The 57671-nt window shown below is 49.8% G+C and carries 56 protein-coding genes and 1 tRNA gene (2 of these 57 only partly in view); 42 read left to right on the forward strand and 15 right to left on the reverse strand.

The genetic code is table 11. From position 1 onward, the window contains the following. Positions 1-252: the beginning of a UDP-2,3-diacylglucosamine diphosphatase gene (lpxH, locus tag ACS18Q_RS05050; protein WP_038151324.1), read on the reverse strand. It extends 480 nt beyond the left edge of the window; the window shows 252 of its 732 coding nt (coding positions 1-252); the start codon lies at positions 250-252; its stop codon lies beyond the left edge, outside the window. Between the two features lie 43 nt (positions 253-295). Further along, positions 296-790: a peptidylprolyl isomerase gene (locus tag ACS18Q_RS05055; protein ID WP_004726422.1), complete on the reverse strand. Its 495-nt coding sequence runs from the start codon at positions 788-790 to the stop codon at positions 296-298. Positions 791-936: 146 nt separating this feature from the next. Here ACS18Q_RS05055 and cysS point away from each other — a divergent pair, with 146 nt between their 5' ends. The 16 genes from cysS (at position 937) to nadA (ending at position 15187) form a co-directional block, all read left to right on the forward strand. Beyond that, a complete protein-coding gene (cysS, locus tag ACS18Q_RS05060) occupies positions 937-2319 on the forward strand; it encodes a cysteine--tRNA ligase (protein WP_004726421.1) in 1383 nt (460 codons plus the stop codon). A gap of 113 nt (positions 2320-2432) precedes the next feature. Then, on the forward strand, positions 2433-2954 hold the full coding sequence (ruvC, locus tag ACS18Q_RS05065; protein WP_004726420.1) for a crossover junction endodeoxyribonuclease RuvC: 522 nt from the start codon (positions 2433-2435) through the stop codon (positions 2952-2954). A gap of 114 nt (positions 2955-3068) precedes the next feature. Then, positions 3069-3686 carry a Holliday junction branch migration protein RuvA gene (gene ruvA / locus ACS18Q_RS05070; protein WP_208549626.1) on the forward strand — a complete coding sequence of 206 codons (618 nt, stop codon included), beginning with the start codon at positions 3069-3071 and terminating at the stop codon, positions 3684-3686. Positions 3687-3825: 139 nt separating this feature from the next. After that, the gene (gene ruvB, locus ACS18Q_RS05075; RefSeq protein ID WP_004726418.1) at positions 3826-4830 is read left to right on the forward strand and encodes a Holliday junction branch migration DNA helicase RuvB; all 1005 of its coding nucleotides are present in this window, start codon (positions 3826-3828) and stop codon (positions 4828-4830) included. 460 nt (positions 4831-5290) lie between these two features. Then, on the forward strand, positions 5291-6877 hold the full coding sequence (gene cydA / locus ACS18Q_RS05080; protein WP_004726417.1) for a cytochrome ubiquinol oxidase subunit I: 1587 nt from the start codon (positions 5291-5293) through the stop codon (positions 6875-6877). Between the two features lie 17 nt (positions 6878-6894). Further along, positions 6895-8031 (forward strand): cytochrome d ubiquinol oxidase subunit II, encoded by a 1137-nt coding sequence (gene cydB / locus ACS18Q_RS05085; protein WP_004726416.1) that lies wholly within the window; start codon positions 6895-6897, stop codon positions 8029-8031. 12 nt (positions 8032-8043) lie between these two features. After that, the gene (gene cydX, locus ACS18Q_RS05090; protein WP_000270284.1) at positions 8044-8151 is read left to right on the forward strand and encodes a cytochrome bd-I oxidase subunit CydX; all 108 of its coding nucleotides are present in this window, start codon (positions 8044-8046) and stop codon (positions 8149-8151) included. Further along, positions 8144-8449 (forward strand): cyd operon protein YbgE, encoded by a 306-nt coding sequence (ybgE, locus tag ACS18Q_RS05095; protein ID WP_041942581.1) that lies wholly within the window; start codon positions 8144-8146, stop codon positions 8447-8449. Before cydX ends, ybgE begins: the two co-directional genes overlap by 8 nt. 173 nt (positions 8450-8622) lie before the next feature. Continuing rightward, positions 8623-9030 carry a tol-pal system-associated acyl-CoA thioesterase gene (gene ybgC / locus ACS18Q_RS05100; RefSeq protein WP_004726414.1) on the forward strand — a complete coding sequence of 136 codons (408 nt, stop codon included), beginning with the start codon at positions 8623-8625 and terminating at the stop codon, positions 9028-9030. Next, positions 9020-9703, forward strand: coding sequence for a protein TolQ (gene tolQ, locus ACS18Q_RS05105; protein WP_004726413.1), 684 nt, complete (start codon positions 9020-9022; stop codon positions 9701-9703). Before ybgC ends, tolQ begins: the two co-directional genes overlap by 11 nt. A 3-nt stretch (positions 9704-9706) precedes the next feature. After that, on the forward strand, positions 9707-10150 hold the full coding sequence (gene tolR, locus ACS18Q_RS05110) for a protein TolR (protein WP_014205366.1): 444 nt from the start codon (positions 9707-9709) through the stop codon (positions 10148-10150). Positions 10151-10164: 14 nt separating this feature from the next. After that, positions 10165-11238, forward strand: a complete 1074-nt coding sequence (gene tolA / locus ACS18Q_RS05115; protein WP_004726411.1) for a cell envelope integrity protein TolA — start codon at positions 10165-10167, stop codon at positions 11236-11238. A 28-nt stretch (positions 11239-11266) separates the two neighbouring features. Continuing rightward, the gene (gene tolB / locus ACS18Q_RS05120; RefSeq protein WP_086027828.1) at positions 11267-12604 is read left to right on the forward strand and encodes a Tol-Pal system beta propeller repeat protein TolB; all 1338 of its coding nucleotides are present in this window, start codon (positions 11267-11269) and stop codon (positions 12602-12604) included. Between the two features lie 31 nt (positions 12605-12635). Beyond that, positions 12636-13175, forward strand: a complete 540-nt coding sequence (pal, locus tag ACS18Q_RS05125) for a peptidoglycan-associated lipoprotein Pal (protein ID WP_004726409.1) — start codon at positions 12636-12638, stop codon at positions 13173-13175. A 15-nt stretch (positions 13176-13190) separates the two neighbouring features. Continuing rightward, positions 13191-13973: a tol-pal system protein YbgF gene (gene ybgF, locus ACS18Q_RS05130; RefSeq protein ID WP_004726408.1), complete on the forward strand. Its 783-nt coding sequence runs from the start codon at positions 13191-13193 to the stop codon at positions 13971-13973. Between the two features lie 152 nt (positions 13974-14125). Continuing rightward, the gene (gene nadA / locus ACS18Q_RS05135; RefSeq protein ID WP_014205364.1) at positions 14126-15187 is read left to right on the forward strand and encodes a quinolinate synthase NadA; all 1062 of its coding nucleotides are present in this window, start codon (positions 14126-14128) and stop codon (positions 15185-15187) included. Between the two features lie 78 nt (positions 15188-15265). On the opposite strand, the gene ACS18Q_RS05140 is transcribed toward nadA, so the two are convergent. Further along, positions 15266-15835: a UPF0149 family protein gene (locus tag ACS18Q_RS05140; protein ID WP_004726406.1), complete on the reverse strand. Its 570-nt coding sequence runs from the start codon at positions 15833-15835 to the stop codon at positions 15266-15268. A gap of 200 nt (positions 15836-16035) precedes the next feature. Between ACS18Q_RS05140 and ACS18Q_RS05145 the strand changes: the two genes are divergently transcribed. The 18 genes from ACS18Q_RS05145 (at position 16036) to ACS18Q_RS05230 (ending at position 34766) form a co-directional block, all read left to right on the forward strand. Then, the gene (locus ACS18Q_RS05145; RefSeq protein WP_441257483.1) at positions 16036-18459 is read left to right on the forward strand and encodes an ATP-binding protein; all 2424 of its coding nucleotides are present in this window, start codon (positions 16036-16038) and stop codon (positions 18457-18459) included. A gap of 241 nt (positions 18460-18700) precedes the next feature. Continuing rightward, positions 18701-19150, forward strand: a complete 450-nt coding sequence (locus tag ACS18Q_RS05150; protein WP_014205362.1) for an L-alanine exporter AlaE — start codon at positions 18701-18703, stop codon at positions 19148-19150. A 136-nt stretch (positions 19151-19286) separates the two neighbouring features. Continuing rightward, positions 19287-19374, forward strand: a tRNA-Ser gene (locus tag ACS18Q_RS05155). Positions 19375-19553: 179 nt separating this feature from the next. Then, positions 19554-20333 (forward strand): transcriptional repressor AgaR, encoded by a 780-nt coding sequence (gene agaR, locus ACS18Q_RS05160; RefSeq protein ID WP_014205361.1) that lies wholly within the window; start codon positions 19554-19556, stop codon positions 20331-20333. 367 nt (positions 20334-20700) lie between these two features. After that, the gene (agaR, locus tag ACS18Q_RS05165; protein ID WP_041942699.1) at positions 20701-21489 is read left to right on the forward strand and encodes a transcriptional repressor AgaR; all 789 of its coding nucleotides are present in this window, start codon (positions 20701-20703) and stop codon (positions 21487-21489) included. Between the two features lie 8 nt (positions 21490-21497). Next, complete coding sequence (locus ACS18Q_RS05170; RefSeq protein WP_441257484.1) at positions 21498-22805, forward strand: D-tagatose-bisphosphate aldolase, class II, non-catalytic subunit; 1308 nt, start codon at positions 21498-21500, stop codon at positions 22803-22805. Beyond that, complete coding sequence (locus ACS18Q_RS05175; protein ID WP_441257485.1) at positions 22805-23968, forward strand: SIS domain-containing protein; 1164 nt, start codon at positions 22805-22807, stop codon at positions 23966-23968. The genes ACS18Q_RS05170 and ACS18Q_RS05175 overlap by 1 nt, the downstream gene beginning before the upstream one ends. A 10-nt stretch (positions 23969-23978) precedes the next feature. After that, complete coding sequence (gene agaV / locus ACS18Q_RS05180) at positions 23979-24452, forward strand: PTS N-acetylgalactosamine transporter subunit IIB (RefSeq protein WP_441257486.1); 474 nt, start codon at positions 23979-23981, stop codon at positions 24450-24452. Positions 24453-24467: 15 nt separating this feature from the next. Next, positions 24468-25244, forward strand: coding sequence for a PTS N-acetylgalactosamine transporter subunit IIC (agaW, locus tag ACS18Q_RS05185; protein ID WP_441257487.1), 777 nt, complete (start codon positions 24468-24470; stop codon positions 25242-25244). Continuing rightward, positions 25234-26115 carry a PTS N-acetylgalactosamine transporter subunit IID gene (gene agaE / locus ACS18Q_RS05190; protein ID WP_441257488.1) on the forward strand — a complete coding sequence of 294 codons (882 nt, stop codon included), beginning with the start codon at positions 25234-25236 and terminating at the stop codon, positions 26113-26115. Before agaW ends, agaE begins: the two co-directional genes overlap by 11 nt. A gap of 57 nt (positions 26116-26172) precedes the next feature. Beyond that, on the forward strand, positions 26173-26613 hold the full coding sequence (gene agaF, locus ACS18Q_RS05195; protein ID WP_014205354.1) for a PTS galactosamine/N-acetylgalactosamine transporter subunit IIA: 441 nt from the start codon (positions 26173-26175) through the stop codon (positions 26611-26613). Continuing rightward, positions 26603-27802, forward strand: coding sequence for an N-acetylglucosamine-6-phosphate deacetylase (nagA, locus tag ACS18Q_RS05200; RefSeq protein ID WP_441257489.1), 1200 nt, complete (start codon positions 26603-26605; stop codon positions 27800-27802). The genes agaF and nagA overlap by 11 nt, the downstream gene beginning before the upstream one ends. Beyond that, on the forward strand, positions 27793-28656 hold the full coding sequence (locus tag ACS18Q_RS05205) for a tagatose bisphosphate family class II aldolase (protein ID WP_014205352.1): 864 nt from the start codon (positions 27793-27795) through the stop codon (positions 28654-28656). Before nagA ends, ACS18Q_RS05205 begins: the two co-directional genes overlap by 10 nt. A 295-nt stretch (positions 28657-28951) precedes the next feature. Beyond that, on the forward strand, positions 28952-29932 hold the full coding sequence (locus ACS18Q_RS05210; RefSeq protein ID WP_004726382.1) for a DHH family phosphoesterase: 981 nt from the start codon (positions 28952-28954) through the stop codon (positions 29930-29932). A 719-nt stretch (positions 29933-30651) separates the two neighbouring features. After that, the gene (locus tag ACS18Q_RS05215; protein WP_004726380.1) at positions 30652-31395 is read left to right on the forward strand and encodes a nucleoside recognition domain-containing protein; all 744 of its coding nucleotides are present in this window, start codon (positions 30652-30654) and stop codon (positions 31393-31395) included. Further along, positions 31392-31859: a YjiG family protein gene (locus ACS18Q_RS05220; RefSeq protein WP_004726379.1), complete on the forward strand. Its 468-nt coding sequence runs from the start codon at positions 31392-31394 to the stop codon at positions 31857-31859. Before ACS18Q_RS05215 ends, ACS18Q_RS05220 begins: the two co-directional genes overlap by 4 nt. A 9-nt stretch (positions 31860-31868) precedes the next feature. Beyond that, positions 31869-32990: a M20 family metallopeptidase gene (locus tag ACS18Q_RS05225; RefSeq protein WP_014205349.1), complete on the forward strand. Its 1122-nt coding sequence runs from the start codon at positions 31869-31871 to the stop codon at positions 32988-32990. 324 nt (positions 32991-33314) lie between these two features. After that, positions 33315-34766 carry an NAD-dependent succinate-semialdehyde dehydrogenase gene (locus ACS18Q_RS05230; protein ID WP_441257490.1) on the forward strand — a complete coding sequence of 484 codons (1452 nt, stop codon included), beginning with the start codon at positions 33315-33317 and terminating at the stop codon, positions 34764-34766. A gap of 20 nt (positions 34767-34786) precedes the next feature. Here the strand turns inward: ACS18Q_RS05230 and ACS18Q_RS05235 are convergent, their stop codons facing one another. Together ACS18Q_RS05235 and ACS18Q_RS05240 are read right to left on the reverse strand one after the other, a co-directional pair. Beyond that, the gene (locus tag ACS18Q_RS05235; protein WP_055466367.1) at positions 34787-35071 is read right to left on the reverse strand and encodes a YnjH family protein; all 285 of its coding nucleotides are present in this window, start codon (positions 35069-35071) and stop codon (positions 34787-34789) included. Positions 35072-35095: 24 nt separating this feature from the next. Further along, positions 35096-36007, reverse strand: coding sequence for a 1-aminocyclopropane-1-carboxylate deaminase/D-cysteine desulfhydrase (locus ACS18Q_RS05240; RefSeq protein ID WP_441257491.1), 912 nt, complete (start codon positions 36005-36007; stop codon positions 35096-35098). 390 nt (positions 36008-36397) lie between these two features. Here ACS18Q_RS05240 and ACS18Q_RS05245 point away from each other — a divergent pair, with 390 nt between their 5' ends. The 3 genes from ACS18Q_RS05245 (at position 36398) to fabV (ending at position 40889) form a co-directional block, all read left to right on the forward strand. Continuing rightward, positions 36398-37024, forward strand: a complete 627-nt coding sequence (locus ACS18Q_RS05245; RefSeq protein WP_041942577.1) for a TetR/AcrR family transcriptional regulator — start codon at positions 36398-36400, stop codon at positions 37022-37024. Between the two features lie 46 nt (positions 37025-37070). After that, positions 37071-39353: an acyl-CoA dehydrogenase gene (locus ACS18Q_RS05250; RefSeq protein ID WP_158107216.1), complete on the forward strand. Its 2283-nt coding sequence runs from the start codon at positions 37071-37073 to the stop codon at positions 39351-39353. A 333-nt stretch (positions 39354-39686) separates the two neighbouring features. Then, positions 39687-40889 (forward strand): enoyl-ACP reductase FabV, encoded by a 1203-nt coding sequence (fabV, locus tag ACS18Q_RS05255; protein WP_004726372.1) that lies wholly within the window; start codon positions 39687-39689, stop codon positions 40887-40889. 134 nt (positions 40890-41023) lie between these two features. On the opposite strand, the gene ACS18Q_RS05260 is transcribed toward fabV, so the two are convergent. Together ACS18Q_RS05260 and ACS18Q_RS05265 are read right to left on the reverse strand one after the other, a co-directional pair. Next, on the reverse strand, positions 41024-42706 hold the full coding sequence (locus tag ACS18Q_RS05260; RefSeq protein ID WP_004726371.1) for an aspartate:alanine antiporter: 1683 nt from the start codon (positions 42704-42706) through the stop codon (positions 41024-41026). Between the two features lie 168 nt (positions 42707-42874). Continuing rightward, entirely contained in the window at positions 42875-43141 is a 267-nt protein-coding gene (locus ACS18Q_RS05265) for a GrxA family glutaredoxin (protein WP_004726370.1), read from the reverse strand. A gap of 310 nt (positions 43142-43451) precedes the next feature. On the opposite strand from ACS18Q_RS05265, the gene ACS18Q_RS05270 reads away from it, so the two are divergent. Beyond that, complete coding sequence (locus ACS18Q_RS05270; RefSeq protein ID WP_143679188.1) at positions 43452-44708, forward strand: iron-containing alcohol dehydrogenase; 1257 nt, start codon at positions 43452-43454, stop codon at positions 44706-44708. Between the two features lie 51 nt (positions 44709-44759). Here ACS18Q_RS05270 and ACS18Q_RS05275 read toward each other — a convergent pair whose 3' ends face one another. From ACS18Q_RS05275 to ACS18Q_RS05295, 5 genes are all read right to left on the reverse strand, one after another. Beyond that, the gene (locus ACS18Q_RS05275; protein WP_014205342.1) at positions 44760-45614 is read right to left on the reverse strand and encodes a MurR/RpiR family transcriptional regulator; all 855 of its coding nucleotides are present in this window, start codon (positions 45612-45614) and stop codon (positions 44760-44762) included. A gap of 312 nt (positions 45615-45926) precedes the next feature. Further along, entirely contained in the window at positions 45927-47570 is a 1644-nt protein-coding gene (panP, locus tag ACS18Q_RS05280; protein ID WP_441257492.1) for a pyridoxal-dependent aspartate 1-decarboxylase PanP, read from the reverse strand. 137 nt (positions 47571-47707) lie between these two features. Further along, the gene (locus tag ACS18Q_RS05285) at positions 47708-48220 is read right to left on the reverse strand and encodes a hypothetical protein (protein WP_055466373.1); all 513 of its coding nucleotides are present in this window, start codon (positions 48218-48220) and stop codon (positions 47708-47710) included. Positions 48221-48363: 143 nt separating this feature from the next. After that, positions 48364-49269 carry a lysine exporter LysO family protein gene (locus ACS18Q_RS05290; RefSeq protein ID WP_143679187.1) on the reverse strand — a complete coding sequence of 302 codons (906 nt, stop codon included), beginning with the start codon at positions 49267-49269 and terminating at the stop codon, positions 48364-48366. 19 nt (positions 49270-49288) lie between these two features. Beyond that, positions 49289-50209 carry an HDOD domain-containing protein gene (locus ACS18Q_RS05295; protein ID WP_004726364.1) on the reverse strand — a complete coding sequence of 307 codons (921 nt, stop codon included), beginning with the start codon at positions 50207-50209 and terminating at the stop codon, positions 49289-49291. A 372-nt stretch (positions 50210-50581) separates the two neighbouring features. Between ACS18Q_RS05295 and ACS18Q_RS05300 the strand changes: the two genes are divergently transcribed. Then, positions 50582-51175: a TfoX/Sxy family DNA transformation protein gene (locus ACS18Q_RS05300; protein WP_038151289.1), complete on the forward strand. Its 594-nt coding sequence runs from the start codon at positions 50582-50584 to the stop codon at positions 51173-51175. A 131-nt stretch (positions 51176-51306) separates the two neighbouring features. Here ACS18Q_RS05300 and ACS18Q_RS05305 read toward each other — a convergent pair whose 3' ends face one another. The 3 genes from ACS18Q_RS05305 to ACS18Q_RS05315 form a co-directional block, all read right to left on the reverse strand. Then, on the reverse strand, positions 51307-51855 hold the full coding sequence (locus ACS18Q_RS05305) for a hypothetical protein (protein ID WP_004726362.1): 549 nt from the start codon (positions 51853-51855) through the stop codon (positions 51307-51309). Between the two features lie 224 nt (positions 51856-52079). Beyond that, complete coding sequence (locus ACS18Q_RS05310) at positions 52080-52577, reverse strand: response regulator (protein ID WP_004726361.1); 498 nt, start codon at positions 52575-52577, stop codon at positions 52080-52082. Positions 52578-52586: 9 nt separating this feature from the next. Further along, positions 52587-54530, reverse strand: a complete 1944-nt coding sequence (locus ACS18Q_RS05315; protein WP_441257493.1) for an ATP-binding protein — start codon at positions 54528-54530, stop codon at positions 52587-52589. Between the two features lie 232 nt (positions 54531-54762). On the opposite strand from ACS18Q_RS05315, the gene ACS18Q_RS05320 reads away from it, so the two are divergent. The 3 genes from ACS18Q_RS05320 to ACS18Q_RS05330 all read left to right on the forward strand — a co-directional run. Continuing rightward, positions 54763-56034, forward strand: coding sequence for a DUF945 family protein (locus ACS18Q_RS05320; protein WP_154181001.1), 1272 nt, complete (start codon positions 54763-54765; stop codon positions 56032-56034). 119 nt (positions 56035-56153) lie between these two features. Further along, positions 56154-57248 (forward strand): 3-phosphoserine/phosphohydroxythreonine transaminase, encoded by a 1095-nt coding sequence (serC, locus tag ACS18Q_RS05325; protein ID WP_014205334.1) that lies wholly within the window; start codon positions 56154-56156, stop codon positions 57246-57248. A 330-nt stretch (positions 57249-57578) separates the two neighbouring features. Beyond that, a protein-coding gene (locus tag ACS18Q_RS05330) for an FAD-dependent oxidoreductase (protein ID WP_441257494.1) crosses the window boundary here: on the forward strand, positions 57579-57671 show its 5' portion. It continues 1623 nt past the right edge of the window; only the first 93 of its 1716 coding nucleotides appear in the window; it begins with the start codon at positions 57579-57581; the stop codon falls past the right edge of the window.

Below are 57671 nucleotides of genomic sequence, written 5' to 3' on the forward strand. Positions count from 1 at the left end.
CACCAGAAAATCACGGTTCCCTTGAGTAAAGTAACAAGGCACCCCTTGCGCGGTTAGGTGTTTAAATTCTTGCTGAATTTGTTTGGCGAACGGGGTCGGGTCGTCATCGCCAATCCAAAAATCAAACAAATCGCCCAACACATACAAGGCATCGGCGTGGATCGCTTCGTTGCGCATGAATTGAGTGAAACAATGAGTGATATCGGGGCGACTTGGGGTCAGGTGGAGATCAGAGATAAATAGTGTATGCATAGGTTCAGAAATAAGGAGCGCGATAACGCGCTCCTTTGATCGATTACTCTTCGATGGTGGTGCCAGTGATGACCACTTCGTCTAGTGGTACGTCCTGGTGCATGCCGTAAGAACCGGTACTTACGCCTTTGATCTTATTCACGATGTCCATGCCTTCGACCACTTCGCCGAATACACAGTAACCCCAACCGTCACGGTTTTCTGAACGGAAGTCCAGGAAGGTGTTGTTGTTGACGTTGATGAAGAACTGAGAGCTTGCTGAATGCGGTTCCATGGTACGCGCCATCGCGATTGAACCGACTTTGTTGCTCAGACCGTTGTTCGCTTCGTTACGAATTGGAGAGCGAGTTGCTTTTTCACGCAGGCCAGACGTCATGCCGCCGCCTTGAATCATGAAACCATCGATAACACGGTGGAACAGTGTGTTGTCGTAGAAACCGTCACGGCAGTACTGTAGGAAGTTTGCGCTTGTTTCTGGCGCTTTCTCTTCGTTCAGCTGAATTTTAATGTCACCAAAATTTGTGTGAAGGGTGATCATGTGCATTACCTTTGCTTTGTTTTGTATGAATACCGAATTTTAGCCTAACTTTTTGTTCATTCAAAACATCAAATGGATGACCTAGCGATAACAGAGTTGTTATACTGTGCCACTATTTTGGTTTTAACGGTAATTAGATAGAGATCATGTTGAAGATTTATAACTCACTTACAAGACAAAAAGAGGAATTCAAACCCATCACTGCCGGCAAAGTTGGCATGTATGTCTGTGGAGTCACAATTTACGATCTCTGTCACATCGGCCACGGTCGCACCTTTGTGTCGTTTGATGTCGTGGCCCGTTACCTGCGCTACCTTGGTTACGATTTAACCTTCGTACGCAATATCACTGACATTGATGACAAAATCATCAAACGCGCCGCCGAAAATCAGGAATCTTGTGAATCCTTGACGGAGCGTTTGATTCAAGAAATGTATGCTGATTTTGATGCACTGAACATCAAGCGCCCGGATGTTGAACCTCGCGCAACGGCGTATATTCAAGAGATCATTGAATTGGTTCAGCGTCTGATTGACCGTGGTTTTGCTTATGTAGCAGACAACGGCGATGTGATGTTTGAAGTCAATAAGTTTGATGATTACGGCAAGCTGTCGAAGCAAGACTTGGATCAGTTGCAAGCGGGTGCGCGCGTTGACATCGACATGGCGAAACGCAGTCCATTGGATTTCGTGCTGTGGAAAATGTCTAAACCTGGTGAACCGACGTGGGAATCACCATGGGGACCGGGTCGTCCTGGCTGGCACATTGAATGTTCTGCGATGAACTCATCGATTTTGGGCAACCATTTTGATATTCACGGTGGGGGTTCTGATCTGCAGTTCCCGCACCATGAAAATGAAATTGCTCAATCTTGCTGCGCGCATGATACGCAGTATGTGAACACGTGGATGCACAGCGGTATGGTGATGGTCGACAAAGAAAAAATGTCGAAGTCACTGGGCAACTTCTTCACCATTCGTGATGTGTTGAATCACTACGATGCAGAAACCGTGCGTTACTTCCTGATGTCTGGCCACTACCGTAGCCAACTAAACTACAGTGAAGAAAACTTGAATCAAGCTCGCGCGTCTTTGGAACGTCTGTACACATCACTGCGTGGTCTAGACATGACCGTCCCAGCCGCGGGTGGCGAAGAATACCTAACTCGTTTTACAACCGCGATGAATGACGATTTCAACACGCCAGAAGCGTATTCGGTTCTGTTTGATATGGCGCGTGAAGTGAACCGCCTGAAAACGGAAGACACCGATAAAGCGAGTGCTTTGGGCGCGCTGATGCGTGAATTGGCGGATGTGATTGGTATTTTGTATCAGGATCCGGAAGCGTTTTTGAAAGGCGATGCGGGCAACGATGACGAAGTTGCTGAAATCGAAGCGCTGATCAAACTGCGCAACGACTCTCGCGCTTCTAAAGATTGGGCGAATGCGGACATGGCGCGCGACAAGCTGAACGAGATGGGGATCGTGCTGGAAGATGGTCCAAGTGGTACGACATGGCGTCGTAAATAACGATTGTGTAAAGTGGGCGACATCGCCCACTTTCTTTTTGTGTCTGCGTGAGGCCTTGTGGTGAGCGCGACACGTGATTGCTATTTATTCCTTATCAACAATGAGGAACTCTCATGTCTATTATTCTGGGCATTGACCCGGGCTCTCGTATCACCGGATATGGCGTGATTCGCCAGCAAGGTCGCCATTTGCAGTATTTGGGCAGTGGATGTATTCGTACATCGGAAAAAGATCTGCCGCTGCGTCTGAAACAGATTTATGCCGGTGTGAGCGAAATCATCACGCAGTTTCAACCGGAAGTGTTTGCGATTGAGCAGGTGTTTATGGCGAAAAATGCCGACTCCGCGCTGAAACTTGGCCAAGCTCGCGGAAGTGCCATTGTGGCCGCCGTGAATGCCGATCTGCCGGTATTTGAATACGCGGCGCGTCTGATTAAACAAGCGGTAGTGGGAAATGGCGGCGCGGAAAAAGCACAGGTGCAGCACATGGTGCAGCAGATGTTAAAGCTGCCTGCCAAACCGCAAGCGGATGCGGCGGATGCGCTTGGCGTGGCCATTTGTCATGCCAACACCAACAAAACCCTGATTGCCCTGGCTGGGCAAGCGACCAGTGCCCGACGCGGCCGCTATCGCTAACGCAACGTTCGGGAGGTTTTCTGCCTCCTGTTTGACCTATCTTTTACTGGCTATCCATCCAGTTATTGATTATCATCTTGAGCATTCTAAACTCATCAAAACCAAGGATTCCCAGTGATTGGACGTCTTCGCGGCACACTGATTGAAAAGCAACCTCCACAAGTTCTGATTGAAGTCGGCGGCATCGGTTATGAAGTACAAATGCCGATGAGCTGTTTTTATGAACTCGCGAATATCGGCGATGAAGCTATTATTTACACTCACTTTGTGGTGCGTGAAGATGCACAATTGTTGTACGGGTTTAATACCGTAAACGAACGTGCGTTGTTCCGTGAAGTCATTAAAGCCAATGGTGTTGGGCCGAAAATGGGCTTGGCCATTCTGTCTGGTATGACGGCGAGTCAATTTGTTGCTTGTGTGGAACGAGAAGACATTTCAACGTTGGTGAAGTTACCCGGTGTGGGTAAAAAGACCGCAGAGCGTTTGGTGGTGGAAATGAAAGACCGCCTCAAAGGGTGGGGTGCTGGTGATTTGTTTACACCGGCAACCGACGCTGCACCGCTCGATGCGATGGGTGCGATTCATGACCAAAACGCCGAAGAGGAAGCGGTGAGCGCGCTGCTGGCGCTTGGTTATAAACCGGCGCAGGCGTCCAAAGCGGTGTCTCAAGTGTCACAACCGGATATGACCAGCGAACAATTGATTCGCGAAGCGTTGAAGTCGATGGTTTAAACTCAACAGACGGCTCACTTTAGCCGTCTGTTTTTTTCTCAAGCCAATGGATGCGGTGCTGTATCGTGTTGATTGGTTTCGCTGCCCATACAGCGTTGTTATCCCTATAGTCTCCCTGCTAACGAACAGGAATTGTTGAATGATTGAAGCCGATCGCCTTATTGCTCCGACCAACCCTTCATTTAAAGATGAAGAGGTGATCGATCGTGCGATTCGTCCGAAGAAGCTGGCCGATTACCGAGGTCAGGATCACGTCCGTGATCAGATGGAAATTTTTATTCAAGCGGCGCAAAAACGCAGCGAAGCACTCGACCATTTGCTGATCTTTGGGCCGCCGGGGTTGGGGAAAACCACCCTCGCTAATATTGTTGCCAATGAGATGGAAGTGAGCATTCGCACCACGTCAGGCCCAGTGTTGGAAAAAGCAGGCGATCTCGCTGCGCTGCTGACCAACTTGGAAGAGAACGATGTGCTGTTTATCGATGAAATTCACCGACTCAGCCCTATGGTGGAAGAGGTCCTCTATCCGGCGATGGAAGATTATCAGCTGGACATTATGATTGGTGAAGGACCAGCTGCGCGTTCCATCAAAATTGATTTGCCACCCTTTACTTTGATTGGGGCCACAACCCGCGCTGGGTCGTTAACCTCACCGTTGCGCGATCGTTTCGGCATTGTGCAGCGTCTTGAATACTATAAAGTGGCTGACCTGCAACACATTGTGCAGCGCAGTGCGGACTGCCTTGGCCTCTCTATGGACGCTGAAGGGGCGCTGGAAGTGGCGCGTCGTGCTCGCGGTACACCCCGTATTGCCAACCGTCTGCTGCGCCGAGTGCGTGATTTTGCAGAAGTGAAGGGCAATGGTCATATTTGTGCTGACATCGCTGATAAAGCGCTTAATATGCTGGATGTGGACCATCAAGGGTTTGATTACATGGACCGTAAGTTGCTACTGGCCATTATGGAGAAATTTGGTGGGGGACCGGTTGGCCTCGATAACTTGGCAGCTGCGATTGGTGAAGAGAAAGATACGATTGAAGATGTGATCGAACCGTTTCTCATTCAGCAGGGTTATTTGCAACGAACGCCCCGCGGCCGGATTGCGACCGATCGCGCCTACTTGCATTTTGGTTTAGAAAAATAACGTTACAATTAATTCTCCCTTCAAATAAAAAAGTGTTTTTGTGGATCTAAATCACACTTTTTGAAATTCCCTTACGCTGAAAGGGTTAGCTAATTTCGATGAATTGTTAACCCTTTGTACGCCTTTTCTCGTATCTAATTGTGTTTTTTACCTAATGCTAACAAGAAAGTTTATCTTTCGTTGATCTGTATCATTTTGTGGTTTTTTTATACATTTTTGGACAGCATAATTTGATGTAAATCAAGGCGGTTTTCTCCTATAAACCTTTTGAAACATCTGGTTTTTGGCAGTAGTATTAGTTCCAGCTATATTAGCTGATGCTTAACAATTAACTAACCACAATGGTACATAATTGCAACAAGTTATAGCGGTAAACTAACAAATTAACGTTATTGTTAACCTGTCTTTTTTCTGTTGATTTATGTCGAAAGTGTCATTCAGCCGACACAAAGGAGTTACCATGATTGACGTAGTTGATCTATCGCGATTGCAGTTCGCAATGACAGCGATGTATCACTTCTTGTTCGTTCCATTGACTCTAGGCATGGCGTTCTTGCTTGCCATCATGGAGTCTTTATACGTAATGACTGATAAGCAAATCTATAAGGACATGACCAAGTTCTGGGGTAAGCTTTTCGGTATTAACTTTGCTCTGGGCGTGGCGACCGGCCTGACCATGGAGTTCCAGTTTGGTACCAACTGGTCATACTATTCTCATTATGTAGGCGATATTTTTGGCGCCCCTCTCGCTATCGAAGCACTCGTGGCCTTCTTTTTGGAATCCACCTTTGTCGGTTTGTTCTTCTTTGGCTGGGATCGATTGTCAAAACGTCAACACTTAGCCGTGACTTGGCTGGTGGCTTTGGGTTCTAACTTCTCGGCGTTGTGGATCTTGATCGCAAACGGCTGGATGCAAAACCCAGTGGGCGCTGATTTCAACTTCGAAACCATGCGTATGGAAATGGTGAGCTTTGCGGAAGTGGTGTTCAACCCAGTGGCTCAGGTTAAATTCGTACACACGGTCGCTGCCGGTTACACAACAGGTGCAATGTTCATTCTAGGCATCAGCTCATACTACCTGTTGAAAGGTCGCGATATTGCGTTTGCACGTCGCTCTTTTGCTATCGCAGCATCTTTCGGTATGGCAGCAGTTCTGTCTGTGATCGTGCTGGGTGACGAATCTGGTTACGAAGTGGGCGAAGTGCAAAAAGTGAAACTGGCTGCGATTGAAGCCGAGTGGCACACCGAGCCTGCTCCTGCGGCCTTTACGCTGTTTGGTTTACCGAATCAGGAAACCATGAATACTGATTTCGCAATCAAGATTCCGTATGTGATGGGCATCATCGCCACTCGTTCTCTTGATACGCCAGTGACCGGTCTGCGCGACCTGCGTGAAGAACACGTCGACCGTATCCGTAACGGTATGTACGCTTACGAATTGCTGGAAAAACTACGTGCGGGTGATAAATCTGCAGAGAACGTTGCAGCATTTGACGAAGTGAAAAATGACCTTGGTTACGGCCTGTTGCTAAAACGCTACACAGACAAAGTGACTGACGCGACTGAAGATCAAATTCAAGCGGCGGCGGATGATTCTATTCCGACGGTATGGCCGCTGTTCTGGTCTTTCCGCATCATGGTTGCGTGTGGTTTCATCATGCTATTCGTATTTGGTGCAGCATTCGTGCAAACATGTCGTCAGAAGATCGAACAGAAACGTTGGATCCTCAAAGCCGCACTGTTTAGCATTCCACTACCATGGATTGCCGTTGAAACGGGTTGGTTCGTTGCCGAGTTTGGTCGTCAGCCATGGGCGGTTGGTGAAATCCTGCCAGTGCATACTGCAGCATCGGCGCTGAGCGCTGGTGAAATCTGGACATCACTGTTTGCGATTCTTGCGCTGTACACTGCATTCTTGATTGCTGAAGTGTATCTGATGGTGAAATTTGCTCGCAAAGGTCCAAGCAGCCTGAAAACAGGTCGCTACCACTTTGAGCAAAACGGCAACACTGTGGAAGACAGAGTTAGTCGTCAGGTCGAAGCGTAAGGCAGGGAGAGAAGATTATGTTTGATTACGAAATCCTACGACTCATTTGGTGGGTACTGATTGGCGTACTGCTGGTGGGCTTTGCCATCACTGATGGTTTCGATATGGGCGTTGGTGCGTTGGTGCCGATTATCGGTAAAAACGACAACGAACGCCGTGTGATGATTAACTCGATTGCGCCTCACTGGGATGGCAACCAAGTTTGGTTGATCACCGCAGGTGGTGCGCTGTTTGCGGCATGGCCTCTGGTGTACGCGACATCATTCTCAGGGTTCTACCTGGCGATGATCGTGACTCTGGCTGCCTTGTGGTTGCGTCCGATTGGCTTGGATTACCGCTCGAAATTGGAAAACCCAAAATGGCGTAATGCTTGGGACATCTGTATTTCGATCAGTGGTTTTGTGCCGCCAATCATTTTTGGTGTGGCATTTGGTAACTTGCTGCAAGGCGTACCGTTCCAGCTGAGCGAGTTCGCAATGCCGACTTATCACGGTTCATTCTTTGGTCTGCTCAACCCATTTGGTTTGGTCTGTGGCCTAGTTAGCCTGTTTATGATCCTGATGCAGGGTGCAACATGGCTGCAAATGAAAACCACCGGTGATGTACATGTTCGCGCTCGCAACATTGCTCAACTGACTGGTTTGCTGACTGTGATTTTGTTTGTTGCAGCAGGCTTCTGGGTCCAAAACATCGATGGTTACGTGATTACCAGTGCGATTGATACCATGGGCCCATCGAACCCACTGAACAAAGAAGTGGCACGCGAAGCGGGCGCTTGGATGCATAACTTTGAGCAGTACCCTCTGCTTTGGGCTGCGCCAGCCCTGGGTGTTGTCATGCCTCTGCTGGCGGTGCTTGCTTCTCGCGTTGAGAAAGGTGGCATTGCGTTCCTTGCTTCAAGCTTGGGTAACGCGGGCGTTATCTTCACTGCAGGTTTTGCCATGTTCCCATTCGTGATGCCATCAAGCCTGATGCCTAGCCACAGCTTGACCATGTGGGATGCAACCTCAAGTGAGCTGACCCTGAACCTGATGACGGGTGTGGCGTTTGTCATGGTGCCAATCATTCTGGGTTACACCACTTGGTGTTACTACAAAATGTTCGGCCGCTTGGATGACAAGTTCATCGAAGACAACAAAAACTCACTGTACTAAGGAGCTCAGACTATGTGGTATTTTGCGTGGATTCTTGGCGTATTGCTCGCCTGTGCATTCGGCATCATCAATGCTCTTTGGTTAGAGCACTCAGAAATGATGGACAAAGATAGTGAGTAATTGGTCTGATCAGATTGCCAATTTACATGCGCCAATGGATAGAACCCGATTGAAGGTTCTATCCCTGATTCTCGGTTTCTACCACGTTGCAATGGTGATGTGGGATCCAGAAGCGTACAGCGCGAGCATTGGTGGTTTTAATGCAGTGGTGGCACCGTTACTGATTTGGGCGATTTGCTCAAGCATGGTATACGGTGTCGGCTTCAAACCACGTAAATGGATTTGGCAACTGGTATTCAGCCCTTACATCTCACTGCCGATTCTGCTTTGTTTGTTGGCGATCCGCGTGATCGGATAACAAAGCAGCATCATTGATGATGATTTATTCGAATTAGCGCTGTCTCTTTGAGGCAGCGCTAATTTTTTGTCAGTCGCAGGCGAAATCTTTGCGACACCTTGTACTAACATCAATGAGATGCGTTATAGTAACCCACTCATTCAGCCATCTAGTGAGACGGTTACGTCACTATCATGCAAGTTTTTAACTGGCCAATTACCATTTACTATGAAGACACAGACGCCGGTGGCGTGGTCTACCATTCCAATTACCTCAAATTTTTCGAACGTGCGCGGACAGAAATGCTGCGTTCTATCGGTGTGTCGCAGCAAGTGTTGCTGGAACAAAGCATCGGCTTTGTTGTCCGACATGCTGACATCGATTTTTTGCAAGGGGCTCGTCTTGACGATCAACTGACGGTCGTGACCTCAATCGCAGAGCTTAAAAAGGCGTCGTTAACCTTCTGTCAGGAGCTGGTAAATCCTGATGGGCGACTATTGTGTAAAGCAATGGTTAAGGTAGCATGTATCGACAATGAGAAAATGAAACCCAAGGCGATGCCTCAATCAATTTTTTTGGAGTTTACCCATAGTGACTGCTGATATTTCTATTCTCGATTTATTTTTGCAAGCCAGCTTCCTCGTTAAGGTGGTGATGCTGATTCTTTTGGGGATGTCGATTGTCTCGTGGGCGATGATCATCAAGCGCAGTAAAGTGCTGTCTCAAGCTGCACGTAGTGCGGAAGCATTTGAAGATAAGTTCTGGTCAGGAACAGATCTGTCGGTGCTGTATCAAGATGTCAAAAAGCGCAAGGACGAAATCGCCGGCACAGAAGAGATTTTCTATTCTGGCTTTACAGAGTTTGCCCGCCTACGCAAAACCAATGCAGCTTCTCCAGACTACGTCATGGAAGGCACTGGCCGTGCGATGCGCGTGTCTGTGGCGCGTGAAGTTGATGATTTAGAAACCAACTTGCCATTTCTGGCAACGGTTGGCTCAATCAGCCCTTACATCGGCCTGTTTGGTACCGTTTGGGGGATCATGCACGCCTTTATCGCGTTGGGTCAGGTGAAACAAGCGACACTGGCAATGGTTGCCCCAGGTATCGCAGAAGCGCTGGTCGCGACCGCGATGGGGCTGTTTGCCGCGATTCCTGCGGTGATGGCATATAACCGTCTGAGCAACAAAGTCAGTAAGCTGGAACACGGTTACGCCACCTTCTCTGAAGAGTTTCACAGTATTCTCCATCGTCAGGCGATGGCAGGTAGGGAATAACGTATGGCAGGTTATCAACCGAAAAAGCGGAAGATGACGGCTGAGATTAACGTCGTACCTTACATCGATGTCATGTTGGTACTGTTAATCATCTTTATGGTGACGTCGCCTTTTGTGACACAAGGTGTGGATGTGGAGCTTCCTCAAACGACCACGGCCAAATCGATGTCTGATATGGCGGGAGACAGCGACGCCAGCTTTATCATCGTTGAAATCGATAAAGAGGGGAACCTCGGTTTGAGCGTGAACGATGAAGAAGTACAGCGCGGCCTGTCGCTACAGGACGTGATTGTTCGCATCAAAGCGGAATTATCGCTAAAGCCCGATTCCCCTGTGGCGGTGGGCGGCGACCGAGCCACGCCGTATGCGGATGTGGTGCTGGTACTGGACGAACTGAGCCGAGCAGGTATTCCTAAAGTTGGCTTATTAACGGATATCAAGGAATAGGCTTAATACTGTTCATGAAAGATCAGAAGTCGAAGAAAAACGATTACAAAAAGCCGCTTGTCATCTCGGTTGCTTTACACGTGGTGCTGGTGGTGGCCTTGCTATGGGGCACGGACTTTACGATGTCCAAACCCGAAGTCAGTGGTCGGATGGTGGAAGCTGTGGTGATTGACCCGAATTTGGTCAAGCAGCAGGCACAGCAGATTCGCAGCCAACGGGAAGCAGCCGCAAAGCAAGAGCAGGAGCGGCTGGATAAGTTGCGCCGCGAAAGCGAGCAGTTGGAAAAGAACCGAAAAGAGGCTGAAGAGCGTATTCGCCAGTTGAAAGAACAACAAGCGAAAGACGCGAAAGCGGCTCGAGAAGCTGAAAAGGCTCGCCAACAGAAAGAACAAGAGCAAAAAGTTGCCGCAGAAAAAGCGAAACAGGAACAAGCACGCGCTGCTAAAGCTGAAGCCGAACGTAAGCTGAAAGAAGAAGCAGCGAAGAAAGCTGAAGCAGAACGAGCAGCTAAAGCCGCGGCGGCAGCGAAAGCAGAACAAGAGCGAGTCGCGCGTGAGAAAGCGGCTCAAGAAGCGCAAGAAAAGGCGCGTAAAGAGCGCGAAGCGGCTGCCAAAGCGGAACAAGAACGTATCGCGAAAGAAAAGGCAGCCAAAGCTGCGGCTGAAAAAGCTCGTATCGAAAAAGAGCGCGCGCAGCAAGCTGAGCGAGAACGCAAAGAACAAGAAGCCGCGTTGAACAATATCTTCGCCGGCTTGGAAACGGAATCGCAAAACAACTCAGCGGCACGCTCGCAGCACGTTACCAGTGAAGCGCAACGTTGGGGCGCGATCTACACGCAGCTGATTCAACAAAACTTGTTATTGGAAGATAGTTTCAAGGGAAAGCAGTGTAGGGTGAATCTGCGCCTCATCCCTACTGGAACAGGCGCGATTGTAGGCGATCTTCGTATTCTTGATGGTGACAGCCGACTGTGTGCGGCCACCAAACGTGCGGTGGCCCAAGTGGGGACCTTCCCACTGCCAAAGAAAGATGAATCTGACGTCATCGAAAAGCTAAAGAACATCAATTTAACCGTAGTACCAGAGTAAAAAGGAAAAGCTTGTGTTAAAGCGATTAATGTTAGGATGCCTGCTTGTGGTATCAAGCAGCGTGCAATTTGCCAATGCGGCGTTGGAGCTGGTGATCACCGACGGTATCAATTCCGCGCGTCCAATTGCGATTGTTCCTTTCAAATGGGAAGGAAAAACCAAACTGCCACAAGATGTCTCTGGCGTGATTGCCTCGGATCTTCAGCGCAGTGGTAAATTTAGCCCCATTCCAACCAACAAAATGCCTCAAACGCCATACAACGAAGCCGACGTCAAATTCGACGCATGGACTAGTATTGGTGTCGATGCGCTACTGACCGGTAGTATTACCCAAAATGCCGATGGCAACTACGTCATCAACTATCAATTGGTCGATGTGGTGCGAGGTCAGTTAACCCAAGGCCAAAGCCGTGCGTTAAGTTCTGATGGTCAACTGGTCTTGTCGAAAGATCATGTGCTGTTTAATAAAGTGGCGACGGTTCCGGCCAAGCGCATGCGTGAATACGCGCACCGTATTGCTGATCTGGTGTACGAAGAACTCACTGGTGAACGTGGCGCTTTCTTAACGCGCATTGCTTACGTGGTGGTGAACGATAAAGATGCTTATCCTTATCAGCTGCGTGTGGCCGACTACGACGGTTACAACGAACGTTTGGTGTTGCGCTCGAAACAACCGTTGATGTCGCCTGCTTGGTCTCCAGACGGTAAGAAACTTGCCTATGTGAGCTTTCAAAACGGCCAGGCAGAAATTTACATCATGAACATTTATACTGGTGAGCGTGAAAAAGTGACGTCATACCCACGTCACAATGGGGCGCCAAGATTCTCTCCGGATGGAAAAACGCTGGCCTTGGTTTTATCAAAAACCGGTAGTTTGCAGGTCTACACATTGGATCTGACCAGCCGCAAGCTGACGCAAATTACGAGTGGTCGGTCAAATAACACAGAACCTTTCTGGAATCCTGATGGTAAATCCCTGATATTTACATCGGATCGGGGTGGTAAACCACAGATATATCAAGTAAATTTGACAGACGGTGCGACCAAACGTCTGACCTGGCAAGGTAGCCAAAATTTAGGTGGCCAAATTACGCCGGATGGCCGATTCCTCGTGATGGTGAATCGCAGTAACTCTGGTTTTAACTTGGCAAAACAAGACTTGGAAACCGGTTCTGTGCAAATTCTGACGAAGACTTTGCTTGATGAGTCTCCAAGTATTGCACCGAATGGTGGTATGGTCATTTACAGTTCTATCTATAACAAGGCAAACGTATTGTCTATGGTGTCGATAGATGGACGATTTAAAGCTAGATTACCGGCAACTAATGGGCGCGTTAGAGCACCTGCTTGGTCTCCGTTTTTATAGCAACTAACTATTACATAGTAAGGAAAATAAGATGCAACTTAACAAGGTTCTTAAAGGGCTACTGATTGCGCTACCAGTACTAGCAGTGACTGCATGTAGTTCAAGCGACGAAGCGGCAAACGCTTCTGGTTCTGAAACTAACCAAACTACGTCAGGTACAGCAGGCAACGTGGATACAACCGTTGTTTCGCCAATGGACGAGAATGCACAACTTTCTGAACAAGAGTTGAAAGAACAAGCGCTTCGTGAAACTCAAACCATCTACTTCGCATTCGACAACGCAACAATCGCAAGCGATTACGAAGAAATGCTAGCAGCGCACGCTGTATATCTGACTAAAAACCCAAGCCTGAAAGTGACTATCGAAGGTCACGCAGACGAGCGTGGTACTCCAGAGTACAACATCGCACTGGGTGAGCGTCGTGCGCAAGCTGTTGCTAAATACCTAGAAGCACTGGGTGTTCAAGCTGACCAAATCGCTATCGTAAGCTACGGTGAAGAGAAGCCGCTACTTCTAGGTCAAACTGAAGAAGTATACGCGAAGAACCGCCGTGCTGTTCTAGTATACTAATTGAGGATGAACCTCATGTTCAGTAACCTAAAGCGCGTGTTTACGCTTACGTTACTGGCAAGTGCAGCGAGCGTTTCGTTCGCTGCACCAGCTCCAGTATCTGACCTGAGTAACAGCAACAATTCCGCGTCTGCGACACGTTCTGGTGCGCCAGAAGGTGAGGTGGCACGTCTCGAACGCTTGCTAGAAAACCGTAATCGCATGCAGTTGCAAATGCAAAAGCAACTGGACGATATGTCCTTGGAAATTAATGAATTACGTGGGCAGATAGAACGAAACAACTACGACATGCAGCAAATGCTGGAGCGTCAGCGCGAATTGTTTGTCGAGCTGGATAACGTTCGTAGTGACATGAAAAAACGTCCGGCTGCGGCTGCCGTGGCAGATACCAGTCAAAGTGAAGAGATTCCGGCTGGTACATTCAGCAGTGATGCTGACGAACAAGCTGCCTATGAAAATGCCGTCGATCTGATCTTGAAAAAACGTGATTACGCTGGCGCAATCGCTGCGTTTCAACAGTTTCAGAAAGACTACCCTAATTCAAATTTCGCCTCGAATTCGCATTACTGGCTAGGCCAGCTCTATTTTGCGAAGAAGCAAGATCCAGAAGCGGTGAAGAGCTTCGCGGCTGTGTTGGCATACAAAGATTCCAACAAGCGTGCGGATGCGATGGTCAAACTTGGCGATATCGCCAAGCGTAATAACAACGCAGCACAGGCAAAGAAATACTATCAGCAAGTTGTGGATGAATATCCAGACAGTGCATCTGCCAAAGTGGCAAAAGAAAATCTCAAGTAGTCAAAAGGTCGCATTCTGCGGCCTTTTTTGTCTCTGGTGTGTTGCGATAATGGACAGCTTGGATACCATGTTATGGCACCAATCACTTTTGCCTATCGCTGAGGTTACAGTGTACAATGCCCGGATTAAGGAAGTTGCGTAGAGCAAGAGCAATGAGTCATATACTGGATAAGATAGACACGGTTTACCCGTTCCCTCCCAAACCGATTCCGTTAACAGAACAAGAAAAACAAACGTATATCGCAAGTATCAAACAACTGCTGAAAGACAAAGATGCAGTGTTGATTGCCCACTATTACACCGATCCTGAAATTCAGGCACTGGCTGAAGAAACGGGCGGCTTTGTCGGTGATTCCCTTGAAATGGCTAAGTTTGGTAACCGCCATCCTGCCAGCACGCTGATTATTGCCGGTGTGCGCTTCATGGGGGAATCCGCCAAAATCCTTACGCCCGAAAAACGCATTTTGATGCCAACACTGGAAGCGGAATGTTCGCTTGATTTGGGCTGCCCAGCAGACAAATTCACAGAATTTTGCGATGCGCACCCAGACCACACGGTGGTGGTGTATGCCAATACGTCCGCGGCGGTCAAAGCACGGGCAGACTGGGTTGTCACCTCTAGCATTGCGTTAGAAATTGTGGAACATCTGGATGCCGATGATAAAAAAATCATCTGGGGGCCGGATCGCCATTTAGGTTCATACATCGCCAATAAAACGGGTGCAGACATGCTGTTGTGGCAAGGCGAATGCGTCGTGCACGATGAGTTCTCTGCCGATGCGCTGAAAAAAATGAAGTCGCTGTATCCTGATGCTGCCATTTTGGTGCATCCGGAATCACCTTCCAGCGTGGTGGAATTGGCAGATGCTGTCGGTTCAACCAGCCAACTGATCAAAGCGGCCAAATCGCTGCCACAGAAAAAAATGATTGTGGCGACGGACAAAGGCATCTTCTTCAAGATGCAGCAAATGGTGCCAGAAAAAGAGTTGATCGAAGCACCAACCGCTGGTGCTGGTGCGACCTGTCGTAGCTGCGCTCATTGCCCGTGGATGGCGATGAATGGTTTGAAGGCGATTGAACAGGCCTTGCGTGATGGCGGTGAAGCGCATGAAATCTTTGTGGATGAAGCGCTCCGTGTGAAATCACTGATCCCACTTAATCGCATGCTGGATTTTGCTGAACAACTGAACATGCAAGTCAAAGGCAACGCGTAAGCCGTCAGCGAGTTTTCATTGACCGCAAATCCATCGAAAAAGCCCGTCCATTGGACGGGCTTTTTTACATCATATCGATCACTGCTGCTCAGCCAGTGCCACCCCACGTTGGGTCAGGCCACATAGCATCACTGGAATCGCATTGTAAATCTCTTCAAACTGATCAAGGCCTTCTAAACCTTGTTCAGCCAAAGTTGCGAGCGAGGTTTCCGGATCATAGAGCATGCTCAGCGAGAGCAACACACCACCGAGCAGTGCGTTGTCCTGGCTCTCTTGCGGCATCAGCACTTCCCAGTCATCGCGCGCGAGCTGCCAGCCTTGCAGTGTGCCTTCACAAAAATCGCGTGCGGCTTGATTGATGATCTCTTCTTCATCCAGTTCACAGCCTTCTGGCCATGCCCAACTGCCATTTAACAGCGCTGGGCGATAGACGTTCCACATGTCGATGATGTGTTGAAAATAGCTTTCCATCACTTCGGCGTCGGTAAATGGCGCAACTTCTTCTCCGCCCCATAAGAATGGCAGCCACTCTTCGGGTGGCAGAATGTTGGGAGCGGAAGCCATCGCTGTCACAAAACCACGGGTCTTCGCTTCGTTTAGCAGTCGGTCTTCTAACTCAGGTAAGGCAAGAATATCGTGTAACGTCAAAATAGAGTTCCATACTTATCTGGGGAAAATAAGCGCCCATCTTACCCTCAAACGCACCTCAAAGGCGAATTAGTTGCATCAAAACCGAATGCTTTGCGAACAAAAGAGAGCGGTGTCTGAATCACGAAATCAATGAATAAAACATTTTACTCAATAACTTATTCACTATACTTGTACAAACGGAAAAATTTCAAAGGCTTATGGAAATACGTTCCTCACTGAAACGCAAAAGTATGCTCGCTCTGGGCGTATACCTGTTTTTCTTCCTCGCGACGATAGGAACGGTGACCTATTGGGTGGTGGAAGCCCCTTTTCGCCAAGAGGTACAGCAGAATCTGGATTTGCGCGCGACGCTGTTAGCGACACAAGTGCGGGAACCGCTGAACAGCTCCATCGGCGTGTTACAGAGCATTGTGAGCATCGGCCAAAGTGGGCAAGGGCAGACGGAGCAAAGCCGAATGCTGCGGTCGCTTTTCTCCATTCTTGACGGTGTGGTGATTAGCGGCGGATTGTGGCCAACGCCCAACAGCATTGTGCCTGATCGTCAGTACACCAGCCTGTTCTTCAACCGCGCCAGTGATGGCAAGGTTGATCAATTGATCTCTTGGAACAATCCGGCGGCCGGTGGTTATGACCGTGAAGCGTGGTATCTGTCGGCGGTGGATGAACCCAAAGGCAGCGTGACGTGGTCGCCGGTCTATGTGGACTCTTACACCCAAGTGCAGATGATCACCGCCTCCGCGCCGTATTACGTGGATGGACATTTTGCGGGTGTGGCTACGGTGGATTTGTCGCTCGAAGGCTTTGTGGATTTTATTGCTGATCACGCAGAGGAATATGGACTTGGGATCAAACTGTATGATGCCTATGGGTCGATCATCAGTGAGCACAATTTTCATTTACGCCGCGGCGCGTATGTCAGCCGCTACCCGTTTGGCGATTTTCATTGGCAGTTGGAAGTGGTCAATGCGCGTCGATTGGTCAACGAGCAAGTGTATGAGTTGATCTCGGGCGTGGAGCGTGGGCTGATTCCGTTGCTATTGCTGTGCGTCATGTTCGGTTATTACCTGCTTAATCGCTACTTGATTAAGCCGATTGTGGTGATTGCTCAAAAAGTGGATGAGTCGATGGAAGGCGGCATCATCGATGTGCCGTACCACAGCCAAGATGAAATCCGTTACCTTATCGATACCTTCAATCAAAAAACCGTGTATCTCGAAGCGGAGAAAGTCAAAGCCCAGGCTTCAACCAAAGCCAAGAGTGCGTTCTTAGCGACCTTGTCTCATGAGATTCGTACACCGATGAATGGTGTGTTGGGAACCGCGCAAATTCTGTTAAAAAGCGACCTCAAACCGCGACAACGTCAGCAGATGAAGAGCCTCTACGAGTCCGGTGAACACATGATGACGCTGCTGAATGAAATCCTCGACTTCTCCAAAATAGAGCAGGGCCATTTGGAGCTCGATCGCAGCAGTTTTCCGCTGGATTCCATCATTGGTAGCGTCACCAGCGTTTACTCCACGTTGTGTAACGAAAAAGGGCTGCAATTTAAAGTCTATTCGCAAATTGAAGAGAACCGTTGGTATTACTCAGATAAAGCACGCCTGCGCCAAATCCTATTCAACCTACTCAACAATGCTGTTAAGTTCACCTATCGCGGGTTGGTCGAGGTCATTCTTGAAGAAGAAATTGTTGGCGAGCAGTTGTATCTCATCATTCAAGTGCGTGACACCGGCATCGGCATTCCCAAAGACGCGCAAAACAAAATCTTCAAACCGTTTGAGCAGGCGGAATCGTCTACCACACGTCGTTTTGGTGGCACTGGGTTGGGGCTGGCCATCGTCAAGCAGATCACCGAATTGATGCGCGGTTCTGTCAACGTGGTGAGTGAAGTGGGCATTGGAACCAGTTTTACCATTCGCGTGGCCATTGATGCGACGGAGTCACAAACCACCACCACGAAACCACTGCGTCACGTCAGTTACACAGGATTGCGAGTACTGATCGTCGAAGACAATCGCACCAACAGCGTCATTCTGGAAACTTTCATGAAAAACAAAGGTTTTGAGTGCTCGTGTGTCGAAAATGGCGCTTTAGCGATCAAAGCCGTCAAAGATGGTCATTACGACCTCATCTTGATGGATAACCACATGCCAGTTAAAGATGGCGTTGAAGCGATTGATGGCATTCGACGCTTGGATAGCGACAAAGCCAAAGTGCTCATCTTTGGCTGCACCGCAGATGTTTTTAAAGAAACGCGCGAGCAGATGCTCCATGCGGGCGCCGATTTTATTATTGCCAAACCGATTGACGAAAATGAACTAGACGATGCGTTATATCGTCATGCCAATGCCCTGTATCAATTTCAGACGCATCAGCGAAAGCCCGTGTTCTCCGGTTCAACCGAAGAGCTATTGGTCAAACTCTATATTGCTTTGGATAATCAAGCCGTTGATGACGCGCTGGAAATCACCGAATCATTGCAACAAACCCTTCCACTTCCTGCCGATCACCAGATTGTCCACGTTCTGGAACAGACCCTTGAATCGTTAAGAAGAGGGCGCGTTCCCTCACACGATCAGATCGATCTTTTAACGGTCTTACTGACTGAATTCTGTAATTAAATTACAAATAGAGCGCAAAGTTAAACGATTGTCTTGTTAATTAGTTGTAAATATTAGCGGGAGTGGCTACTTTTCTCTCACTTTTTGGTAGTTTATTTACCATTTGAAACGAAAAACGGAACCTAAAACTAATATTTGTGTGATTTAATAGCGCCATAATCTGGATGAAATGTAATATCCAGTCATCTATTTTATTAAATCATTTAAATTGCAGTTAAATATTTCATTGATGAGGGTGTAAATGAAACCACGTGGTCCGTTTTGTATCAGACACGCAGCCGCGGATACATTTGCCATGGTCGTGTTCTGTTTTGTCGCTGGAATGATCATCGAGATCTTTATTTCAGGTATGACGTTTGAGCAGTCGCTGGCTTCGCGTACGCTCTCGATTCCGGTCAACATCGCCATTGCATGGCCGTATGGCGTCTTTCGAGATTTCGTGTTGCGTCAAGGTCGAAAACTGTCGACCGGGAGCGTGATGAAGAACATCTCGGATTTGGTGGCGTATGTCTTGTTCCAGTCACCGGTTTACGCGGCGATTTTGTACACCGTTGGCGCGTCAAGCGAACAGATCATCACCGCGGTGGCCAGTAACGCATTGGTGTCTTGTGGCATGGGCGTGCTGTATGGTTACTTCCTCGACATGTGTCGCCGTTGGTTTAAAGTGCCAGGTTACTATCAAAACATCTGAACGCGGTGATTTTGTGCGAATTAGCCAATTAGTAAGCAAACAAACCACATTGTCCGCTTTTTTTAGGTTTTGCTCTTGACCATCTTCAGCAGAATCATTAAATTAGCGCCTCGTTAGCCGATAAGGTTAACACAACGGTGAGTTGTCCGAGTGGCTTAAGGAGCACGCCTGGAAAGTGTGTATACGGCAACGTATCGAGAGTTCGAATCTCTTGCTCACCGCCAAATTCTAAGCCCCAGCAGAAATGCTGGGGCTTTTTCGTTTCTGTAATCTTAATCAGATGCGCTTCGGCGTGACGCCACGTTTAACGCGACAAGCTAAAAATTATGAGTGGCTTCATAGGACGCCTCGATGCATATGGGTTAGACTGAAAGCTACCTCATTGTTTTATAAGAATGTATTGATGACGTCGAAAGAGCGCAGAGCTGAAATTCTCAGTTATATCCAACTTCATCAGCGTGGCACGGTTCGCTATTTCTCAAAGCGCTATCAAGTGTCCGAAGTCACCATCCGCCACGATCTGAACATCCTTGAACGACAAGGTTGTGTGACGCGTTGCTATGGCGGCGCGCTGATCAACGCGCAATTTGCATTTGACCAACCATTGCACGATAAAAAACAGTTAAATCAGGACATCAAAAGCCAGCTCGGTGCGTATGCTGCCTCGCTGGTGGAAGACGGTGACACCTTAATTCTCGACTCCGGCTCGACCACAGAGCACATTGCATTTCATTTGACGCATAAAAAGCAGCTGAAGGTGATGACGAATGCCATCAACATTGCGTACCACCTGGCCAATCACGAAGACATTGAAGTGATTGTGACGGGAGGGGTGATGCGCAAAAATTCGTATTCATTGCATGGCGAGTCCGGCGAAGCGCTGCTCGGCCAGTTTCGCTTCAATAAACTGTTTTTGGGTGTGGATGGTTTTGATAAGTCTGCGGGGATCACCACGCCCCATTCGGGCGAGGCCAACATCAATCGCAGCATGGTGGCGGCGGCTCAGATGGTGATCGCCGTGGCGGACTCTTCGAAATTTAACCGGCAAAGTTTCTGTTTAATCGCGCGTCCAGAACAGTTGGACATGCTGATTACCGATAGTGGCATTCCTGACGATTATCACCGTGAATTGGTGGCGATGGGGGTGGATGTGCGTTTGGTGGACCGGCTGCCAACGGCCTGATGATTGCCTCCTTTTCACCATGTGCCCCAAAGGGTGACCGCTGAATTTTAAGCTGACTTTCGCAAAGTGTGATCTCACGCAGGTCATGATGTGAAATTGCGCCGCTTTTTTAACCACTGCTTTCCCTTTCACTTTCACTTCCCTTATTTCCTTGAATTTCTGCGGTTAACCCTCGTTTGACTGTCGAATTATCGAAAGATTAACCTTTCACTTTTTGCGAAGTGAAAGGTTTTTTGTCGTTAAATCGAAAGGTTTTCCGCTGTGATCTGGCTTTCATTTTTCTCAAACAGCCCCTGATTAAATAAAAACACAACGAAGCGAAAGCTGTGGAAAGCCAACTGAAAGGCAACGAAAGGGGAGAACAGTGATGACCAGCGCAGAACGTCGACAACGAATCATGTCTCACATTCAGCAACACGGCTCGGGCAAAGTGGATGATTTCGCGCTGACCTTTAATGTCTCTGCCGTCACGATTCGCCATGACCTCAATGTGCTTGAAAAAGAAGGCTGTGTTTTTCGCTGTTATGGCGGCGCAAACCTCAATCCCAATTTCGCGTTTGACCAACCGCTACATCGAAAAGATCAACTAAATCGCACGACCAAACAGATGATTGCTTTGGCAGCCGCGCAGTTAATTAGCGATGGCGAAGCCGTCATTCTCGACTCCGGCTCAACCATCGCGTTGATGCCTCAGCATCTGACCCAGAAAAAATTAGTCGTGATGACGAATGCACTCAACACCGCGTACCAACTGAGCCACAACGACAATGTGGAGCTGCATGTTATTGGCGGCAGTTTGCGCCGCGCATCTTGTTCTCTGACGGGTCACCATGGCGAACAACACATTCGTTCCTACTTGTTCGACAAGTTGTTTTTAGGGGTGGATGGATTTGATTTACACGCCGGTATTACCACGCCCGATAGCCATGAAGCACAAGTGAATCGCGCCATGTGCGATGTGGCGAGGCAAGTAATTGCGGTGACGGATTCAAGCAAGTTTGGCCGTAAAAGCTTTTGCCTGATCCGCGCAGCCAACCAGATCGATGTGCTGGTGACCGACAGCCTCATTCCGCACGCCACGCATCAAGCGCTGCTGGAGATGGGGGTGGACGTCATCATCGCAGACCACATTTCCTCACACCGTAAGTTGAACTAGGACAAACCATGAAAACGCTACTCTCGTTAATTCAGCAACATAAACAAGGACAAGCCAAGGGGATCTACTCCGTGTGTTCTGCGCATCCTCTGGTGTTGGAAGCCGCGATCAAACAAGCGGCGCGCGATGATCAACTGGTGTTGATCGAAGCGACATCCAACCAAGTGAACCAGTTTGGCGGCTACACCGGCCTAACCCCGCGCGCGTTTGCCGATGATGTGGTTGCTTTGGCGGCGCGCTTGAATTTTCCGAAAGAGCGCTTGGTTTTGGGCGGCGATCATCTTGGTCCAAACTGCTGGCAGCATTTGCCTGCACGACAAGCGATGGAGTATTCCGCGCAGCTGATTCACGACTACGTCACCGCCGGTTTCAATAAAATTCATCTCGATTGTTCGATGGCTTGCGATGGAGACGACACGCCGCTCTGTGAAGCGGTGATGGCCGAGCGTGCGGCGCAGTTGTGTATGGTCGCTGAGCAAGCGTGGAAAAGCCGGGGTGGCGAAGCGCCGTTGTATGTGATTGGCACGGAAGTACCAATTCCGGGGGGCGCGCTTGAATCGTTGCACGAGCATGACATGCAAGTGACGCAGCCAGCGCAAGCCATTGCGACGTTGAATGCGCATCATCAAGCATTCAGTGATTTAGGGTTGGCGTATGTCTGGCCACGTGTGATTGGCTTGGTGGTGCAGCCTGGCGTGGAGTTTGATCACCATGATGTGCATCACTATCAAAGCCAAAAAGCACAACCACTGAGTCAAATGATTGAGCACCAGCCACACTTGGTGTTTGAAGCCCACTCGACCGATTACCAAAACCCTTCGGCTTATCATGCGCTCGTGCGTGACCATTTTGCGATTTTGAAAGTGGGGCCTGCGCTGACGTTTGCATTGCGTGAAGCACTCTTTGCGTTAGATGCGGCAGAGAAAGAGTGGTTGGGCGCGCATCACGCCTCCCACCTGCGCAACACCATCGAACAAGTGATGCATGAACAGCCCAATCACTGGCGTTCTCATTATCAAAGCAAAGGGCATCAGCAATTCTTAGATTGCACCTACAGCCTGAGTGACCGCATTCGTTATTACTGGGCGCATTCGGATGTGCAAGCAGCGCAGCAGACCCAGTTGACCAACCTTATTGATAACCCCTTACCGACGACGTTATTAAGCCAATACTTGCCCAATCAGGCTCGAGCGATTGCGCAGCAACAGATTGCCAATCATCCCGCGGAGATCATCATTCACAAAATCATGGAAGTGACTCAGCGGTATGCCGATGCTTGTTATCGCAATGAGGCTGAGTGTCAGGAGACGATTTAATGACAACTTATTTAGGTTATTCATCCGCTTGGCTTGCCGAACATCGCGCGATTCATACGGCTCAAGAGATCTCGCATCAGCCCGTGTTGTGGCGTGCGTTGGCGCAAAGTTTGGCGCTGCAAGCGGAACGCATCGACGGCTTTCTTGCGCCACTGTTACAGCGTGACGACCTACGAATTATTTTGACGGGCGCGGGCACTTCTGCGTTTGTTGGGGATGCCGCGGCGCCGTTTTTGCAGCCGGAATTGAATTTTCAAGTGGCGTCGATTCCAACCACGGACCTGGTGTCTAACCCAGAGCAGTATCTGGATGCCGCCAGTCCGACGTTGCTGGTTTCTTATGCGCGTTCTGGCAACAGCCCGGAAAGTGTAGCCGCGGTTGAGCTGGCGGATCAGCGAGTCAACGAGTGCTATCACCTGTTCCTCACGTGCAATGGCGATGGTGAACTTTCTCGTTACGCCGAACACGCTCCGAATGCGTTGTGCGTATTGATGCCAGAAGGTTCAAACGACAAAAGCTTTGCCATGACTTCCAGCTTTAGTTGCATGTTAATGGCCACGCTGGCGCTGCTGGGCGCTTCATCAATGGCGGCAGTGCGTGCCACTGCCGAGTTGTGTGAACGCAAATTGGCGGAGTGGCCAAGCGCCGTCAAACAACTGGCTGCACTGCCTTACGAACGCTTGATTGTGTTGGGTAGTGGCGGATTTTCTGGCCTTGCCCGTGAAGCGTCGCTCAAGTCATTAGAGCTGAGTGCAGGCCACGTGATGACGGCGTTTGACTCTTCATTGGGTTTTCGCCACGGGCCTAAATTTACCATCAACCACCAAGCTTTGGTGATTCAACTACTGTCGAGCGATGACTACACGCGTCAATACGATGTGGATCTGCTGCGTGAAATTCGCCGTGATAATCAGGCGCTGCGTCATGTGGCGCTGACCGAAGCGCCCCTCGATGAAGAAGACGTTTTTGAGTTGGGGCGTTTGAACCTTGGCGACCGCTGGCTCTGCTTCCCATACATCCTGTTTTGCCAAATGTTGGCGTTTGAAAAATCGCTTCAACTGGGGCTGGGGCCAGACAATCCGTGCCCGACCGGCGAAGTGAATCGCGTTGTGCAAGGCGTCACCATTTATCCCTATTCACCACAACCTGATGTGAATCAGTAAGGACCGGATCATGCCAAATATTGTACTCAGCCGAATTGATGAACGTTTGGTGCATGGCCAAGTGGGCGTGCAATGGGTGGGATTTGCCGACGCCAACATTGTGGTGGTGGCCAATGATGAGGTGGCCGCAGACACCATTCAGCAGAACCTGATGGAGATGGTGCTGGCAGATGGAATCGCCATTCGTTTTTGGACGGTGCAAAAGACCATCGACACCATCCATAAAGCGTCGGACCGTCAGCGCATCTTGTTGGTGTGTAAGACTCCGCACGACTTTCGCCGCTTGGTGGAAGGTGGGGTTCCGATCGCCGCGATCAACGTGGGCAACATGCATTACATCGATGGCAAAACACAAATTTCTAAAACGGTTTCGGTGGATGCCGAAGACGTGGCGGATTTTCAACAACTCAAAGCACTCGGCGTCCGCTGCACCATTCAGGGCGTCCCGACAGAAAGTGCAACAGACCTCTTCACTCTACTCTGATTAAGGATATTCACTATGGAAATAGGACTCTTTCAGGCGTTGATGTTGGGCCTACTGGCCTTCTTGGCCGGTCTTGACCTCTTCAATGGCCTGACTCACTTTCACCGGCCGGTGGTCTTAGGACCGTTGGTTGGCCTGATTCTCGGTGATTTACACACCGGGATTTTGGTCGGCGGAACGTTAGAACTGATCTGGATGGGGCTTGCGCCACTGGCTGGCGCGCAGCCGCCCAATGTCATCATTGGCACCATCGTGGGCACCACTTTCGCTATCACGACCAACGTGGAACCAAACGTTGCAGTTGGGGTTGCCGTTCCCTTTGCGGTCGCGGTTCAGATGGGCATCACCTTACTGTTCTCCGCCATGTCAGCGGTGATGTCGAAGTGCGATGAATACGCCAAGAATGCCGATACTCGTGGCATTGAACGAGTGAACTATTTCGCGCTGGCGGTGTTGGGGAGTTTTTACTTCTTGTGTGCTTTTTTGCCCATCTATCTGGGGGCTGACCATGCAGGTGCGATGGTTGCGGCGCTCCCGAAAGCATTGATTGATGGCCTAGGGGTTGCGGGGGGCATTATGCCGGCGATTGGGTTTGCCGTGCTGATGAAAATCATGATGAAGAATGCCTATATTCCGTACTTCATCTTAGGGTTTGTCGCCGCCGCTTGGCTTCAATTACCCATTTTGGCAATTGCTTGCGCCGCCACTGCGATGGCCATTATCGATTTTATGCGCAAGTCAGAACCAACGCCTGTTAACGCTTCAGCCGAGGATCTTGAAGATGGAATCTAATGTAATCAACCAAGCGGTGCCGCAGAGTCAGACCACCGTTCAGCCTGCGTCAGGCGTTTCTGCCGACGAATATGAGAACAAAGCGATTGGGGCCGAGCTCACCAAAGCCGACATCAACAAAATGGCTTGGCGTTCGCTGCTTTTGCAAGCGTCCTTCAACTACGAACGTATGCAAGCCTCAGGTTGGCTTTACGGATTGCTTCCGGCACTGAAAAAGATTCATACCAATCAAGCGGATCTATCCAAAGCAATGCAAGGACACATGGGGTTCTTTAATACTCACCCATTTTTGGTCACGTTCGTGATGGGTATTGTGCTGGCGATGGAACGCTCTAAACAGAACATCAACAGTATTCAGAGCACCAAAATTGCTGTCGGTGCGCCGATGGGCGGCATTGGGGATGCCATGTTCTGGCTGACACTGCTACCCATCTGCGGCGGTATCGGTGCGGACCTTGCGCTGCAAGGTTCCATCATGGGGGCGGTGTTCTTCTTTGTGTTATTTAACGCGGTGCATTTTGGCTTGCGCTTTGGTTTGGCGCACTACGCCTATCGCATGGGGGTTGCCGCTATTCCAATGATCAAAGCTAACACCAAAAAAGTTGGTCATGCCGCGTCGATGGTGGGGATGACCGTCATTGGTGCACTGGTCGCGACATACGTTCGCCTTGCGACCACCGCTGAAATTACAGCCGGGGATGCGGTGGTCAAACTGCAAGCCGATGTGATTGATAAGTTGATGCCTGCCTTCTTGCCCTTGGTGTACACCTTGTTGATGTATGCCTTGGTGAAACGTGGCTGGAGTCCGTTAAAGCTCATCATCATCACCATGGTTTTGGGTGTGGCCGGGCGATTTATGGGCGTTCTGTAACATCGAATCGCACACAGCAACGGGGCTGAGGTGTCAGCCCCAATCAAGGAGACCTCTATGTTAGCGGTAATACTATCAGGTCATGGCGCGTTTGCTTCGGGCATGGCGCAGGCGGTGCATCAGGTGATTGGTGAGCAAGATCAGTTTCGATTCATTGATTTTCCTGAGCAGATGACCACGCCACAGTTGGAGGCAGCAATGCGCCAAGCTATGGAAGAGATCGACAGTGGCGAAGGCATTGTCTTTCTGACCGATTTACTTGGCGGGACGCCTTTTCGCACCGCATCGCTGCTGAGCCAAGCACGCCAAGATATTGAAGTGATCACGGGAACCAACATGCAGATGACGGCGGAAATGTTGCTCGAAAGGGATGCGCTGTCGCTGCTTGAGTTTCGTAATCTCGCATTGGAATGCGGCCATCGTGGCATCACCTGTTTGGCCGTAGAAATGGCGGCGAAAGCCCCGCTTAGCACAATGGTAGCAGACGATGGAATCTAAATCGCACGCACACTGTTTTCGCGCTCAGCGAGTGCTGCATGGCAAGCAATGGCAGCAAGACGCTGTGGTGACGGTCGATGAAAATGGAACGATCAGCGCCATCGAATCGTATGACGGTCAGCGTCATGCCGATGCGATTCCTCTTGGCCCTGTGGATTTGATGCCGGGGCTGATCGATAGCCATGTGCACGGCAGTCAAGGGTGCGATGTTATGGATGCAACGCATGACAGCCTCAACACCATGTCACGCTATTTCGCCACTTTAGGAGTGACCGCGTTTGTCGCAACAACCGTGACGGCGCCTGTGGCCAAAATTCGGGCGGCACTGGCACAAGTGGCCAAAAGTAAGCACGACGGCGTCGATGGGGCGGAGATTCTTGGCGCGTATTTGGAAGGGCCCTATTTCACCGAAAAAAACAAAGGCGCACACCCGACCCAATGGTTTCGTGAGTTGGCCGTAGAAGAGCTGGAAGATTGGATCTCTTACAGCGACAACCAACTGCTCAAAGTGGCCTTAGCGCCGGAAAAAACTGGCGCGCTGGACGCCATTCGTTATCTCGATGCGCATGGCATTCACGTCATGTTGGGCCACAGCGACGCCAGCTACGAGCAAGTGAAGGCGGCGTTGGCGGCGGGCGCAAAAGGGATTGTGCATTGCTACAACGGAATGCGCGGTCTGCATCATCGCGATCCGGGCGTGGTGGGCGCGGGGCTGCTACATCCGCACTGTTTTGTGGAAATGATTGCCGATGGTCACCATGTGCATCCTGCCGCGATTGATGTTGCTCATCGCTGCTGTGGCTCGCGCATGACATTGATCACCGATGCCATGCGCGCGACTGGCATGCCAGATGGGCAATACACCTTGGGCGAATACCAAGTTGACATGAAGCAAGGGGTGGTCATGACCTCCTCGGGAGGATTGGCTGGCAGCACATTAACATTGCTTCGTGGCGTCAAGAACATTCACCGTTGGCTCAATGTGCCGATTGAGCAAGCGTGGCTGATGGCGTCGTACACGCCCGCCGAATCGTTAGGCATTCAACATCAGCTGGGGAGCTTGGAAGTGGGGAAATACGCTTCTATGGTCGCTGTCAGTTCTGATTTCTCAATTGAAAAAACGTGGGTGAAAGGGCGTCTGGTCTTTGATGCCGCGACCTCACCCCGTCAGGAGGCTCTATGTATCTAATTTCTTCTCGTGAAATGTTAAAGCGCGCTCAACAGGGCGGTTACGCGGTGCCCGCATTCAATATCCATAACCTCGAGACGGTGCAAGTGGTCGTCGAAACCGCGTCTGAAATGGGGTCGCCCGTGATCCTCGCGGGGACGCCGGGCACTTACGAATATGCAGGGACCGATTACCTCATCAGTATTTGTAAGGAAGCAGCGCACAAGCATGCCATTCCGTTGGTGCTGCATTTGGATCACCACGAAGCACTGCCAGACATTCGCAGCAAAGTGGAACACGGCATTCGTTCGGTGATGATCGATGGTTCACATTACGCGTTTGAACAAAATATTGAGGTGGTGAAATCGGTGGTGGCGTTTTGTAACCGCTTTGATGCCAGCGTGGAAGCTGAGTTGGGGCGTTTGGGCGGGCAGGAAGATGATTTGATCGTCGACAGCGCCGATTCATTGATGACGGATCCCGCTTCTGCGGCTGAATTTGTGCGTCGAACTGGCATTGATTCATTGGCGGTGGCCATCGGTACGGCGCATGGTTTGTATAAAGCCGAACCTCACCTCGATTTTGACCGCTTGGAAAAAATCCAGTCGGTGGTGGACATTCCACTGGTTCTGCATGGCGCATCGGGCGTGCCGGACGACATGGTGAGACGTGCGATTGCGCTTGGCGTGTGCAAAGTGAACGTGGCGACTGAACTCAAAATCGCGTTTTCTAACGCGGTCAAAACGCATTTCTCCGAACATCCTGATGCCAACGACCCAAGGAAATACATCACACCAGGGAAAGCGGCCATGAAGCGAGTGGTGATGGATAAAATCCGTCTGTGCGGCAGTGAAGGTCAGTTGTCGTCTCGCTGAGTGTTTCACTCATACTTCCCCCTAACGCTCTAAGTATGAGTCGGGCACTGGTGACAGTGCCCTTTTTTTGTGGCCACCGACGCTGCGTGCAGCGGTCTCCCTGCAGCGCGAGAAAATGTAGACATGAGACTTTTGTCAATTAAATGTGTCTGAATTTGGACTGAGTGTTGTACTTTTGATGGCTTGAGCGTTTAATCGAAGGCTCATCAATAACAACAATGAATGAACTGCATTGGCCAGCCCCGTTTTCTTTGTCGCTTGCGCCCGCTTTTCATCTCGGTACAACGTCTATTCCATGAAATACCACGATTTTGAAACGTTTCTTGCTAGCTTGAAACAGTGTGAACGCATCATCGTTCAAGCCCATGATTTTCCAGACCACGACGCTTTAGGCTCGGCCTTTGCGTTGGCTTATCTTCTACGCAAGCTCGGCTTCAAGCCATTCATCACTTACCACGGTTTTATCGACCGCATTTCTCTGCGCAACCTGATTGAATGGTTGCACATTCCCATCGTCAAACCGCATCAACTGGGGTTGACGCCCGATGACAAAATCATTGTGGTCGATGGCTGTATTGGTGAAAAGAACGTGACGGATTTCCCGGGTTTGGAAGTGGGCGTGATCGATCACCATCAAGTCAGCGCTCCTGACTTTGTGTGGTATGCCGATATTCGTCCTGATTACGGCTCAACCGCGACCATGATGGTTGAGTATTACAATCAGTGTGACGTCGACATCCCGGCTAAAATCGCCACCGCGTTGCTGGTGGGACTTACATTTGATACCGCGAATTTCACGCGCGCTGTTGGGCCTGCAGATATTCATGCCTTGCTGCAACTGCAATCCAAGGCCGACATGGCGATGGTCAATCGCATTTGCCGTAATCAAATTGAGTTTCACGAACTTAAACTGTTCGACACCTTGCTTGCGTCCATGAAGCGAGAAAAGAACTGCGCGTTCGCGGTGTTGCCGGAAGGGTGCAGCAAAAACATGCTGGGTGTACTGGGGGACTTCCTGCTGGGTGTCGATGAGATCGACATGGTGGTCTTGAGTGCCAGAAGCAAAGAGAAAACCTTTCTTTCACTCCGCTCAGAATGCCAACACAACAACGTGGCGCGCATTGTGCGCAAAGCCTTGAACGACAGCGGTATCGGCTTTGGTGGTGGTCACCCTCACATGGCGGGTGGGATCATTAACCACATGTATCAACTCGCGGATGAATTTGATTACGTATACGATTTGATTAAGCCACAGTTGCAATTAAAAGAGTCGTAGCCGCGACGCTTCGTCGTCTCCGTTTAGCCGATGCTGTGTTGTCATGGCATCGGTGCTTACCAGAGTTAACGATCGTTTCTGATCACGCGCGCGTGCCTTCATTCCTTGAATCATTACGGTGACTTGTCATTGTTTTTATCAATATTATTGCGCCATTATGCGCGCGTCCTAAATATTTTAGTGGCAGTCGATAACAAGGCTATAAATAAGCTGAACGCGTGGCCGTTCATTTAAACAATGACCGGATGAGTGGTTTTAATGTTCTTCAGTTTTTATTTTGACCAATCCCAGAAAAACACATGGGTGTGCAGGAGATGAATCACCCCATGATTTGGAGTCGCATCATTTGGGAGGACTTCAAATAAAATCCCATCAATACAACCTGCTTTGAATACGCTGGGTTGTATCTATTCATGTTGCTGATTTATCAGTAGGTTTACGCTGCACAAAATAAGAAATGAATCACAAATTCGATGTCAGTGTCATTTCATTAAGTCATCTTTAATATGAATTATTTATGCGGGAATGATTCATTTAGTGCGATGTGTCGATATTATTAACGCAATTCTTATTATATTTCGAGTGTGATTGAAATCATAAAATAAAAATTCATAATTGTAGGGAATAACCTGTTTAACGAGCGATTTGATTTTGATCATTTTTCCCGTTTTATATTAGGAGGAGCATGTGTGCCCTGTTCCTCATGTGTAGGTTATTTTATGACAACTCCTGTTCCAACTGAACGCAAGGTGACGTTTGGGTGCTATATCGCACTGGCGTTTGCCGTGGTGTTCTTCTCTGGTTTAATGCAATCCAATGCGTGGTATGGCGTATTCGACTTCACCACATTAAATGGCTCTTTCGGTAAGGTGGCGCACGGCGTTACGACCACGGCCGATGGCGTCGTCCAAGCCGCCACCACGTCTTTCCGTGGTACGGGCGGTAGCGGCGCACGCGATGGCTTTATCTTTGCGCTCACCCTGATCCCAACGGTGATGTTCGCACTTGGCATGATCAATGTGCTAGAGCATTACGGCGCACTTGAAGCGGCTCGTAAGCTACTGACGCCTTTACTACGCCCAATCATGGGGATTCCTGGGAATACCGGTTTGGCGCTGATCGCATCGCTGCAAAGTACGGATGCTGGCGCAGCCATGACTCGCCAACTGAAAGATGAAGGGCATCTCACCAAACGCGAAACCGACGTGTTTACGATGTTCCAATTCACCGCCGGTGCGGCCATTGTGAACTTTTTCTCTTCTGGCGCAGTGCTGTTTACGCTCACCATGGCAGATGGCTCTTTGGCGGTGTCGTCGTCGATTGGTCTGGCAGTGGTGGTGATGTTTGCCTTTAAGATCGTGGGTGCGAACCTGTTCCGTGTGTACCTCAACATCACGGAAGGCAAAGAAGACAAACAAGGTAAGAAAGACGCGAAGCATTTGACAGAGGAAGCGGCACAATGAGTAACCCAAAAGCAAGTAAGCCGATGGTGACGGATATTTTCGTCGAAGGCGCTAAGAAAGGTTGGGTGATCGCAACCACGTCAACAGTGCCAAACGTGTTGATGGCGTTCGTGATTATCGCTGCACTACAAATCACTGGTGCGCTGGATCTGATGGGCACGGTGTTTTCGCCAATCATGGCGGTCTTTGGTTTGCCGGGTGAAGCTGCTGCGGTATTGATTGGCGCGTGGATGTCGATGGGCGGCGCTGTGGGCGTGGTGATCACGCTGTTCGACCAAGGCATTTTGAACGGTACTCACATCGCGATTTTGGCACCTGCTATCTATCTGATGGGGTCTCAGGTTCAGTACATGGGTCGCATCATGGGCCCTATCGGGACTGAAGGTCGCTACATTCCAGTGATGATCATCATTTCAATCATCAACGCATTTGGCGCCATGCTGGTCATGAATTTGTTTGTCTAGGAGTTCATCATGCAATTTTCTCTTAACGAATACCTCGAAGAATTGCGTCCGCTGATCAATGTCGATTGTGGGACGTACACCACCGACGGCATCGAAGTGGTTGCGGCGCAGTTTGAAGCCAAGTTCCAAGCCCTGCCGGGTTGGACAGTTAAACGTATCGATTGCGGTAAAGCGGGTGTCGGTCTAGAAATCCGTAATCAGCCCGAGGCAGCCCATATCGATGTGATGCTGATTGGCCATATGGACACCGTATTCCCTGTTGGGACGGCCGCGCAGCGCCCGATGTCGACGGATGGCGAGAAAGCGTATGGTCCGGGTGTATCGGACATGAAATCTGGCCTGCTGAACATCGTGTATGCGATGCGTCATCTAGATCCAGCCGTGCTGGACAACCTGTCGGTTTGCATCTGTATGAACCCGGATGAAGAAACGGGCTCGCTGGATTCGGTCGATTGGATTCAATCGGTGGCCAAACACGCCAAGCATGTGTTGGTGGCAGAAGCGGCGCGTGCAGACGGCGGTTTGGTGAAAGCGCGAAAAGGCATGGCACGCTACAAAATCACCTTTAATGGCGTCGCTGCCCACGCGGGGAACGATCCGGAGAATGGTCGTAGTGCGATTACCGAAATGGCGCACTGGATTCTGGCCATCAATGCGATGACTAATTTTGAATCCGGCACCACATTGAACGTGGGCATTGTGTCGGGTGGTGATGGCGCGAACATCGTTCCTGATCATGCAGAAGCCATTGTCGACGTTCGTTTCTGGAGCAACGACGAGTACGATGACGTCGACACCAAACTGAATGGTTTGGCAAGCGCGCCATTTACCGCGGATGTTCACGTGACGCTTGAACGCGAAGCGTACAAACCATCGATGATGCCAAGCGCGCAAACTGAAGGTTTGATGCAGCTGGTGGAAGCTGCGGCAAGCGAGCTGGCGATTGACATCAATTGGAAAGCGGTTGGTGGGGGCTCTGATGCCAACAATACCGCCATTCTTGGTGTACCGACTCTCGATGGCCTTGGCCCGATTGGCGCCGGTTTCCACAGCGATCAAGAGTACTTGCTGCTGGCATCGATTGAGCCACGCATTCGCCTGCTGATGCGTGTGATTGAAAAATTGGCGTAATTGGCCCAATCCTGTCTGCAAATCCCCGGGGCTTCCTCGGGGATTTTTTTATCCGTCCTTGCTGCGCGACTAAACACGCGGGCATGTCTCTTGCCTTGCCTTCAGTATGAGCCTTCTGTATTAGCCTGCTGCTTGACCTTTTGCATTTCACTTCTGCATTGAGAGGCGAATTGGGGGACGATCACGCCCAAACTGGCGCACCTTTGCGCTCTTACACGTCAATCGCCCACTTCATTCAGACGACGTTCCGGTTTAGTGATATAACTGATGTCATACACTGAAAAATACTTTCAGCCCGCTCGACTCACGATTCAGGAGATAGGTATGCAATTATCCGATTCCGCACTATTCCAACAGCAATGTTTTATTGATGGCCAATGGGTGCCCAGTGACGATGGTCAAACCGCGACCGTGACCAATCCATTTGATGATTCGGTGATTGGTACAGTGCCTGAATTGACTGCGGAACAGGTGAAACGTGCGATTGCATCTGCGCAGATCGCGCAGCGTGCGTGGGCAAAAGAGACGGCTGCCACGCGCTCTGGTGTGTTGCGTCGTTGGTTCAATCTGATTGAGCAACATCAAGATGATTTGGCTTACTTGATGACTTGTGAACAGGGCAAAGCGCTGTCCGAAGCTAAAGGTGAAATTGGCTACGCCGCGAGCTTTGTGGAATGGTATGCCGAAGAAGCCAAACGTGCGTACGGGGAAATGATTCCCACACACAAAGCCGATGCGCGCATTTTGGTGTCTCGCGAACCGGTGGGGGTTGTGGCCGCCATTACACCGTGGAACTTTCCTGCTGCGATGATCACGCGCAAAGCGGCGCCTGCGTTTGCTGCTGGTTGCGCGGTGGTGCTCAAACCGGCGCCCGATACGCCATTCACTGCGCTTGCGTTAGCCGAACTCGCCAAACGTGCCGGTTTGCCGGATGGTTTGCTGCAAGTGGTAACGGGCGATGCGATTTCGATTGGTGAGGTGCTGACCAAAAGCAAAACGGTGCGCAAGCTGTCGTTCACGGGTTCAACGCGCGTGGGTAAAATCTTGATGGAACAATCGGCTTCCAACGTGAAAAAGTTGTCGCTGGAGCTGGGGGGCAATGCGCCATTCATCGTGTTTGATGATGCTGACATCAATGCGGCGGTCGACGGGGCGATGATCGCCAAATTCCGCAACGCGGGTCAAACGTGTGTGTGTGCCAACCGCATCTACGTGCACGACAGCGTGTATGAGCAATTTACCGCCAAATTGGTGGATCGCGTGCGTAAACTGAAGGTGGGCAACGGATTAGACGCCGGAACACACATCGGCCCGCTGATTAACGATGCGGCGGCATCGAAAGTGCTGAGTCACATCAATGATGCGGTGGAGAAGGGCGCCAAAGTGGCGTTTGGGACATTGCCTCAACATGGCAGCCGCTTGCTGGTTCCCCATGTCTTGACCGACATGAGCGATGACATGCTGGTGGCTCACGAAGAAACCTTTGGCCCGCTGGCGGCACTGTTTCGGTTTAGTTTGGAAGAGGAAGTGGTGGCGCGTGCCAATGCCACCGATTTCGGCTTGGCCGCGTATTGCTACACCCAATCGTTGGCGCGTGCATGGCGAATGAGTGAAGCATTAGAAAGTGGCATTGTTGGAATCAATGAAGGGCTGATCTCCACCACGTTGGCCCCGTTTGGTGGTGTGAAAGAGTCCGGCTTAGGACGCGAAGGTGCCAAGCACGGACTGGAAGAATACCTAGAAGTGAAATACACCTTAATGGGCGGCTTGAACTAACCCATCACGCACGCCTAGGTTTAAGGCGTTTTAGGTTGCTCTTGTTGTAACAGCACCCATTTCAGCGGGCCATTGGTTTCAAAATCATTGGCTCGCTGACAAATCATATACACGGCCCCGATCTGCAAGACCGACCCTTCGGAATACGCTTTATCGTCGTAATAACACACGCGCTTGCCAAGGTTTCCATCCATCAACAGGGTATTGTGTTGGTTGGATGTAGACACGGTGTTGGTCTGCATACTGGCGGCGTGCACACTGGCGGTCAGCGCCATTGCGGCCCATACGCTGAGGGGTTTAATCATACATGGACTCCTTTTGCGCCCAGATTAAGGTTGCAGCTTCGGCTCACCCAAGAGGCGCCGATAGCGTGGGAGCATACTCTCATTGCCGAGCAGTCCCCCTTGATGAATGTAAATCATCGATTTAGCAGGTTGAGTGGGTAACCATTCTAACAGACAACGCCACATCAACGGATCGTAAAGTAACTCAAATTCCACCCCCGTCTGTGCATGGAGCGCTTGCCAAATCGCATAGTCTTGTGGATCAAGGCGACCAAAATGATGCTTGGATGAAGGCGAAATGATGGTGGGATGGGCCGTTTCGCCCAATGCCAGAAATTGCTGCGTCAGATAAGTCTCGCCCCCCACGCAAGGACAAGTGACCACCTCGATATGATGTGAAGAGAGCGCTTTATGCAAATACAACGCGGTTGTACCCGTGCCGGCCGGGAGCGCCACACGCCAGGGTTGTTCCGGTTGCGTTGCTATCCATGCCAATAACTCTTCGGCGAGCTGAGTGACCCCCTGCTCAGCGAGAACACTGCGGCCGCCTTCTTCCACCGACAAACAGGCGTCATCGGGTTGGCGAACCTGTGCAATGTAATCACGCGGATGAGCGAAACCCAGTGGCCGAGTTTCAATGAGGCGAGCCCCCAATGCCAATGCTGCCCGATAGTTGCCAATGGGCGTGGCTTGCAGCCACGCAGGCAGGTGATCAACGTAGAACTCAAGTTGCCAACCGCGTAAGTGTGCAAGCGCAGCCAACGAGTAGAGCGAATTGGCCTGCGCTGAACCGTAGCTGATCAAGGTGGTTATGTTGGGATAATGCCCCGTCAGCAAGCTCATCAATTTGCGCGCTTTGTTGCCGCTAAATTGCGGATGTAACCAGTCATCCCGTTTGAGATAAAACGCGTGGCCGGAAAAATGATGTGGAGTGATCGGGCTATGGGCAAGCTTCATGTTAAGCGATATGTAAAGGCGATGACGCATAGTGTGCCTTGAACGGCAGACGAAAAAAAGCCCAGAACAAAGACGATCTGGGCTGATACAAACATAGGAGTTAATAAGAAAAAGCAGCGTAAATGTCAGTTGGCAGAAAGAAGAACGTTCGACGGCCTGTAAAACTCTTAAAGCTCTGGCAACTACGATAATTCAGACCGGGCCGCACAGAAAGAGTTCCCAGAAAAGATAAAAAAAATTCACATTTTTCAGAATTAGAGCTGGATCAAGCTGTTAGTTGTACAAAATACATTCTGGTCAGACCAAGAGTGAAAAGTGTGATGTTAATTGCTTGTTAATGATCTGTGTCAACGGTATATTTCAAACAGATGTTTGATACGAGTGATTAAAATGGCACCGAGAAGTAGTACTAAGGAAAAGATACTGGACGTCGCTGAGGGATTATTTGCGGAACATGGGTTTAACGATACCTCGTTACGAACCATTACCAGCAAGGCGAACGTGAACTTAGCGTCGGTGAATTACCACTTTGGAGACAAAAAAACATTGGTGCGTGCAGTGCTCAATCGTTACCTGGAGGCATTTATGCCTGCAGTCCACGATGCGCTGATCAACCTGAATTTGCGTGACGAATACACCATGGCGGATGTGTTTGAATCGCTGCGTGGCCCGCTGCGAGCACTCAATGATGTTCGTCCGAACGGCACCAGCCGCTTTATGTTGTTGATTGGACGCGGCTATACCGATGTGCAAGGACACCTGCGTTGGTTTATCACCACTCGGTATAACGATGCGTTGTCTCTGTTTATTGAATCGGTGATGAAAGCCAATCCGGATTTGACCCGTGAAACCTTGTTCTGGCGACTGCACTTTACGCTCGGAACGTGTGTCTTCACGATGTCTTCAAGTCAGGCTTTGGCACAAATTGCTGAAAACGATTTTGGAAATAAGGTCGATGCAAAAGCGGTCGTTGATCAAATTATTCCATACTTAGCAGCCGGCGTGGCTGCACACTAAAATTAAGACAATAAGTATAAAGACCAGTGAACAAAAGGATCTGAATATGTGCTCTCTACGAAGAAAATGGATTAGTGACCCGGCTTTCAAACTGTTCAAACAGGTACTTCCGCCGCTTTCCGATACTGAAAAGGAAGCGATGGAAGCAGGAAGCGTGTGGTGGGATGGTGAGCTGTTCTCTGGCAAGCCAGACTTTAAAAAGCTACATCACTATCCAAAACCAACTCTGACCGCGGAAGAGCAATCTTTCATTGACAATGAGTTGGATACGCTGCTGTCGATGTTAGATGAACACAAGATCATCAAACACGACCGTGATTTGCCCAAAGAAGTTTGGGACTATCTACGTAAAGAGCGTTTCTTCTCTCTGATCATTGCCAAAGAGTACGGTGGTCGCCAATTTTCTGCGCTGGCGAACTCCACCATCGTGACTCGAATCGCAACGCGCAGTATCAGCGCTGCGGTAACGGTGATGGTACCCAACTCATTGGGCCCGGGTGAGCTGCTATCTCACTATGGGACTCAGGCGCAAAAAGATTACTGGCTGCCGCGTTTGGCAGACGGCACAGACATTCCATGTTTTGCACTGACTGGCCCCGAAGCGGGTTCTGATGCGGGCGGGATTCCGGACCAAGGCGTGGTGTGTTACGGCATGCACGAAGGCAAGGAAGTGCTGGGTGTGCGCCTGAACTGGAACAAGCGTTACATTACGCTGGCGCCGGTCGCCACGGTGTTGGGTTTGGCGTTCAAAATGAGCGATCCAGACCAACTTCTGGGTGACAAAGTCGACATCGGCATTACCTGTGCGTTGATCCCAGCAGATCACGACGGGGTGGAAATCGGTGAACGTCACGACCCATTGGGGCTGGCATTCATGAACGGTCCAACTCGTGGCCACGAGGTGTTCATTCCCATGGAATGGCTGATTGGCGGCGTGGATTACGCTGGCAAAGGCTGGCGCATGCTGGTGGAATGTCTATCTGCAGGTCGCGGTATTTCCCTGCCGGCATTGGGTACGGCCATTGGTCACCTGACAGCGCGTACTACGGGTGCTTACGGTTATGTGCGTAAACAGTTTGGCATGTCGATCGGTAAATTTGAAGGTGTGGCGGAAGCGATGGGGCGCATCGGTGGCCTGACTTATCTGCTGGAAGCCACGCGCACGCTGACCACAACCTCGCTCGATCTCAAAGAGAAACCGGGGATTGTTACAGCAATAGCCAAGTATCACATGACTGAAATTGCGCGCACCATTTTGGATGATGCGATGGATATTCACTCCGGTCGTGCGATCCAAGATGGCCCGATGAATTACCTTTCAACCCATTACTTGGGTGTGCCGGTGGCCATCACCGTTGAAGGGGCGAATATCCTGACGCGTAACCTGATGATCTTCGGTCAGGGCGCGACGCGTTGCCATCCATACGTATTGAAAGAGATGGAAGCTGCGGCGAACCCGGATGAAAAACAAGCGGCGAAAGCGTTCGATGAACTGCTGTTTAAACACATCGCCCATGCGACCAAAAACACCTTTGGCGCGTTAGGGGCGGCGTTGACGGGCTCTCGCTTTATCAAAGCCGACATGAGCGGGCCGACTAAACCTTATTATCAACAGATGACGCGTTTGAGCCGCGCATTGGCAGTGAGTGCGGATTTCGCCATGCTGACGTTGGGCGGTGAACTGAAACGCAAAGAGATGATTTCCGCGCGTTTGGGCGATGGTTTGAGCTACTTGTATATGGCATCGGCAGTCTTGAAACGCTATGAAGATGAAGGGCGCCAGCAAGCGGATTTGAACTTTGTTCATTATTCGATGCAGTACTGTTTGCACCATGCGGCGAAGTCGCTCAACGAAGCGTATCGCAACTACCCGATCAAATCGGTCGGCAAGTTGCTGAAAGGTCTGCTGTTCCCATTGGGCAACCATTTTGACGCACCAAGCGATACGTTGACGGTCAACATTGCGGAAAGCATCATGACACCGGGCGCACATCGTGATCGTCTGACGCACTTGTGCTACATCGGTAAAGATGAAAATGACAGCGTTGGGTTGATGGAAAAAGCATTCCTTGCGATGTATGGCGTGAAAGGTTTAGAACGCAAACTCAATAAAGGCGTGAAAGAGGGCAAAGTGGCGCGTAAAGGTGTGCTGGCTGAGCGCTTGGAACAAGCCAAAGCGGCAGGTGTACTGAACGCTGAAGAAGTAGAGGCGATTTTAGCCGCCGACAAACTGCGTTATAAAGCCATTCAGGTTGACCATTTTAGTCATGATTTCTCCGAAGTTTTGACCAATAAAGAGAGTAAACCTAAGCTCAATAACGTGGCTTAATTGATTCGTTCCCGTTTATCCAAGAAGGCTTCCTGATCGAAGCCTTCTTTTCGTTGGAATTGTTGAAACGTCGCTGGAATCGTTAGAAACGTTGGAAGGTTCGTGTCGTTCTCCGTCTCTGTCGTGATTCATCTTGCGATGAGGCTCGTGACGAAGCACAGGCAGACACCCGAGTGAGAGATGTGGCGGACCCCCTTAAAATGACCTAACTTGCCGCCAATTTAGGCGTTGAGTGCTCCAACCACTTGCAAAATGAAGGCATTTTTACAGAAATAGGATGCGAACCGCGGGCGAACCTTTTATCCTAGCGAAGATTTTTGAAGGAAGTTGAATATGATCATCAAACCTAAAATTCGCGGATTTATCTGTACAACAACGCACCCAGTGGGTTGTGAAGCTAATGTAAAAGAACAAATTGCTTACACCAAAGCACAAGGTCCAATCAAGAACGCGCCTAAGCGTGTGCTTGTTGTCGGCTCTTCTAGTGGATATGGTCTGTCTTCTCGCATCGCGGCAGCGTTTGGCGGCGGCGCAGCGACTATCGGTGTCTTCTTTGAAAAACCAGGCACAGACAAGAAGCCTGGCACAGCTGGTTTCTACAACGCAGCAGCGTTCGACAAACTGGCGCACGAAGAAGGTTTGTACGCGAAAAGCCTCAATGGTGATGCGTTCTCAAACGAAGCCAAACAGAAAGCGATTGAACTGATTAAACAAGATCTGGGTCAGATTGACCTGGTGGTATACTCACTGGCATCTCCAGTGCGTAAAATGCCGGAAACTGGCGAGCTGATTCGTTCAGCACTGAAACCTATCGGTGAGACTTACACATCTACAGCGGTTGATACCAATAAAGATGTGATCATCGAAGCCAGCGTTGAGCCGGCTACCGAGCAAGAAATTGAAGATACCATCACCGTGATGGGCGGTCAGGACTGGGAACTGTGGATGCAAGCGTTAGAAGACGCTGGTGTTCTTGCTGACGGTTGCAAGACCGTGGCTTACAGCTACATCGGTACTGAACTGACTTGGCCTATCTACTGGGATGGTGCGTTAGGTCGTGCAAAAATGGACCTAGACCGCGCTTCTGCAGCATTGAATGCGAAGCTAGCAGCCAAAGGCGGCTCAGCGAACGTTGCGGTACTGAAATCTGTGGTGACTCAAGCAAGTTCTGCCATTCCAGTGATGCCGTTGTACATTGCGATGGTATTCAAGAAAATGCGTGAAGAAGGCATTCACGAAGGCTGTATGGAACAGATCTTCCGTCTGTTCAACGAGCGTCTTTACAAGCAAGATGGCAGCGCGCCAGAAACAGACGACAAGAACCGTCTGCGTTTGGATGACTGGGAACTGCGTGAAGACATTCAACAGCACTGCCGTGATCTGTGGCCACAAATCACGACCGAGAACCTGAAAGAGCTGACAGACTACGCGCTGTACAAAGAAGAGTTCTTGAAACTGTTCGGTTTCGGTATCGAAGGTGTGGATTACGAAGCAGACGTGAACCCTGCGGTTGAGTTTGACGTGATCGATATCTAATTCGATTGAGAGACAAAAAAGGCGCTGATTTCAGCGCCTTTTTTCATACCCTTTATTTCTCATCCGTGATGGATGATTGGCTCATGTGCACTCGCCAAACGATAATTCAGCGCCGCGTGAACGGCGCTGCGTGATTAGCTCAGCAGTATCAAAATCGTACCTGCAAGCGTCATCAAAATGTTGGCGATGGCGTATGTACCGGCGTAACCCAGTGCAGGGATGGTTGATTTAGCGTATTCGTTCACAATGTCCATTGCGGGCGCGCACGTCCGGGCACCGATGATGGCACCAAACAGCAGGGCACGGTTCATTTTCAGAATGTGTGCGCCAACCAGATACGCAAACACCACGGGCACCACACTGACAATAAACGCCAAGCCAATCACTTGCGGGCCAACTTCGGATAGGTGCTCAAACATCTTGCCACCAGCGCTCAGGCCGATGCCGACCATAAAGAACATCAGACCAAGGTCTTTGACCATATTCAACGCGCCTTGCGGCACATACCCGAAAGTCGGGTGGTTGGCACGCAAGAAACCGAGCGTGATGCCAGACAACAGCAGGCCGACGGCGTTACCGAGGCTAAACGACACCTGACCGAAGGTCATGGTGACCAGACCAAACAGAATGCCCAAAATAAAGAAGCTACAAAATGCCAACAGGTCTGCCATTTGGCTGTGAATCGAGATGAAACCGATTTTCTCGGCCAGTCCCTTCACGCGGCTTTTCTCGCCACTGACTTGCAGCACATCGCCCTTGGCCAGCACAATGTCGAGATCCATCGGCATTTCAATTTGTGCGCGTACCACGCGGTTGAGGAAACAGCCGTATTCTGACAGATTTAGATCCGACAGGCGCTTGCCCGCGATGCTGTCACTCTTAACGACGATCTCTTCTTCCGAAATCCGCAAATCGAGCAAGTTACGGTCAAACACTTCTTTGCCGTTACGAATGCTTGGGTCTAAACGCGCGTGGCTATCCGGGAAACCCACCAACGCAATTTCATCGCCTTCTTGCAAAATCGCGTCCCCATCAGGATGGGCGAGAATGCCGTTGCGACGAATACGTTCGATGTAACAACCGGTTTGGCGGTAAATGCCCAGTTCGCGTAGGTTTCGTCCGTCCACCCAGTTAATCAGCTCCGGGCCAACACGGTAGGCGCGAATAATGGGGAGATACACTTTGCGTTGACTGCTGCCACCCAAGCCGCGTTCTTGCGCGATCTGCTGCGCTGAATCCGACAGGTTTTGCTTTTGAATTTTGGGCAGCAGTTTGGCGAACATGATCATGCTGATGAGACCAATCAGATAGGCCATGGCATAACCGACGGAGACATTTTCCAGCACCAGCGATAAGTCCATGTTGCGTGGTACGGACGACAGGCCGGAGTTCAATGCATCCTGTGCACCAACCAACACTGGGGTCGACGTCAAAGCGCCTGCCATCATACCGGCCGCCAAACCAAAATCGAGATTGAAGTAATGGCTGGATAAGTAGGTCAGCGTGGTCGCCGTCACCAACACCACCAAACTGAGGATCAGATAGTGTTTGCCGTCGCGAAAGAAAATACCGAAGAAGTTGGGTCCCGCTTCGATGCCCACACAATAGATGAACAGCATGAAGCCGATGGTTAAGGCTTCCGCATTAAACGAAAAGCCAAGGTGTCCCATGATGAGAGACGTGATAAGCACGCCAATAGAATTGCCCAACTGCAGGCTGCCAAAACGGATTTTTCCGAAAGCAAGCCCGATAGCCAGCACAACAAAAATCAGCAGGATGGGGTTTTGGTCTAGCAAAAGTACGACGTCGATATTCACAATTTAGCTCGATTCAAGCGCGCAACAATAGAATAGTTAAAGTGTGAGGATTGTATCGTAAATATGCAAAAAGATAAGTGAAATTTTTTGTGGTTTGACATTTCTCTGAAGGAAAACCGCAAATAAAAAACCCGCCAAATATCAGCGGGTTCTAATGTATTCGGGTGCTTACTCGTCAAACAGACCTAGGTGCTCTTTGGCGTACGCTTCAAACTCGGTGCAGCCGCCAATGTGTTGCTGATCGAGGAAGATTTGTGGCACGGTTTCAACTGGTTTGCCAACGGTTTTTTCAAGGTCAGCTTTTGAGATACCTTCTGCGTGAATATCGACATAACGGTAGTTGAAGTCGTCACGTTTTGCTTTCAACGTTTCCGCGTGCTCTTTTGCACGAACACAGTAAGGGCAACCAGGGCGACCAAAAATCACTACGAACATAACTTTCTCCTTTATTTGAGTTTGTGCCACTATGCCCGATCCCAAGTAGAAAATAAAGTGGCAAGTACCTGTTCGTTCAATAGGTAAAAACTATCGCTCAAATTTACTTCAGTCGCGGTTGAATCGTTAAGCTACCGACCCAGCAGCAACGTATTGAAAGCGTGATATTTGCATTCCTTGGCTGTGATGTTCGCCATAATCTCATATTTTTATTAGGGTTATTGGCGGCAAGTTGCACTGCATCAAACATTTTTTTGTGCAATACGCGCAAGCTGTTTCACAGTGTAACGAGTTCGGGTCGGGAGAGATCATGTTTCAGTTCATGACATCAAGTCGAATCATCTTCGGCGAAGGTGCGCTGGACAGTTCGTTATCGGTCATCAGTCAATATGGTTACAGCGTGTTGTTGGTGTCAGGAAAGCGAATTGAACGGGCAAGCCATGTGATTGAGTATCTTCAGCAACAACATCTACGCTATCAGCATGTCGCGGTCAGCGGTGAACCCAACATCACCATGGTCGAAGAAGCGGCCATTGGCGGGCGGCGCTTTCAACCGGATGTGGTGGTGGCAATGGGCGGTGGCAGCGTACTCGACATGGGGAAAGCCTTAGCCGCCATCATTCCAAATCAAGGCAACGTGTATGATTACGTTGAAGTCGTTGGACGCAACGTGCCGCTCAAAGCCAAACCACTCCCTTTCATCGCCATTCCAACCACCGCCAGTACGGGCTCCGAAGTCACTCGCAATGCCGTGTTGCGCTCCGGGCAAGATCAAGTCAAAGTCAGTTTACGCAGCCCAGAGATGCTGGCCGATGTGGCGATTGTCGATCCGACATTAACGTATGGCACCGATCGTTTAACTTCCGCTCGCGGCGCGATGGATGCGTTTACTCACTTGATGGAAGCCTATGTGTGCGGTGAACCGAACCCGCTCACCGATATGATTTGTGAAGAAGGCGTACGGCGTATCGCGCGTTCAGTCATGGCTGCGTGTGAACGCGATGATCATCAGGCGCGTTCCGATTTGTCGTTTGCGGCCATGTTGGGTGGCATGGCGATCACCAATGCTAAACTTGGCGCCGCGCACGGTTTGGCTTCGGCATTAGGCGGCAAGTTGGATGCGCCGCACAGCGTGATCACGGCGAGGCTCGCGCCATTTGTGATGCGAGAAAACATTCATGCCGCGCAGTTGGTGGGCAGGCCGGATATTTTGTCGCGCTATCAACGTTTATCGCATCTGCTCACTGGGCGTAAAAACGCCAATGTTGAGGATGGGGTGTTGTGGGTGCAAATGATGTTGGATCAGTTGGCGCTCCCCAAGCTTAGTGAGTTTGGTGTGTGCAGTACGTCATTTGATCAGGTAGCGCAGGATGCCCTTAAATCCAATGCCATCAAAGGCAATCCCATTCCTTTGACCTACGAGCGGCTGATTTATATTCTTGAACAGGTCTGTTCGTGTCGTGGCGTCTGCGCTGAGGCAGACAGTGACCATGAAGCGCACGTGAAAGGTCAAGTGCTTGTGGTGCATGATGCGCTGCAGGAAGCGCGTAGTTCACTGAGTGAATGAATCAAGCGTATAGAAAAACGGAGCCGTGTGGCTCCGTTTTTTTAATCAGTGTTAGAAATGCGACAGCTTGTCGTAGCGTGAGTCTTTCAAGACCTCTTTCACGCGTTTGAGGTTCTCTCTGAAACCTGAGCCACGGCGCAGTGTAAAACCGGTCGCCAGTACATCAATCACCGTCATCTGAACGACGCGGCTTGCCATGGGCATGTATACGTCAGTGTCTTCTGGAACGTCCAGACAAATCGACAGAGATGCTGCTTTATCCAGCGGAGAATCTTTGGCGGTAATCGCAATGACGGTCGCACCGTTTTCGCGGGCCAGATTCGCGATTTCGACTTGGCTCTTCGTGCGACCAGTGTGTGAGATCAGCACAATCACATCGTTGTCGGTGCAGTTAATACAGCTCATACGTTGCATCACAATGTCTTCAAAACAAGCAATCGGAATGTTGAAACGAATGAACTTGTTTTGTGCATCGCGCGCGACCGCCGAGGAGGCCCCCAAACCAAAGAACGAAATTCGTTTGGCTTGCGTCAGCAGATCAACCGCACGGTTGACTTGCATTGGGTCTAAGCTGTTTTTCGCTACGTCCAGGCACGCCATGGTCGATTCGAAAATCTTGTGTGTATACGCATCCGGGCCGTCATCTTCTTCGACGTTACGGTTCACATAAGGTGTACCGTTTGCCAAGCTTTGAGCCAAGTGCAGTTTAAAATCGGGGAAACCTTTTGTATCCAAGCGACGACAGAAGCGGTTCACCGTTGGCTCGCTGACATCAGCCATCTTGGCAAGAGTCGCAATGCTCGAGTGAATGGCAGTTTGCGGCGACGCCATGATCACTTCGGCAACCTTACGTTCCGACTTGCTAAAGTTTTCCAGGTTCTTTTGAATTTTTTCTAATGTATTCATAGTGTTCACGCGGGCATAGAGAACAACTCGTTGGTAAAGCGATGTAACCATTTCAGGGGAGGGAAATAAATCATTTCCAAAAGGTACATTCACCAACGCCATTAAATGAGTATAAACCTAAGCACCGATATTTCAGAAATGAAACGACGTATCGAATGATGAGAATATGACAAGCCTCAAACTAAATTTCATAAAAACTACAGTTTTAGCCGCAGATTTGTCAGTAAAAGGAATTCTGATGCATCGACTTGATGTGTAAGTTACAGCAAAAAGAAATAAATTTTCAGTTCGCTGTAACTTTATCCGGGCGGTTTATGCCAGTATTTGTTGTGCTAAATGTTCAATTCTGCCCATCAAATTCGGGGCTAACGTGGCAATTTGGCGTTGCTCGTCCAGCACCGATTGAAGGATATCATGGGTTGTTAGCGGGTTCGCCAGAACGACGCGAAAAACGAGGGTATCCAATTTGTTCCAAACCATCGGGTTGAGCCGTGTCCGTGAAACAAACGATTTACCGGTTTCCCGTTGTTTCTTCTGAATAAACTTGGTCAGTTCATTCAATAATTCATTGAGTAGTGCTTGCTCGTCGGCGTTGGCTTGTTGCAGCGCTTGGCGAGCATTTCGGGGCAGATAACGGTACGTGAGCAGGCATAACTCCGGTTGAGAGACCAACTCGAAGTCCTCTTGCGCTTCTATCAGATCGGCAAAGTAACGCGCTTTGGCAATGCTTTGGTCGATGAGCAGTTCGTAACCGGCGCGACTGATGATGTGCATGCTGGCATAGACTAACATGGCCATGCCGGAGCGGGAGCCTTCTAACGTATGGCTACCTAGATCTTTTGAGCCTTTGCGTAAAATGTACTGCGCATGGTGCTCAATCGAATTCATGGCACTTGGGTCTTTAAACAGCACCATGCCTGCGCCCATTGGAATGTAGAGCTGTTTGTGGGCATCAATGGTGACTGAATCGGCAAGCTCGACGCCATCTAACACATGGCGATGGTGATTCGACATCAAGGTTGCACCGCCCCAAGCGGCATCGACATGGAAATGGCAGCCTTCTTGATGTGAGATTTCCGCCATTACCCGCAGCGGGTCAACGTTGCCTGTTTCCGTGGTGCCCGCCACACCAACGACTGCAAATGGTTTGATGTTGTTGGCTTTGAGTTCGGTAATTTTGCGTTGAAGATCATCTGGACAGATGCGGTTGTTCTCATCGGTTTTGACTGAAACCAAGCCTTCTTGACCAATACCCAGAACATCAGCGGCTTTCTTCAGTGAGTAGTGGCCGCGCTCGGAAACCAGAATCGCCAAACCGTCATAACCATAGTGGCGCATGGCTTTGAACAGACCTTCTTTCTCCACGCCGTGGAAATCACCATCGGCTTTCAATGCGTTGTTACGGGCAACCCATAAGGCCGTGATGTTGGCAATGGTTCCGCCAGAGCAGAATGCACCCAATGAGTGCTCTGCGCTGTGCATCCATTGCTGATAGAAAGCATCATCCTGCCCGTAGATCAAGCGGTGCAGCATTCCCAATACTTGACGTTCTAGCGGTGTAAATGCTTTTGACGTTTCGATTTTGACCAAGTTTTGATTCAGGGCGATCATGATTTTTGACAGCGGCATCAAAAAGTAGGGCAGCGCTGAGGTCATGTGGCCGATAAAACTGGGGGATGCGGTATGCACTGATTGGGCGACTAAGGTGTCGAGCAGATGTTGCGTATGGTCAGAAACAAATTCCGGCTCATCAGGAATGCGGGCATCGGAGAAATCTTTTTCGATCTCTTTCAATGGCTTCTCTTCTGCCACGATGTGTTCGCGCAGAAACTTATTCAGGTTGCGAGAGAGCTCTTCTTCGATTCGGGTCAGTGTTGAGTCTGGCCCTTCGGGTACGGTGAATATACGAAGCAGAGTGTCAAAGTTCGCATCCGCGGTTTTGTGTTCAGATACCATACAGCGTCGTTATCGGTTTAATCTAACATTTCAGGCGAGACAATCTAAACGAAAACGGGCCAAAGTCCCGCCTTAATTCGGACTGCTACCCAGTGGAAAGGGCAGTGCTTGATGCGCTGAATGCGCAAGAGCAGTGCTTAGTGACACACGATTTTTTCGGTTTTCGCAATCGCTTCGTTGTACTTGTTCAGCGCGCCTTCAATCTGTTTTGGGTGGCTCAGCAATTCAGCAAACGCCGAGCGCAACTCATAGTTTTTTTCATGCGGTTTGGCTTGACGATCATCGAAGGTGGTTTTGGCGATTTTCCCGAGTTCATCGCTGCGCGATGCAAGTACTTTAATGTCGTGCTGTTCGAGTTTTAACCAGGCTTCCACGGGTTGCGCGGTCGCCACTTTAGAAGCATCGTGCTCGAGGTAGTAGTGCACTGCCGCACGGCTCAGTTCGAAGTGGTGCTGGCGACCTTCAAGGAACCACTGGCTGACACTCGCAAGCTCGGGATATTTCTCGGTGGTCATCTCGGCAAGGTCTTGGTACCACGCCAAAGAAGCATCAATGTAGGCATCGTATTTTTTCGCAAAACATTGATTGTCGGCGGCTGCTGCGGTCATCGAGGTGGCCGATAAGAGCATGGTGACAATAAAGCGTTTCATAATCGTTCCTTTTGCGATTTTTATCGTAACCCCTTGGTTGGGGTTTTTATAGACTTCCAGTTGGGCTTGATTTGATGCACGCAACCAATCGGTTACATGCCAAGTACGCTATTTTAAAGGATGTGTAACATGATTCCTGAGATCTAGCCTGCAAGAGACACAAAGAATAACATCAAAACAGGGACTAACAGGCTGAGAATAAACCCACTGACGATCGCCACGGGCACACAACGCACACCGCCGGTGGTTTGAATGACGGGCAGCGTGAAGTCCATGGCTGTGGCGCCCGCGTAGCCAATCGAGGTGCAGGGTTTGCGACTGATGAACATCGGGATCAGCACCAGTGAGATCAGCTCGCGCAGCAGCTCAATCATAAATGACGCCCCACCGTAAACTGGCCCAAAGGCATCGCCCATCAGAATCCCCGCCAATGAATACCAACCGAAGCCGGACGCCATCGCCAGCCCTTTGTACACCGGAATGTCGAGCACTAACGCGGCAATCGCGCCCCCAATCCAACTGGTGACCATCACCACTGCGGCGATGATCATGCCATGTTTATTTAGCAGGATTTGACCTAACGTCAGGCCGCTGTTGCGCAGTTGAATGCCGATAAAAAACAGCAGTAAGAAAAGAATCCACTCGCTGGCGGTATCGACCCAAGAGAGGTCGAAATTGAACAGCACGCCCACGAGCAAACCACCCCCGACGACCAGAATCAGTTTGACTGACTCCAATGCCATACTCGACAGCGGCAATTTGGTGTGGCTGGTGTCCGTTTCCAACGGGAGAAAGCGGTCAACCAGCGGCAAGGCAAGCAGGTTACAGGCGCCAAGCAGCACAAAGAACACGCCCACATATTTGAGGATCAGTTGTAGGTTGTCGCCCAAGTTATCCAATGCGGCAAGGCTCAGACCCATTAAAAATAGAATGACATAAACCAGAGAGGCGGTGGCTCGGTTGAGTTGGGCAAGCCACGCTTTATTTTGAATCGCAAACAGATACCCCACCACCAGTGGGGCAAAGATAAACATCATCCCTGATAACATACATTCCTCGAAAAGTGATTTAGAAACCGCTCGCGTTAATCACCGCGCTGAGTTGGGTTTTGAATTCCACATCACTGAGATTGCTAAGGTCGTAAAGCACTTCGGCGCCCGTCGCATTGATTTCGACCTCGTGCTCTTCTATCGCATCGTCTTGTTTTCTATACATAAGTAAGTGATGTGCAATTCGTGCCACATCAAGGTAGCTGACTTCCTGACAATGTTCTACTAATTCTTCATTGCAAGCGACTTCAAGGAAATCTTGATCGAAGCCCCAATGTTTCAACACCAGTTGACTGGTACTGGAACAATTGGACTGGAAAATTTGCAGCGCAATGTCTTGATCGAGGTAGTTACCGTTTTCGAGGTAAAGGTAGTATTCGTTGACCAAACAGAACAATCCGATGTCAGCCAACAGGCCAACCAGCAGGGCTTTGTCTTGTTCAAGGTGCAGGTAGTTGTCCGGCTCAAGCTTTTTGAACGACTGAGCGACAAGCACCATTGTGGCCCCCAGCTCGCGAGACACCGAAGCACTGTTGATCAGTATCTTGTTGCATTCTTTGCTGAGGTTGATGGAGTTTTTGAGCTGCTCGATCGCTTGAGCGGTGACGATGTCACGCACGCGCACGATGCCCAAACGAGACACTGCGGTCATCAAATCGGTACAGGTAATGTTGCGGCGATTGAAGACCACGGAGTTCGCCACACGAATGACGATCGCGGCGAGGCCGGGATCGTCGGTGAGGCAGTCGGCAATGTCTGAAACACCCGTCGATTCGAGTGTGCACAAACGTTGAATTTTGAGCACGACGTCAGGAATCGGCGGCAGAGAGATTTTGCCGGTGCTGATGGAAGTTTTAACCAACTGAGCAAACTCACTCTCTAGCCCTTCAATGAGTTTGTGTCGGTTTTCTGGAAGCCAAAAGAAAGATAAATGATTCATTTTTTATTATTGATAGTTTTCGTTCCGTGTCATTCTACCGATCGCTAATAAATAGAAGCAACCACAAACCTGCAGAAAGCGTCAATTTCTTTACATTTCGATGATCTGTGAGACATTTTGCGTACCTGTTCGTTTATTTAAGCGCATGGAAATGATGGCCTTGTGACGCTGCTCTCATTATTGGTAAATAATCAATGTGTTGATGTGAATTAAGCCCAGACTTATTTCGTTTCGTTAACTATGATGTATGAAACTTATAAGTAAGCATTCTGTATACAAATAAAGCTTACTATTTAACCTATTCATTTTATTCGCTAAAAATTTGCTGCTATCTGGTGATCTTTCTTAATCGGGGACGTGATTAAAGGATCAATGGATATGTGTGAGCATAGATTTTTCGATTATGCAATTAAGTTTGGTGCCTACCAAAAACGCTCTATGTTTGGTGGTATTGGTTTGTTTCAACAAGAGGCGATGTATGCCTTGCTAACCGATGACTGCATCTTTATTCGAGGTGGTGAAGACCTTGATAAAATTTTGACGGATCTGGGGTGTGAGAAATATCGCCATGTGAAGAAGCAAACAACCGCAACGGTTAACTATTACGATATTACACAGCTATTTGAACAAAATTATTCGGATTTAGATTCAATTATCGAACGCGCTATCTTGTATTCGATTGAACAACGGTACTTTCAGAAATCGCATGCGAATCGCCGGCTGAGGGATTTGCCTAATATGCAGTTAACGCTGGAACGTATGGTGAAGAAGGCGGGCGTTGAAGACGTGGACACCTTCATGCGTTTGGGTGCGCCGGAAGTGTTCAATAAAGTTCGTCGCATTTACGGTAGTGATTTGGATGTGAAATTGCTGTGGAAATTCGCGGGTGCGATTGAAGGAATCCATTGGAAACTGCTGCAAGAGCCGCGCAAGCGTCAATTGTTAGAAAGCTGTCACGCGCGTTAAGGACAACGGACGCAGTGGGGGGAGATGGACACTGTTGTTGGGAAAGGCAATAAAAAACCGAGGCTTTGGCCTCGGTTTTTTTGTGCAAGTCGCAGCCTCGATGAACGATCGCGGCTGCGGGATGTGAACACTTAGTATTTAAAGCGAGCCGTGAACATCAGTTGGTCATCATAAGTGTCGTTGATGCGCGCTTCTGCACCCAAAGAGAACAGCTCTGTTGAGTGGAAACGGGCGTACACAGAACCAATCCAGTGATCATCGTTGTCAATGGAAACGTAACCGCCTTTACCACCGACTTCCAATTGAGGCCCCAACCATTGGCGCACGCCAAGGTTCAATTCCATCCCAGTGTCTGCGCTGCCATTGTTCTTTTTGTCTTGCAGACGGAACAGCATCTCGCCGGTAAAGTCTGCCCAGTTATTGACTGGCGCGTGGAACCCAAAGCCAGTCGCGACGTCATAGTCGCTCTCAAATTCAGAGTCGACACGTGCAATCACGTGCGCGTTCGGGTGAATAGATTTACTGACAGCAGCACCGTAGGTGACAGGGCTTACGCCGATGCGAGCTTCAATGTAGTCGTAGTTGAAGTTGCTCATTACGGAAGGGCTGTTACGGTCAACTGCAGCCATTGATTGCGCTGAAGCAAGAAGAAGTGCTGTTGCAATGATTGTTTTACGCATAGTCACGATAAACCTATATCTTTATGATTAATTCCATGGTCGAAAGCGGAATATCCGCTAAGACGTAAAGCCTTGAAAGATAACCAGGCTTCAAAAGTGTCGACATCATAATTCATCGGCGCAGTCAGGCTCCACCAAAAAATGTCATTGTTTTGTCGTCTAAGGTGATATTAAGCAATTTAGGTGCCAAATAGATGAAGCCTTTGTGATTTTTTGAGTGCCCATTATTCACCGAAACTCATGCGTTTTGCCGCAATGGCATTGAGTATTTTCTCGGCGTCGAGCACTTGAATCCAAGGCATCAGGTTGTCGTCGTTATCGATAACATACTGAGTCAATTGATCTTTCACCGTTTCACGCAATGCGTCGCCACGCCACGGTTTGGCCACATAAAAGTGCAAACTGGCGTGATTGATGGCTTGTACCGTGTCTTCAAGGCCCGCTTGTCCGGTCAGCAGGACTTTACGTGTCTTGGCGGTCTCTTCATCGTCATTGAGTTCGATCAAAAAGCTGATTCCTGTTTGCTCTGGCATGATGTGGTCACACAAAATCAGCGCCAGTGAAATGCCTTGTTGGCGATAGTCATCAATCACCTCTTTGGCTTCGGCCACCGATTCGGCGGCTTCGATCACGAAATGTTCTTCAAAGCAATCCAAGTCTTGAACCACACTATCAAGCACTTCTCTTTCATCATCGACACATAAAATCATGTATTTATTCATGCTTGTCTCCTAATCGATTGAGCGAGGTGAGAGCGGCAACCAAACGCTCATGGTGGTGTATTGATGCGGTTGACTGTCGACGGCTATCCAACCTTGGTGCTGCAACACAATTTGTTGGCAGACGGAAAGGCCAATACCCAATCCGAAATTGCCTTCACGTTTGGTGGTGTAGTTGAGTGCAAAAATCTGCGCTTTGAGCTCATCAGGAATCCCACAACCGTTATCGGTGAAGCTTATGACAGCATAGGTTTGATTATTTTTCTCCTCCATTCGTGTTCGAATGTGAAGTACGCCGCGTTCGGGGAAGGCATCAATGGCGTTCGAAATTAAATTGGTCCACACCTGCTGTAGTGCAATCGGCAAACAATCAATCGGTGGAACGCTGGCGTATTCCTTTTCTACTCGGTGCAGTTTGAGACGGTTTTCGAAGATCACTAAGGTGTCTTCAATCCCTTCGTGAATATCGACACGATGGAAAGTTTCGTCATCGGGGCGCGCATAACCTTTGAGGCTTTTGACCATATCGGCAATGCGTTGCGCGCAGACATGAATCGAGCGCAAGTTACTGCCCGCCAAATGATACGATTCCAATGTCTCGATTTGGGCCAGCGCGTGTTCGGGATTGCGCCGTGCCAGTGTGATCAATTCAGTGTCTTGTTCTAACCCGAGTTTGACCATTTTTTTGGCCACCAATCGATGCTGCGTTTGCTGTTCCAACTGCTTGGCGCGAGCGCGCTCTTCCGATGTCGACATCGGTTTGGCCAGCAGTGCGCTGCGCAGCAATTGGGCGCCTTGCGTGGCCTGTGCTGGGGCTGGCGCATTGCAACTGTCAACAATGGTTTCGATATTTCGGCTGAGCGTTTCCGTACCGCGTAAAATGGCGGCGACTGGGTTATTGAGTTCGTGAGCGACCCCGGCCACCAATTGACCCAACATGGCCATTTTTTCACGCTCGATCAGCTGTTGATGGGCGGATTCTAAGGATTCGAGCGTCTTTTGCAGTTTGATTTTTGTGTTGATGCTGCGCTGTAAACGACGGTTAAAATGGCGCAGTAACAAATTGGTAAACAGCGGCAACAAGCTGCTGTCGGAATGCATCACTTTGGCAAACACGTCGCGATCGAGTTTAATCACTTCCGTTTTGGTTAAGGTGATGGCGGTGGAGAAGGAGGGTTCTCCGGTCACAAACGACATCCCGCCGACGATATTGCCTTTCTTATGGCGTACCACTTCGCGTTGCTGTCCTAAATCATCTTTTTTATACAGCGCCACTTCACCTTCCGTGATAAACCACAAAAAGCGATTTTCTTCGCCTTCTTTGGTGAGCAGGTGTTCGGCTGAATAGGTGCGGCAAGCTCGGGTTTCATCCTCTTTTTCGAAAAACAGGTACAGTGCGCCGATGACTTGTTCGGCCAACTCGGTGTCTGACAGGCGGTGGTAATCGGTGATAAAGCCATCGCGAAAAGAGCGCATTTTATTGTCGATGTGGGCGCGTAAAATACGTTGTTGATCGAGTTGTGTGCTGTAGCTGAGGATATTGTCTTTATCGTGTTCGAGGATGAAGGTCGTCAATTCCTGTTGCGCGGTTTTGCGCAGCACGTGATCTTGCAACGGTTTGGTCAGGCAGTAGTCCAATCGCCCTTCGTTCACCGCATTGAGAATGGCTTGAATGTCTTGGCCGCAACTGACCAATACTTTACGCGCGTTGCGCGTATGAGGCAGCTTATCGAGATGAATGAGGAAATCCGCGCCGTTCAATGCTTCGTGATGGCTGGCAATCACCAGCGCGACGGTTTGATTTTGTTGTTCGAGGTATTCCAGTGTTTGCTGTGCATCGTCAACGGAGTCGGCCGTATGCAGATCGAACTTGGTGGCAAACGGGCTTAATTCGTGGCGCCACTGTTCCACACTGATGGGATTATTGTCTAAACAGAGCAGGGCATATCGGTTCACGTCAGTCTCGTTGTCGGTTACGGATCGGCAGCATTACTGTAACAAGCTTCGCGTGGCGGATTTGAGAGCTAGGTTTGAAGACACCAAACTTTGACAATGCAGGCGTCAATACTCTGATTTAACTCATACTTTCCTCATTAACCTCGGACAATCATCGTTTAGACTCTCGTCTCTTGAGCTCAGTTGAATAACTACGGTAGACTGAGCCAAACAATCAGGAAATCCTTTTATTATGCAAACTATTAAACGAATTGGTGCAGTGGGTGGGGCTATTGCGTTGGCGCTGTGTTGGCCGCTGGCCGTTGGACAAATCGGCCAGAGCGTGATCACCGACGGCGTGGCGCACGTCAGCAACGATAAAGTGACGGCTGAGTTAGTCAGTTACGATCGCGGCTATTTATCCTCAAAGGTACAAACCCGTTACACGGTCGTGGATCCAAAAATGAAGCAACAGATGGAAGCGGAAGGTTTTCCGACTGAAATCATCATGGATAGCGATGTGCACCACGGGTTGCTGAGCTTGACGTCTGTCTCCACGTTCCCGCAGTTCCCCGATTTCCCGATGGTGATCAACAGCACCACGCGTCTGAACGGCAATACCGAGTACACGGCGACAACCGAAGCGTGGCATTACGTCAACCAAGGCGAAACGCCGTTTACGTTGTCGGTCACCCCGATGACGTTGAGCGGCACGGCGACGACACTGGGTGAAATCACCTATTCGGCCTCGATTCCATCGATCGACATGGACTTCTCGACGGGCGAAAAGGTGCAGATGAGCAATTTTGCTGGTGAAGGCCATGGCAAACAAGTCAATGGATTCTGGATTGGTCAACAAAAACTGACGCTAGAAAAATTGGACACACGTGACACGCAAGGGGCATCGCCGCTTTCTGCGGACAACGTGAGTTACGATTTTACCTCTACTTTAGATGAGCTCGAGCAGCGTTTCAGTAGCCAACACCGGGTGATGGCTGGCCAGCTCGTCAACGACAGCGGTACGGTCAACAACCTGCAAATTGATTTCACCTTGGGGGATGTCGACAGTTTGTCATTTGAAAAACTGTCCAATATCTATCAAAACCATCCAGACATGTCACAGCAAGCCATTTCAGAAGCACTGCCGTACGTCGACACACTGTTCGCCAAAGGGTTTAAGCTCAGCATGAACAAGATGGCGCTGAATGTGGGTGACGGCGAGTTTGACTCGAATTGGGCGCTTGCGATCCCTGAGGGGACTCATGACGTGCTGCAAGACCCAAGCGTGATTTTGTCGGCGCTGACGGGTCATTTGAACACGTTTGTGTCGTCCCAATTGGCGGCCGATTACCCGTTTGTGCAACAAGGCGTGGACGAGCTGGTGATGATGGATATGGCGACACAGGATGAAAAAGGCTATCACCTTAAAGCGGATGTGAAGGATGGCAATCTCGTGTTTGCCAACGGTCAGCAGATCCCCTTGGTGGCGCTGTTGATGCCGTTAATGATGCAACAAGGTTATTAATCTGCTCAATTGATCAGTTATTCAAGAAAAGAGGTCTTCAGACCTCTTTTCTCACTTTTTATCCCGTCAAAAAAGTGGTATTAATCACACTAATTTACGATAGCAGGAGCAAAGAACACATGGAGCCGAATACGGACACTGTTTTTAACTTTAGTGCTGGTCCCGCAGCGTTGCCAAAAGCAGTGATGCAACAAGCACAGGCTGAATTTGTAAACTGGAACGATCTGGGCGTTTCAGTGATGGAAATCAGTCACCGTAGCAAACCTTTCATTCAAGTTGCGAAAGAAGCGGAGCAAGACTTACGCGATCTTCTCAACATTCCAGATAACTACAAAGTTCTATTCTGCCAAGGTGGTGCGCGCGCACAATTCGCGGCCGTGCCACTGAACTTACTGGGCGACAAAACTCAGGCGACGTACATCGACGCAGGTTACTGGGCAGCAAGCGCTGTGAAAGAAGCGAAAAAATACTGCACCACGGATGTATTTGACGCGAAAATCAACAAAGACGGCAAAACGGCCGTACTGCCAGCGAGCGAATGGAAAATTGATGCGGGCTCCGCTTACGTTCACTTCTGTCCAAACGAAACCATCGACGGGATTGAGATCAACGACCTGCCAGTGACTGACAAGCCAATCGTTGCTGATATGTCTTCTACGATTCTTTCGCGCGAAATCGACGTAGCGAAATACGGCGTGATTTACGCGGGCGCTCAGAAAAATATCGGTCCTGCGGGCATCTGTATTGCTATCGTACGTGACGATCTGTTGGGCTTAGCCAACGATGTCATTCCTAGTATTCTGAACTACAAAATCTTGGCTGAACAAGATTCGATGTTCAACACCCCACCAACGTTCGCGTGGTACTTGTCTGGTCTCGTGTTCAAATGGCTGAAAGCGCAAGGTGGCGTCAAAGCGATTGAAGCAGTGAACCGCGAGAAAGCTGCGCTGCTGTACGGTTACATCGATTCTTCTGACTTCTACCGCAACGAAATTCACGCGGACAACCGTTCGCTGATGAACGTTCCGTTCCAATTGGCAAAACCAGAACTGGATGGCACTTTCCTCGAATTGGCTGAAGCCCGTGGTTTGACTTCGCTCAAAGGTCACCGCGTCGTGGGGGGTATGCGTGCTTCAATCTACAACGCAATGCCGCTGGAAGGCGTTCAAGCGTTGGTTGATTTCATGAAAGAGTTCGAAGCGCAATACGCGTAATTCTCAAGCACAACTCACCCATCACAATACAAAAGCTCAGTGGCGACACTGGGCTTTTTTTATTTTTCTGTTGTTCTCAAAAATCAATAGCATGGCCAGATTTTGAATTGGTGGCGGTGATTGCGTTGCCTTTATAGTGAAAATGCACTGTGAGCGCACTGGGTGCGAATCACTAACATTTTATCGTAAGACGAACACGGTCATAGCAATCGCAATTCAAGGAAGAGTGGTGAAAAGAAGAGTATTCAGGGAGGCGGTATATGATGCTGCTCAGTCCCGTACTCCTCATGCACCTGTATCGCAGCGTAAACGCTGGTGGAGGAATGAGGAATGACACAGAAACATAACTACGATCTGATTGTATTGGGATCTGGTGCGGCAGGTTTGTCGGCGGCGGTGACGGCCGCGTATCACGGTCTCCAT

The organism is Vibrio sp. Vf1514, assembly GCF_052076135.1.
In the GTDB taxonomy this organism is placed as follows: Bacteria; Pseudomonadota; Gammaproteobacteria; order Enterobacterales; family Vibrionaceae; genus Vibrio; species Vibrio furnissii.

Bases quoted from the DNA above. Each gene is read 5' to 3' on its own strand.
- ACS18Q_RS05055 (WP_004726422.1), bottom strand. From the start codon at position 790: ATGATCACCCTTCACACAAATTTTGGTGACATTAAAATTCAGCTGAAC.
- cysS (WP_004726421.1), top strand. From the start codon at position 937: ATGTTGAAGATTTATAACTCACTTACAAGACAAAAAGAGGAATTCAAA.
- ruvC (WP_004726420.1), top strand. From the start codon at position 2,433: ATGTCTATTATTCTGGGCATTGACCCGGGCTCTCGTATCACCGGATAT.
- ruvB (WP_004726418.1), top strand. From the start codon at position 3,826: ATGATTGAAGCCGATCGCCTTATTGCTCCGACCAACCCTTCATTTAAA.
- cydA (WP_004726417.1), top strand. From the start codon at position 5,291: ATGATTGACGTAGTTGATCTATCGCGATTGCAGTTCGCAATGACAGCG.
- cydB (WP_004726416.1), top strand. From the start codon at position 6,895: ATGTTTGATTACGAAATCCTACGACTCATTTGGTGGGTACTGATTGGC.
- cydX (WP_000270284.1), top strand. From the start codon at position 8,044: ATGTGGTATTTTGCGTGGATTCTTGGCGTATTGCTCGCCTGTGCATTC.
- ybgC (WP_004726414.1), top strand. From the start codon at position 8,623: ATGCAAGTTTTTAACTGGCCAATTACCATTTACTATGAAGACACAGAC.
- tolR (WP_014205366.1), top strand. From the start codon at position 9,707: ATGGCAGGTTATCAACCGAAAAAGCGGAAGATGACGGCTGAGATTAAC.
- tolA (WP_004726411.1), top strand. From the start codon at position 10,165: ATGAAAGATCAGAAGTCGAAGAAAAACGATTACAAAAAGCCGCTTGTC.
- tolB (WP_086027828.1), top strand. From the start codon at position 11,267: ATGTTAGGATGCCTGCTTGTGGTATCAAGCAGCGTGCAATTTGCCAAT.
- pal (WP_004726409.1), top strand. From the start codon at position 12,636: ATGCAACTTAACAAGGTTCTTAAAGGGCTACTGATTGCGCTACCAGTA.
- ybgF (WP_004726408.1), top strand. From the start codon at position 13,191: ATGTTCAGTAACCTAAAGCGCGTGTTTACGCTTACGTTACTGGCAAGT.
- nadA (WP_014205364.1), top strand. From the start codon at position 14,126: ATGAGTCATATACTGGATAAGATAGACACGGTTTACCCGTTCCCTCCC.
- ACS18Q_RS05145 (WP_441257483.1), top strand. From the start codon at position 16,036: ATGGAAATACGTTCCTCACTGAAACGCAAAAGTATGCTCGCTCTGGGC.
- ACS18Q_RS05150 (WP_014205362.1), top strand. From the start codon at position 18,701: ATGAAACCACGTGGTCCGTTTTGTATCAGACACGCAGCCGCGGATACA.
- agaR (WP_014205361.1), top strand. From the start codon at position 19,554: ATGACGTCGAAAGAGCGCAGAGCTGAAATTCTCAGTTATATCCAACTT.
- agaR (WP_041942699.1), top strand. From the start codon at position 20,701: ATGACCAGCGCAGAACGTCGACAACGAATCATGTCTCACATTCAGCAA.
- ACS18Q_RS05170 (WP_441257484.1), top strand. From the start codon at position 21,498: ATGAAAACGCTACTCTCGTTAATTCAGCAACATAAACAAGGACAAGCC.
- ACS18Q_RS05175 (WP_441257485.1), top strand. From the start codon at position 22,805: ATGACAACTTATTTAGGTTATTCATCCGCTTGGCTTGCCGAACATCGC.
- agaV (WP_441257486.1), top strand. From the start codon at position 23,979: ATGCCAAATATTGTACTCAGCCGAATTGATGAACGTTTGGTGCATGGC.
- agaW (WP_441257487.1), top strand. From the start codon at position 24,468: ATGGAAATAGGACTCTTTCAGGCGTTGATGTTGGGCCTACTGGCCTTC.
- agaE (WP_441257488.1), top strand. From the start codon at position 25,234: ATGGAATCTAATGTAATCAACCAAGCGGTGCCGCAGAGTCAGACCACC.
- agaF (WP_014205354.1), top strand. From the start codon at position 26,173: ATGTTAGCGGTAATACTATCAGGTCATGGCGCGTTTGCTTCGGGCATG.
- nagA (WP_441257489.1), top strand. From the start codon at position 26,603: ATGGAATCTAAATCGCACGCACACTGTTTTCGCGCTCAGCGAGTGCTG.
- ACS18Q_RS05205 (WP_014205352.1), top strand. From the start codon at position 27,793: ATGTATCTAATTTCTTCTCGTGAAATGTTAAAGCGCGCTCAACAGGGC.
- ACS18Q_RS05210 (WP_004726382.1), top strand. From the start codon at position 28,952: ATGAAATACCACGATTTTGAAACGTTTCTTGCTAGCTTGAAACAGTGT.
- ACS18Q_RS05215 (WP_004726380.1), top strand. From the start codon at position 30,652: ATGACAACTCCTGTTCCAACTGAACGCAAGGTGACGTTTGGGTGCTAT.
- ACS18Q_RS05220 (WP_004726379.1), top strand. From the start codon at position 31,392: ATGAGTAACCCAAAAGCAAGTAAGCCGATGGTGACGGATATTTTCGTC.
- ACS18Q_RS05225 (WP_014205349.1), top strand. From the start codon at position 31,869: ATGCAATTTTCTCTTAACGAATACCTCGAAGAATTGCGTCCGCTGATC.
- ACS18Q_RS05230 (WP_441257490.1), top strand. From the start codon at position 33,315: ATGCAATTATCCGATTCCGCACTATTCCAACAGCAATGTTTTATTGAT.
- ACS18Q_RS05235 (WP_055466367.1), bottom strand. From the start codon at position 35,071: ATGATTAAACCCCTCAGCGTATGGGCCGCAATGGCGCTGACCGCCAGT.
- ACS18Q_RS05240 (WP_441257491.1), bottom strand. From the start codon at position 36,007: ATGAAGCTTGCCCATAGCCCGATCACTCCACATCATTTTTCCGGCCAC.
- ACS18Q_RS05245 (WP_041942577.1), top strand. From the start codon at position 36,398: ATGGCACCGAGAAGTAGTACTAAGGAAAAGATACTGGACGTCGCTGAG.
- ACS18Q_RS05250 (WP_158107216.1), top strand. From the start codon at position 37,071: ATGTGCTCTCTACGAAGAAAATGGATTAGTGACCCGGCTTTCAAACTG.
- fabV (WP_004726372.1), top strand. From the start codon at position 39,687: ATGATCATCAAACCTAAAATTCGCGGATTTATCTGTACAACAACGCAC.
- ACS18Q_RS05265 (WP_004726370.1), bottom strand. From the start codon at position 43,141: ATGTTCGTAGTGATTTTTGGTCGCCCTGGTTGCCCTTACTGTGTTCGT.
- ACS18Q_RS05270 (WP_143679188.1), top strand. From the start codon at position 43,452: ATGTTTCAGTTCATGACATCAAGTCGAATCATCTTCGGCGAAGGTGCG.
- ACS18Q_RS05275 (WP_014205342.1), bottom strand. From the start codon at position 45,614: ATGAATACATTAGAAAAAATTCAAAAGAACCTGGAAAACTTTAGCAAG.
- panP (WP_441257492.1), bottom strand. From the start codon at position 47,570: ATGGTATCTGAACACAAAACCGCGGATGCGAACTTTGACACTCTGCTT.
- ACS18Q_RS05285 (WP_055466373.1), bottom strand. From the start codon at position 48,220: ATGAAACGCTTTATTGTCACCATGCTCTTATCGGCCACCTCGATGACC.
- ACS18Q_RS05290 (WP_143679187.1), bottom strand. From the start codon at position 49,269: ATGTTATCAGGGATGATGTTTATCTTTGCCCCACTGGTGGTGGGGTAT.
- ACS18Q_RS05295 (WP_004726364.1), bottom strand. From the start codon at position 50,209: ATGAATCATTTATCTTTCTTTTGGCTTCCAGAAAACCGACACAAACTC.
- ACS18Q_RS05300 (WP_038151289.1), top strand. From the start codon at position 50,582: ATGGATATGTGTGAGCATAGATTTTTCGATTATGCAATTAAGTTTGGT.
- ACS18Q_RS05305 (WP_004726362.1), bottom strand. From the start codon at position 51,855: ATGCGTAAAACAATCATTGCAACAGCACTTCTTCTTGCTTCAGCGCAA.
- ACS18Q_RS05310 (WP_004726361.1), bottom strand. From the start codon at position 52,577: ATGAATAAATACATGATTTTATGTGTCGATGATGAAAGAGAAGTGCTT.
- ACS18Q_RS05320 (WP_154181001.1), top strand. From the start codon at position 54,763: ATGCAAACTATTAAACGAATTGGTGCAGTGGGTGGGGCTATTGCGTTG.
- serC (WP_014205334.1), top strand. From the start codon at position 56,154: ATGGAGCCGAATACGGACACTGTTTTTAACTTTAGTGCTGGTCCCGCA.